Source organism: Streptomyces sp. DH41 (assembly GCF_029813785.1).
Classification (GTDB): domain Bacteria; phylum Actinomycetota; class Actinomycetes; order Streptomycetales; family Streptomycetaceae; genus Streptomyces.
On sequence record NZ_JARVKY010000012.1, the window covers coordinates 55874 to 112090 of the forward strand.

Here is a 56217-nt window from a genome sequence, read left to right on the forward strand (position 1 = left end):
GTACGCGCGACTGAGCGGGAATTCGGAGGCGGCGAACGCGTCCGTCTCGCCCTGGCCCGCGCCCTCGCGCAGCGCCGCCGCGGACTGGGCCATGAAGTACGAGGTGCCGCAGCCGACGATCGCCACCCGCTCCCCCGGCGCGGGCAGCGCCGCCGTGTGCCGTGCCGCTTGGGCGGCGGCGCGTGTCCAGCACTCGGGCTGGCTGTTGAGCTCGTCCTCGACATACGTCATGCCGCACACTCCCCGATCACTGCCCCATGATCATCCGGGCTCTTGTCTGATTGTTCCTGCAAGATATAGCGATATTTCAAGCACAATCAAGCAGATCAGCGAGAAGAGTGGGGTGCGCTAGGGTCGGCGGGAGATCGAGGAACGGAGGCGCGGATGTCGCGCGACGCCCGCTGGAAGGCGCTGCTGGAGCTGCTCGTCGAGCGTGGCCGGCTGGACGTCGAGGAGGCGGCGACCGAGCTGGAGGTCTCGGCCGCGACGATCCGCCGTGACTTCGACCGGCTCGCCGAGCAGCAGATGCTCGTGCGCACGCGCGGTGGCGCCGTCGTGCACGGGGTGTCGTACGAGCTGCCGCTGCGCTACAAGACGGCCCGCCGCGCCTCGGAGAAACAGCGCGTCGCACAGGCGGTCGCCGCCCTGCTGGCGCCCGGCGAGGCGGTCGGACTGACAGGAGGCACGACCACCACGGAGGTGGCTCGCGCCCTGGCCGTGCGCCCCGACCTGGCCTCCGGTACCCCCGCGCTGACCGTGGTCACCAACGCGCTCAACATCGCGAACGAGCTGGCCGTCCGGCCGCAGTTCAAGATCGTGGTGACCGGTGGGGTGGCCCGGGCGCAGTCGTACGAGCTGATCGGGCCGCTCGCGGACGGGGTACTGGGGCAGGTGACCCTCGACGTGGCGGTACTGGGCGTCGTCGCCTTCGACGTCGCGCACGGCGCCGCGGCCCACGACGAGGCGGAGGCGGCCATCAACCGGCTGCTGTGCGAGCGCGCCGAGCGCGTGGTCGTGGCGGCCGACTCCAGCAAGCTGGGCCGGCGGGCGTTCGCCCGGATCTGCGCGGCCGAGTCGGTGGACACGCTGGTCACGGACGGTGCGGCCGACCCGGACCTGGTCCGGCAGTTCGAGGAGGCCGGGGTCCGGGTCGTCATGGCCTGAGCGGTCGGCCGGCGATCCATGGCCGTCAGTGGCCGTGAGCGTCGCCGTGCCCCGTCGTAGCGGTCGGCGCGGGTTCCTCCACGCCGGGCGCCGATCCGGCCCGTACGGTGAACGCCGCGGTGTGGACCTCGCCCCGGTGCTGGAAGTCCAGGAAGAGGCGGTACGTACCGCCGCTGGGCGCGGTGGCCGTGAAGGAGATCTCCGGGCCGGGCTCCGTGCTGCCGTCGCCGGGTTCGCCGTTCGGGTGGACGTGGAGGTGGGCGAGGTCGCCGGAGCGCAGGGCGACCAGGTGGCCGTAGGCGCCGAGGTAGGGCTGGAGGTCGGTGACCGGTTCGCCGTCGCGGGAGACCTTCAGCTTCAGCTCGCTCGCCCTGCCGGGGCGCAGGGAACCGGCGAGTTCGACCCGGTAGCCGTCGGTGTGGGCGGTGTCGCTCGGGGCCGGCGGGCGCGCGGGCTCGTAGCGGCCCAAGGCGGCGAGGTCGGCGCCGAGGGTGAGGTTCTCCGCGTTCTTCTTCGCCGGGGTGAAGTCGGCGAAGACCCGGTACCCGCCCGCGCGGGGCAGGTCGACGGGGGTGCTCCAGGTGCCGTCGGCGGCGCGGGTGGGGTGCAGGTGGCGGTAGGTGATCAAGTCGCGTGAGGCCAGGATGAGGTGGAGTTCCTTGTCGTGCTCGCGTTGGTACGCCGTGACGGCCTCGCCGTTGTCGTCCCGGACGGTGAAACGCAGGTCGGTGCGCTGACCGGCGGTGACGCGCGCGGTGGCGAGGTCGAGGGTGTAGCCGTCCTCGGAGATCCGCAGTCCGCCGGGCGGGGTGGCCTCATGCCCTTCGCGTGCGCCACCGTCCCCCGTCTCCCCCGATCGCGCCGATGGCCGGCTGTGCTCGTCGTGGGGCGCGGGCGCGCTCTCCGCGACGACCGGGTCCAGTCCCCTGCCGACGCCGTAGGCGGTGCCGAAGATGGCGGCCAGTGCGGCGGCGAACGCGGTGATCCTCAGTCCGGTGTGCATGACGGTCGCTCTCCTCGGATTCCGGGTCTCCGGCTCGTGCGGAGGCCTCCTCATGCACCTCACCATACCCCTGGGGGGTACTCAGTCAAGAGGCGTCAGGGAGTTGCGTTCTGTACCCCCCAGGGGTATACATGGACTCGGCAGGGATACCCCGGCCCCGTATGCGACGAGATCCTGGAGGAAGCCATGGCTTCGACCGTCACCACCCCCGCCACCCAGCCCGTCCGCACCACCTACGCGGTCGCCGGGATGAGCTGCGGACACTGCGAGGCGACGCTCACCCGGGTGATCGGTGAGCTGGACGGCGTCACCAGTGTCGACGTGCAGGTCGGCACCGGCCGGGTCACCGTCACCGGGCCCGCCGAGCCGGACGACGCCGCGATCGCCGAGGTCGTCGACGAGGCCGGCTACGAGCTGACCGGCCGCGTCTGACCGCCCCGCACTCCCCCGCCGCACCGCCGGGACCCGCGCGCCGGGTCCCGGCCGACGACCCCGCATCAGGAGCAGCCATGACCACCAGTACGACCAGCGCACCGGCCGAGGTGGAACTCGCCATCGGCGGCATGACCTGTGCCTCGTGCGCCGCCCGGATCGAGAAGAAGCTCAACCGGATGGACGGGGTCACCGCCACCGTCAACTACGCGACGGAGAAGGCCAAGGTCCACTACACCGGTGACGTGTCCGTCCCGGAGCTGATCGCCACGGTCGAGGCGACCGGCTACACCGCCCGCGAGCCCGAGCCGGTACGTGTCGAGCCCGCGCCCGGCACGGAGAGCGCCGAGGCCGCCGACGAACTGCGGCCGCTGAGAGAGCGGCTGATCACCGCGGTGATCCTGGCCGTCCCGGTGATCGCGATGGCGATGGTGCCGGCGCTGCAGTTCGAGTACTGGCAGTGGCTGTCGCTGACCCTGACGGCGCCCGTGGTGACCTACGCCGCCTGGCCCTTCCACAAGGCCGCCCTCACCAACGCCCGGCACGGCGCGGCCACCATGGACACGCTGATCTCGGTCGGCACGTCGGCCGCGTTCCTGTGGTCGCTGTGGGCGCTCTTCCTCGGCACCGCCGGCACTCCCGGCATGACCCACCCCTTCGAGCTGACCATCGCCCGCACCGACGGCGCCGGGAACATCTACCTGGAGGCCGCCGCCGGGGTGACCGCCTTCATCCTCGCCGGCCGCTACTTCGAGGCCCGCTCCAAGCGCAAGGCCGGTGCCGCGCTGAGGGCCCTGCTCCAGCTGGGTGCCAAGGACGTCACCGTGCTGGGCGCGGACGGCGGTGAACGCACCATCCCCACCGGCGAGCTGGCGGTCGGCGACCGCTTCCTGGTCCGCCCCGGCGAGAAGATCGCCACCGACGGTACGGTCGTCGAGGGCACCTCCGCGGTCGACGCCTCCATGCTCACCGGCGAGTCGGTGCCCGTCGAGGTCGGCGTGGGCGACGCGGTCACCGGCGCCACCCTGAACGCGGGCGGCCGTCTGGTGGTCGAGGCAACCCGGATCGGCGCCGACACGCAGCTGGCGCGGATGGCGAAGCTCGTCGAGGACGCCCAGAACGGCAAGGCCGCCGCCCAGCGGCTCGCCGACCGCATCTCCGGTGTCTTCGTCCCCGTCGTCATCGCCCTGGCACTGGCCACCCTCGGCTTCTGGATCGGCAACGGCGCGGGGCTGACCGCCGCCTTCACCGCGGCCGTCGCCGTCCTGATCATCGCCTGCCCCTGCGCCCTGGGCCTGGCCACCCCGACCGCGCTGATGGTCGGCACCGGGCGCGGCGCCCAGCTCGGCATCCTCATCAAGGGCCCCGAGGTACTGGAGTCCACCCGCAAGGTCGACACCATCGTCCTGGACAAGACCGGCACCGTCACCACCGGCCGCATGACCCTGCTCGCCGTGCACACCGCCGACACCACGGACGAGACGGACGTACTGCGACTGGCCGGCGCGCTGGAGCACGCCTCCGAGCACCCGATCGCCCAGGCGGTGGCGGCGGGAGCGGCCGACCGCGTCGGCGTGCTGCCCGTCCCGGAGGACTTCGCCAACATCCCCGGCCTCGGCGTGCAGGGCATCGTCGAGGGGCACGCCGTCCTCGTCGGCCGCGAGCAACTGCTCGCCGAGTGGGCCATGGACCTGCCCGTCGGCCTGGCACGCGCCAAGGCGGAGGCCGAGGCCGCGGGCCGCACCGCGATCGCCGTCGCCTGGGACGGCGAGGCACGGGCCGTCCTCGAAGTCGCCGACGCCGTCAAGGACACCAGCCCCGAAGCGATCACCCGGCTGCGCGCCCTCGGCCTGACCCCGATCCTGCTCACCGGCGACAACAGGGCCGTCGCCGAGGCGGTGGCCGCGCAGGTCGGCATCGACCAGGTCATCGCCGAGGTCATGCCCGAGGACAAGGTCGACGTCGTCAAGCGCCTCCAGGGCGAGGGTCGCTCGGTGGCGATGGTCGGCGACGGTGTCAACGACGCCGCCGCGCTCGCCCAGGCCGACCTGGGACTGGCCATGGGCACCGGCACCGACGCCGCCATCGAGGCCGGCGACCTCACCCTCGTCCGCGGCGACCTGCGCGCCGCCGCGGACGCCATCCGCCTGGCCCGCAAGACGCTCGGCACGATCAAGTCCAACCTCTTCTGGGCCTTCGCCTACAACATCGCCGCACTCCCGCTCGCCGCCGCCGGGCTCCTCAACCCCATGATCGCCGGAGCGGCCATGGCCTTCTCGTCCGTCTTCGTCGTCGGCAACTCCCTGCGGCTGCGCGGCTTCAAGGCCGCCGGCTGACCGGCCTCCGCGCCGGTTGAGCCGTCGGCCGCCCCCATCGGGCGGCCGGCGGCTCACCGGCGTTCGCGACCGCTCGCCGGTCCCGCCGGTGGGTGCCGACGACGGCCAGCGCGGTCGGGGCGGGGGCTACGGTGACCAGCCGGTTCCACGCCTCGAACGGCAGGGCGTGCGCGACGACGGCCGACCAGTACCGGTCGTCGGAGACGACGAGCGGCAGCACGAACAGGACGGCCACGCACGCGGTCGTCGTGGCCACGGTCTGCCGCACGAGGGTGCCGAGGGCCAGTCCCGTGAGGGCGCACACGAGGCGAGCAGCGCGGAGGCGACCACGACCCGCAGCGCGGCGCTGGCTGGTCACCTCGCCTACGAGACGGGCCTGGTGTCGGCCTCCGGGTGAGTGGCCCGGGGGGCGAGGTCCGCGTCGGCGTCCCCCGGACGGGTGCGGCCGGCGCGCCGTGCGCGCGGAGACGGACCAGGCTGGTGCGGCGACGACCACACGCGGTGCGCCCACGGGCCAACGGCGGCCCCGGGTGCCACCCGGCCCCGCCCGCGGAGCAGGAGCCCCATGACCGAACCGACCAACGCCGACGGGGACACCAGCGGCCCGCTCGCCCCGGAGCCCGGCCCGGCGCGTTCGCGCGGGCGGACCCTCAGCGGCGTACTCGGTGATCTGCGTGCCGTGGACGGCGCGCTGTACGCGGCGGTGGCCGCCACATCCACGCCCACGCTCGACCGGGCGCTGCGCCGGCTGTCCCACGCCGCCGACCGTTCGAAGGTCTCGCTCGGGATCGCCGCCGTGCTCGCGGTGAGCGGTGCGCGGCCGCGCCGGGCGGCTCTCGCCGGGGTGGGTGCGGTCGCCGTGGCGTCGGCCTCCTCGAACCTGCTGGGCAAGCGGCTGGTGCGCCGGGCACGGCCGGACCGGGAGGCGGCGCGGGTGACGGTGGACCGATATGTGCCCATGCCCGCGTCGGCGTCCTTCCCGTCCGGGCACACGGCCTCGGCGGTCGCCTTCGCCACGGCGGTCGGCGTGGTCCTGCCCGCGGCCGCCGTCCCGCTCGGCGCGCTGGCGAGCGCCGTCGGCTACTCCCGGGTCCACACCGGCGTGCACTATCCCGGTGACGTGGCCGCGGGTGCCGTCCTGGGCATCGCCAGCGCGGCCGCCGCGCTGGCGGCGGCCGCGGCCGTTCCGGTACCGGGCCTGCGGTCGGTCTACTCGCCGGCGGCGCCGTCCGCGCCCGGGTAGGCGGGCGCGGCGCGCACCGTCATCCGAAGGCCTTCACGGCCTGGTAGTACGTCCACGCCGTGCTGTTGCAGGCGGCCTTGGTGGCGCTGCCGTAGCGGGCGCAGACTCGTTTGAGGTCCTCGTAGAAGGCGCTGTCGAGGCGGGACTTGTGGGCGCTGAAGGAGCCCGCGTCCTTGTAGTTGCGGTAGCCGAAGTCGTGCCGTGCGCAGGAGGTGCTGAACGGGAAGCCGAACGGGTTGTCCGGCGAGGAGGAGCAGTAGTCGGTGGTCCAGTCGAACCCGTAGGCGGCCCAGGCGGACTGGTTCGACCGCGCGGCGGTCCAGGCGTTGTAGCTCGACGCGCTGGTCTGGGTCCAGTTCGCCAGGACCTGCGGTTTGTCGGCGGGGGCTGCGTCGGCGGTCGCAGCGGTGGCGACGACGGTGGTCACGGCCAGGGCCGAGGCGGCGAGTCCGGTGGCGAGTCTGCGGCGCATTCCACACCTCCATGAGGCTGCGACCCGCCCATCGGGCCGCAGGTTCATGTCAAGATGATGCGCATCCCGGCCACCCCTTCACACATCTGTCGCCCTAATGGGCCATGAACTCTTCGGCCCGGCAGGGGATCGGGGACTGAACAGTCGCCGTCCCGGGCTGACTCGCGATCAACTCCCTTGCACAAGAGTGCGCCACGTCGACCTTCGCGAGCCGCACCGTGCGTCGGGCTACTCCCCCTGGTACGGCAGCGTCGTCCCCGGCAGCGCGTACTCGTCGCGGCGGCCGCACATGCCGTGGCCGCCGCGCCGGGTGGGCGCGGTCTCGTAGGCGGTGGCGTCGGCGAGGTACGCCGGGTCGCCGTCGGTGAGAGCGTCGAGCTGGGCGCCGGTGCGCTCGACGGTGGCCAGCGCGCCGGCCCGCCACAGTTCCCGCCAGCCGGGCACCCTGCCGCGCACCAGGTGGGCGGCGGCCCGCTGGAACTCCCGGTACGGGCCGGCGTCCCCGGCGACGAGAGCCTCGCGCAGGGGAAGGTAGCCCTCGACGGCGAGGTCTCTGCGGCGCCGGGCCGCCGCCTCCGTCTCCGGTCCGGTGCCGGGCGGCAGCGAGGCCGCGGCGGCGTACGCCTCCGGGTCGGCCAGCACCTCGGGCGGGAAGGTGAAGACGGCGTCCCCGGCCTCGGGCAGGCCGCTGTTCTGCATCAGCACCGTGACGCGCAGATCGCCGCCCCGCACCATGCGGTGCGCCGTGCCCGGCGTGAACCAGGCGACCGTACCGGGCTCCAGCGGGATGTCACGGTAGCCGTCGGGGCTCAGCGTCTGCACCGCGCCGTGTCCGCCGGTGACGACGTACGCCTCCGTGCACACCAGGTGCAGATGCGGGCTGCCGCCGCGGACCCCGTCGACGGCCTCCCAGTCGTAGGCGCTCAGGTGGGACAGGCCGACCGCTCCGGGCAGGGGGCGGGGAAGCCCGGGCGTGGCACCGCTCACCACGGCAGGCTCGCCAGGTACGTCCCCACCCGGTCGGTGTCCCAGGCGCCGTCGGCCACCACGACGCGATAGCGGTAGGCGAAGGACTCGCCCGGCGGCAGCTCGAACTCCTCGAAGAACGCCCAGGAGAACGCCACGGTGGGGATCGGCTCGGCGCGTACGAACCAGTGGGAGGGGTGGATCGCGGTCTGCTCGTCGAGGTTCCCGGGCGCGTGGGCGAAGACGAGCGTGGAGTGGGCGTCGACGTCGTCGTGCTCGGTGGTGAAGGCGAGCCACGGGCTCCGGGTGCCCATCAACTCCCCGGCGCCGACGCCCGCGTTCGCGTCGGTGTCCTGGGCGAAGACGTCGCCTCCCGTGAAGTCGCGGGAGCCGCGCCACTGGAGGCCGGTGTAGCCGGCCATCTCGCGGCCGGCGGTGGTCGGGGAGCCGAACACCAGGGACTCGGGGCGGGTGTTGGTGAGCCGGATCGTCCAGTCCAGGGCCCAGGCGCCGGCCTCCTCGTCCACCGAGTGGACGGTGAGGCCGCGCTCCTCGCGGGCCCACTCGGCACCGCCGTTCTCGATCCAGGTGAGGTTCTCGGTGATGGCGAGCAGGTCGTCCTCGACCTTGAAGCCGGGGAAACCGTCGTGCCGCATCGAGCCGATGCGCTCGGGCAGGGGCAGGTAGCCCTCGCCGTGGACATAGCTGTTGCCGCCCCAGAAGTTCTGGCCGGAGAGGTGACTGGCCGTCATCTGCAGGCCCTTGTGCCAGCGGTGGTCGCTCGGGCGGTAGCCGGTCACCGTGCGTCCGGCGAGGGTGCGCACCGGGTGGGCGTACGGCTTGCGGGACTCGAAGGGCTCGGGGTCGGGGCGGTAGACGTAGCGGAGGATCTCGGTGCCGTTCGGCGCGGTGACCGCGATGTGGTCGCCGTGGGTGTGGCTGACGCGGAGGGAACTCATGCGCGCTCCTCGGGGGCCCAGTCGGGGTGGTCGCCGTGCATGGCCGCGTGGAAGGGGTCCCCGGGCGCGATCTCGCCCGCGAGGACCGGCTGTCCGGTGAACGCCGCCTTGTACAGGGCGGCGGCGAACTCCAGCGTGGCGCGGGCGTCCGGACCGCTGCCGGGCGGCCGCACGCCGGCGTCCCAGGCATCCAGTACGGCGCCGAGCTGTGCGGTGTGCGAACTGGGCACGTCCGTCGCCGGGGTGCGCCAGGCGGCGGCGCGTCGAGGGGTGACGTGCCGGGCCGGAGTGTAGGTCCAGTCGTCGTTGCGGTGTCCGTACAGGTGCGTCAACTCGACCGTGGCGTCGGCGCAGTCGACGCGTACGCGGCTCACCTCGTCCGGGGAGAGGACGCTGTTGACGACGGTGGCGAGGGCGCCGTTCTCGAACCGCACCAGGGCGGTGGAGACGTCCTCGCTCTCGGTGTCGTGGACCAGCCGCGACGCCATGGCCCGCACCTCCGCCCACGGGCCGAGCAGGTGCAGCAGCAGGTCGTACTGGTGGATGCCGTGGCCCATGGTCGGGCCGCCGCCCTCGGTGGACCAGCGTCCGCGCCACGGCACCGTGTAGTAGGCGGCGTCGCGGTGCCAGGTCGTCTGGCAGTGCGCGACCAGCGGGGCGCCCAGCTCGCCGCCCGCGATCAGTTCCCGGGCGTGCGCGGCCCCTGAGCCGTACCGGTGCTGGAAGACCACGGACGCGTACGCGCCGGACGCCTCCTCGGCGGCGGCGATGTCGTCGTACTCGGCGAGGGAGAGACACAGCGGCTTCTCGCACAGCACCCAGGCACCCGCCTTGAGCGCGGCCACCGTCTGCTCCCGGTGCAGGGACGGCGGCGTACCGACGAGGACGAGGTCGGGGCGTACGGCGTCCAGCATGGCGCCCATCGACGTGTACCCGGCGACGTCGCCGCCCGCCTCGGCCCGGAAGGCGTCGAGCCGGCCCTGGTCCACGTCCACGGCGGTGACCAGTTCGGTCCGGTCGGCGTGGGCCGTGAGGGCGGCCAGGTGACTGCCGGTGACGATGGCTCCGGTACCGACCACGGCGACCCGGCGGCGGGCTGGGCGTGGGGACATGCGGTCCTCCTCGGACGCCGGCGCACGCCAGGCACGTACGCCGCTAGAAAGCGCTTTCACTCCGGCAGACCCTAGGCGGGGAGCGAATGCCTGGACAACCCCCCAGCGTTTGCGGGCTCGGCATGCGGCTGGTCGACTGTCGCCGGGGGGACCGGAGGCGGTCGTACCGCGCCGGCGCAGTCTTCAGTCCTCGTCCCGAAGGAGTTCAGGCGTGAGCAACCCCAAGTCGACGTCCGTGGAGCACCGGTCCGACGGCAGCCAGCCCTGGCTGCACCAGAAGGGCCGGACCATCCAGGAGTTCGGCACCGTCAAGCAGTTCCCCGTGGCGCTGACCATGGAGACCCGCCTCTACTCCTGCCAGCGGCTCAACAAGGTCCTGGCGGACACCCGGATCCTGCACGACCTGTACAAGAAGTACCACTGGCTCATGCGCGGGGCGACGTTCTACCAGCTGCACCTGCTGCTGGACAAGCACGCGGGCGAGCAGCTGGAGCTGATCGACACCATCGCCGAGCGCGTCCAGACGCTCGGCGGCGTCGCGATCGGCGACCCCCGCCACGTCGCCGAGATCACCACCGTGCCGCGTCCGCCGGACGGGGTGGAGGAGGTCCCGTCGATGCTGTCGCGGCTGCTGGAGGCGCACGAGCTGATCCTGGCCGACTGCCACGACGCCGCCGGCCGCACTCAGGAGCTCGGCGACGACGGCACCAACGACCTTCTCGTCTCCGAGGTCGTGCGCACCAACGAGCTGCAGGCGTGGTTCGTGGCGGAGCATCTGGTGGACACGCCGCTGGTGCACGCCTGACCGCGATCCTGATTCCGTCGCACGCGACCACCGCGACCACCGCGACCACCTCGGCCCGCCGGGCCGCCGGTCACGCTCCGTGCTCCCCCGGGCGACGGCGCTCTTGATGCCCTTTCGCCCCGGCCGTGAAAGCGTCCGTGACATGGCCCACATGTCCCACGGCGCCCATGCCCAGCCTCCGACGCGCGGGCAGCGGTGGTCCACGTTCCGGCAGTCGCCGTTCTGGCCGGCCACCGTGCTGGTGCTGATCCTCGCGGCGGCCGCGGGTCTCTTCGCGGGCTCGTACACCTACTCGATGGCGGATCCGACGCCGCATTCGATCCCCACCGCCGTGGTCGGCTCGTACGAAGAGGCCCGTGGCCAGGCCTTCCTGGGCGGCCTGGAGAAGGCACTGAACGCCTCGGTCAAGGTGCGTCCCTACGGCGGTGAGGCCGAGGCCCGGGAGGCGATGCAGGACCAGGAGGTCTTCGCGATCTTCGAGCTGCGCGACGACGGACGGACCGCCGTGCTCGACCTGTCCAGCGCGTCGGGCGCCTCGGTCGCACAGGTACTGGCCGACACGGCACCGGCCGTGGGGAAGAAGACCGGTGTCGAGGTCACCGTCCGGGACATCAACCCCTTGCAGGAGGGCGACCCGCGCGGCCTGGCGATCTTCTACATCTCCCTGGCCGCGGTGATCATCGGCTTCGTCGGGGCGATCCAGCTGAGCGTGCACGCGCGCTCCCTGACTCCGTTCGAACGCATCCTCTTCACGATCGCCTACGCGCTGCTCGGCGGGTTCGCGATCGCCGCGACCGTGGACTGGCTGCTGGGAGCGCTCGACCTGCCGTTCGTCGAGTCGTGGCTGATCCTGGCGCTCACCATGTTCGCGTCCGGCATGGTCTTCACGATGTTCAACACCCTGTTCGGACGCTGGGCGATGCTGCCGACCTGGGGGCTGATGGTGCTCCTCGGCAATCCCTCGTCCGGCGGCGCGGTGTCCTGGCCGCTGCTGCCGTCCCCGCTGGGGGCGATCGGCCAGTGGCTGCCGCCGGGGGCCTCGGTCAACGCGCAGCACACGGCGGTGTACTTCCAGGGCCACCAGCACGCGTTCCCGTTCCTCGTGCTGGGCGGGTGGGCGCTGCTGTCCTGCGCGGTCTTCTGGATCTGGCGGCACCGTCATCCCGGCGGGCGGGACAAGAAGCCGCCCGAACACGCGCCGGAGGCCGCCGCGTCCTGAGGTTCCCCGGGCGCCGGCCGGACACGGCGGCTTCTCAGGGGGAGGTCAGGGCGCGGCACGCCATCTGGAGGGCGAGCCGGTTGCCGGGGTCGTCCAGAGCGACGCCGAGGCGTTCGCGGACCTGGCGCAGTCTGGCGGTGACGGTGTTGCGGTGCAGGCCCAGGGCACGGGCGGTGGCGGCGGCGGAGCCCCCGTTCTCCAGGAAGACACGCAGGGTGGTCAGCAGGTGGGCGTGCGCGGTGTCGCGCAGTGGGGCGAGCGCGGTCTCGGCGAAGGCGCGGGTGATGTCGGACTGCTGCCAGGCGGCCAGCAGTCTGCCCACGCCGAGTTCGTCGGTGTGCTCCACGGACGGCCGGAACTCCCGGGCGGCCGCGAGACGCGCCGCGTTGCGGGCCTCGGTCAGGGTGTCCGCGAGGCCGCCGGAGCCCTGGCGGGGCCAGCCGATACCGGCCACCAGCCGCCAGGCGGCGGGCAGCTCGGCCAGCGCCCTGCGGACCTGACGCAGCAGCAGCCGGGGTTCGTCGCCGGCGGGCCGGCGGCTGCTGCTGGACCACAGCGCCCAGTCGCCGTCGCCCTCGGCCACCGCCTGGGTGGTGACGCCCTGCCGGGCCAGGGCGGCGAGCAGCGGTGCGGGGACGGTGTCCGGGCGGTCGACGGCGGGCGGCTGCTCGGCTCGCACGGCCAGACCGACGTGCCAGTCCTCGAGGCGCCAGCCGAGGGCGACCGCCTGCTCGACGGCCTCCCGGCTGACGGTGCCCCGGCCGGTGACGACCTCCGTCAGCAGGCGGCGGCGGACGGCGCTGTCGTGGTCGGCGCGGGTGCGGGCTCCGGCGAGCCAGGACCGGACGAAGGGTTCGAGTACGGCGAGGCCCAGCGCGACGGTGTCGGCGCGTTCCTCGTCGGCCGGTTCGACGGGCCACACCAGCCACGCGGTGACCGGCGCGGTGCCGCCCGGCCGGTCCCCGGCCGACGGGACGGCGTGCACCGGGTGCGCGAGGAGGCCGGGGGTGCGCTGGGGCACGGCGAGTTCCGGGCGCAGGGCGCCCGGAACCACCGGGTCGCCGACGATGGCTCCCCCGTCGGGGGTGACGAGGCTGACGGCGGCGGCGAGCACCGTACGGGCCGTGGCGATCAGGTCCGGTCCCTCGGTGCGGGTGGCGAGCCGGCGGACCAGGGTCTCGACGGTGCGGGCCCGCGTCACCTCGGGAGCGCGGACCCGCAGGGTGAGATCGAGGGCGAGCCGGAACGGGTCGTCGGTGGCGGCCCACAGCACGGGAATCCGCAGCCGGTCGGCCAGCCGTACGGCGGACAGCGGCGGCCGGGCGGTGTCGTCGGCGGTGACGCACAGCGCCGCGGCACCGGCCTCCTGGGCGCGGCGGACGAGGGCGTCGAGCCGGTAGGCGGGCGTGGCGTCCCGTACGTCGCAGAGGACCAGGTGACCGTCGACGGCGGTGAGGGTGCCCCGGTAGGCGGTGACGTCGCGCACGGGCCGATCCAGCCCGGCATGCCCGGCCAGTGTGCGGGCGTCCCGAAGCAAGGGGTCGGCCAGCAGGCCGGCGACGTCGGGGGTCGAGGTCATCACGGGCCTCCGGGCGCGCCCCGGCCACGACTCCGGTCCGGCCGGCCGGGGGCGGCGGCCTCGCCGGTGGGCGGGCCGCCGCCCACCGAGACGGATCCGACGGTTGCACAAGCGTTCCGGCCGGCCGACCGGCCCCGGCTCTCCGGGGCCACGCCGACGGCCACGAGAGCCTGCCGGATGGGCGACCAGCCGCGGAGGCGGCCCGGACGGCCGGGCACGCGGCCACGACCTCGGTACCGCCGGCCGAACGGATGACCGCAGCGCCGGTGCGGGTGTCCGGACGCACAGCCGCGACCGAAACGGTTCGGGCCACCACGGCGCCGGTCACAGGCCGTCACGGCGGGGCGGGCCGGGGAGTCGTGCGCCACCGGGTCGGCCGGCCCGGTGGTCTGTGGGACGGCGCGCCTCCGCTCACCGCTGCGCACCCCGCCCACCTCCGCCCGAGGACGTGCCGCCGAAGGGGGAGGCGGCGGGGACGCCGCGGCCGAACGGACGCGCGGCGGCCACGGAGGCCGGTGCCAGGTCGAGGCCGAAGGCCGTCGGGCCGACCAGCGGATCGGCCTCGGGGGGCCAGTCGTGGAGGGCGGGGAGGCGGAGCAGGACCAGGTGGCGACCGGTACGGAGCTGATCGGCGCGCAGGGGCCGGCGACCGTTGGGGTCGACGGCGGCGATGATCTGAGGGCCGACGGCGCGGGTGACGCCGTCCACGGTCACGGCCAGGTACTCGTCCAGCAGGTCCACACGGACCACGGCACCGGTGCGCCCGTCGACGAGGGTGGCCCAGCCGGGGGTCAGGTCCTGGCGGGGGACGATCTCCTCGGCGCGGCCGACGGCCAGCAGCTCGGCGCCCAGCGCGGTGGCCAGGCCCTCGGGCGTGCCGCCCGCGTCCTGCGCGGCGCGGAGGCGGTCGCCGAGGCCGAGGCAGGCGGAGACGGAGCCGCGCACCCCGATGGCCGCGAGCCGGGAGGCGGGCAGCGGGTGGACGGCGAGGGCCGCGGCCCCGCCGAGGGCGAGGACGTTGGCGCGCAGCAGCCGTTCGGCGGAGCGGCGTGCGCACTCCCGGACGACGACGGTGTCCCCGCCGGTGCCGACCAGGACGAGCGGCGCGGGGTCCACGCCGTGCAGGGCGGCCACGGTCTGGTCGATGCGGGGAAAGGCGCGTCCCATGAGGTCGCCGTCGACGAGCGGCAGGCCCAGCCGGGCGGCGGCGACCGCGGCGACGACGGCGTTGAGTCCGCCGATCTCGATGACGCCGACCGCGCCCGCCCTGCCACCCGCGACCTCGGCGGCGGTGCGTACCGCGTGCGCGAAGTCGTCGGGATCGGCGAGCCGTTCGGCCAGTACGTCGGGTGCGCCGACGAGTCCGGCGTGGACGACGAGGGTGTCCGGCTCCAGGGCGGTGGCGGGGACGAGCGGCACCGGACCGGCGGCCAGCTCGCGGCGCAGCAGCAGCGCGCCGGTGGCCACCTCTCCCCCGCCGCCGGAGCCCAGCAGCGTGGCCCCGGCGGCCAGCGCCGGCACCCGCGCGGCGGTCAGCGGCGCGGGTGACGCGGGCGAAGGGGCCTGGGCGGGCGTGCGGGCCTCGGCGGGCGTGCGGGTCACCCTTCGATCATCACACTTCGGCGCCCCGGAACGGGACGTAGTCGTGCGCGTAGCCGAAGTATCCGGGCCCGGCCAGGGCGAGGCCCTCGGGGGTGCGCCAGCGCGGGTCGCAGGGCACGCCGAGGACGCTGACCCGCAGCCCGTAGCGGAGCGTCTCGGTGGTGACCGGTTCGCCGGAGTCGGTGTCCAGGACGCAGATCAGGTCGGGGACGCTGACGACGACCTCGCCGTCGCGGGTGGCGACGAGGTTCTCGTTCTGGAAGGACAGCTCCAGTGCGGACCCGGTGTCCGCGTCAAGGCCTGTGAGCCGGGCCGCGCCGCGGGCGAAGCCGCCGCTGGTGGTGCGCCGCACGTCGACGGTCTTCCCGGTGAAGACCGTCCGGCCGCCGAGGACGCCGGCCGCCGCGGCCACGGGGTCCTGGTGGCCCTCGCGGGCCTCGCGGATGACCCGGCCGACCCGCTCGCACAGCGTCAGGGTGCCGGGCACCAGGTGGTCCTTGGCCTGACGGCCGCTGAGCGCGTAGAGGCTGACCGCCGCGCTGCAGCCCATCTCGACGGTGGCGGCGCGGGCGAGGCGTTCCGCCCAGGCGTTGTCGTCGGTGCGCAGGGTGACGGAGTTGCCGCGTTCGTCGGCGAGCGCCATGGGGGACGCCTTCACACCGCCGAGGGTGGGCAGCAGCATCTGCAGTTCGGGGAAGGCGCGGCCCATGCCGTCGGCGTCGATCAGCGGGACGCCCGCCTCGGCGGCGGCGACGAACGGCGACATCGAGTTCAGGCCGCCCGCCTCGATGGAGACGGTGTGGGTGGCCTTGCGGCCGAGGAGGTCCTCCAGGGCCCGCATGGCGCCGATGATCTCGTCGCCCGAGGGGAGCTTCTCCAGCATCACGGTGGGCGCGCCCATGAAGGCGGTCGGGATGATCAGGGCGTCGTCGTCGGTCTCGTCGAGGTCCAGGAGGGTGACCGGGCCGTTCCGCTTCAGCGCCTGCTGGGCGAGGAGGCGGCCGACGAACGGGTCGCCGCCTCCGCCGGTGCCGAGCACGGCGGCTCCGCGGGCGAGGTCGGAAAGGTTGTCGGCGGTGATCTCACGCATGGGGGCCTCCCAGGCTCAGCTCTCCGACGGCCTTGACGCGGATCCGGGTGGCGTTTCCCGGCAGGTAGGCCAGCGGTACTTCCTCGATGTCGACGATCTCGACGGACCCGGGCCGGGCGCCGGCCGCCACGGCCCGGTCGACGGCCTCCTGGCGGGCCTCGTCGAGTACGGTGTCCCGCTGCTGCGGGACGACCGAGTAGATCCGGTCGACCTCGCCGCCGACCTGGGCGATCGCCGCGCCGATGGCGTTGGCCACGGCGAAGTGGTCGGGGCGGACGACGCGGGAGGCGCCCGCGAGGTCCTCGGGCACCAGGATGCTGCCGCCGCCGACGGCGACGACGGGCACCGGTTCGGCGGAGGCCCGCATCCGGTCGACGACCTCGGCGAGCCGGTCGTCGACGGCGCGCAGGGCGGCGTCGACCACCGCCTTGTCGAGGTGGGCGACGAGCGAGCGGTCACCGACGTCGGCGCGCCCGCCGGCCACCGCGATGTCGGTCGCGGTCAGGCGCGTGCCGCCGAAGACGAGGGCCTCCTGGGCGAGCCGGTAGCCGACGCTGGCGGGGCCTACGGCGGTGCCGGACGCCTGGTGCACCACGTGGCTGCCGCCGCCGATGCCGAGGGAGAGCACGTCGGGCATGCGGAAGTTGGTCTGGACTCCTGCCACGTTGACGTCCGTGGACGCCTCGCGCGGGAAGCCCTGCTGGAGGATGCCGACGTCGCTGGTCGTGCCGCCGATGTCGACCACGGCGCAGGAGGTCAGCCTGGACAGGAACGCGGCGCCGCGCATGGAGTTGGTCGGGCCGGAGGCGAAGGTCGCCACCGGATAGCGGCGGGCGTAGTCGACGTCCATCAGGGTGCCGTCGTTCTGGCTGAGGAAGACCGGGGCGTCGATGCCGGCCTCGGTGACCGTGCGGAGCAGTCCGGTGGCGACCTGGTCGGCGAGGCCGCGCAGGGCGGCGTTGACGACGGTGGCGTTCTCCCGGCCGAGCAGGCCCATGCGGCCGATCTCGTGGGAGAGGCTCACCGGGGCACCGGGCAGTTGCTCGTCGATGATCTCGGCGGCGCGGGTCTCGAACTCCGCGTTGACCGGCGAGAACACCGAGGACAGTGCGAAGGAGGTGGCGCCGGCGGCGACGGCCCGGTCCAGGACCGCGCGGAACTCGGCCTCGTCGAAGGCGGCGATGTGGCTGCCGTCGTACTCGTGACCGCCGTGGCAGAGATAGCTGTGGCCGCCGATCGCGGAGACCAGGCGGTCGGGCCAGTCGACCAGCGGGGGCAGGGCGCGGGTGGCGGGCAGCCCGAACCGGATGGCGGCGGTCCGCGCCAGGCGCTCGCCCTCCACCAGGGCGTTGATGAAGTGGGTGGTGCCGATCATCACCGCGTGGACGGCGGCCGGGTCGAACCCGGTGGCCTGCCGCAGGTCGCCGAGGGCGGTGACGATACCGCCGGTGACGTCGGCCGTGGTGGACGCTTTCACGGCGCCCAGCACCCGGTCGTCGTCGATGAGGACGGCGTCGGTGTTGGTGCCGCCCACGTCGATGCCCAGTCGGAGCATGTGGGTTGTCCTGCCTCTCTCTTTCGGTGGCCGCGCCCGCCGGTGGCGTCGCGGTCGGGCGGCGGGGACGCCGGGGGCGTCGGTGTCCGTCAGGGGGCCGGCGCGCAGTCGGTCGTGTCCGAGAAGGACACCATGGGGACTCCAGGAGTGCGGGCGGGGACGGACGGGAGCGGATGGCCGCCGAGTGCGGTTCGTCGAGCCTAGGCTGCCGCCCCTGAGTGGTCACCGTGCACCAGGCACTGGCACGGGCCGTCGACAGGGCACTGTGCACAGGCGGAATTCGGCCGGGTGAGGTCTCGTCCACGTCCGCGGTGCGGCCTGCACGGCCACGGTGGCCCGGCTGTGCGGGCCGCACCTTGTGGCGTTCGACGGGTCCGCGCAGGGTGGGCCGACCGCCCCGCTCGCCCCACCCGGAGGTGCTGTGCAGCTCACGGTCGTGCTTCCCGCATCACCGACGCGTTCACCGGGGAGGTCCGTCAGGAAGTCGGCGCCTGGGTGCCGGTACGAGGAGGCGCCGGCCGGCCCGGGCATGCCCGACGCGTTCGGCGAGGCCACCGGGGACGGCGCGGAAGCGGTGTTCGTCAGCTGCTTCGGCGGCGACCCCGGTGTGCGGGCGGCACGGGAGATCGTGGACATCCCGGTGGTCGGCGGCTTCGAGCCCGCCGTGCTTCCCTCTCTCGCACTCGGCGAGCGCACCGGCGTGATCACCGTCCTGTCCTCGACCCCACGGGGGCTGCGATCATGTGGCTGGAGTCTCAGGTGCGGCTGGGGGTGCGACCCTGCGACCCAGCCGCACCACGTACCTGCCGCCCCGGCCGAAGGACCGCGTCGCCTGACGCGGTCTGCCCCGTCCGTTCCGCCCGTTCGCCCCTCTCCTGCTCGTCCGCCACCCCCATCCGTCCGTCTCCCTCTCATCCGTCCGGCCCCCACGTCCCTGGAGTTGAGTCATGGCCCTCGATGTCGCCGCGATCCGCGCGCACGTGCCCGCCCTGAAGTCCGGTACCGCGAGGTTCGACGCGCCGGGCGGTACGCAGACCCCGCAGCCGGTGATCGACGCGATCGCGTCGGCGCTGACCACCCCGCTCGCCAACCGGGGACGGAACACCGAGGGCGAGCGCAACGCGGACCGGATCGTCTCCGAGGCCCGGTCCGCCCTGGCCGACCTCCTCGGCACCACTCCGGGGACGGTGGTCTTCGGGCGCAGCGCCACCCAGCTCGTCTACGACCTGTCCCGGACGCTCGCCAAGGGCTGGGGCCCGGGCGACGAGGTGGTGGTCACCCGGCTCGACCACGACTCGAACATCCGGCCGTGGGTGCAGGCCGCGGAGTCGGCGGGGGCGACCGTGCGGTGGGCGGACTTCGATCCGGCCACGGGCGAGCTGCGGCCCGAGCACGTCGAGGCGGTGCTGAGCCCGCGTACCAGGCTGGTCGCGGTCACCGCCGCGTCCAACCTGATCGGGGCCATGCCCGACCTGCCGGCGCTCGCCGCCCTCGTCCATTCGACCGGCGCGCTCTTCCACGTCGACGCGGTGCACTACGCCTCGCACGCGGTGGTGGACCTGGCGGCGATCGGCGCGGACACGCTGGTCTGCTCGCCGTACAAGTTCCTCGGGCCGCATCTGGGCGTGCTGACCGGCCGGGCGGAGCTGCTGGAGTCGCTGCGCCCGGACAAGTTGCTGCCGTCCGCCGACACCGTGCCCGAGCGGTTCGAACTGGGCACGCTTCCGTACGAGTCGCTGGCCGGGTCGGCGGCGGCGGTGGACTTCCTGGCGGGGCTGGACCCTCGGGCCCGAGGCTCTCGCCGGGACCGGCTGGTCGCCTCCTTCGCGGCGCTGGAGGCGCACGAGGACGCGCTGCGCGAGCGGATCGAGCGGGGCCTGGCCGACCTCGGCGGGATCACCGTGTACTCCCGGGCCGCGCGGCGCACGCCGACCCTGCTGTTCACCGTGGCGGGCCTGCGGCCGGCCGACGTCTACCGGGAGCTGGCCGAGCGGGGGGTCGACGCGCCGGCCGGCTCCTTCTACGCCGTGGAGGCCTCGCGCCGGCTGGGGCTCGGCGACGAGGGCGGCGTGCGGGTCGGGCTCGCGCCGTACAGCAGCGCGGACGACGTGGACCGGCTGCTGACGGCGCTGGACTCCCTCCCCCGCTGACGCACGGCGGCATGGGCGCGTCCGTCCCGGTGAGCCGCCGTGCGTACGGCGGCTCACCGGGACGGTCCCTCCGCTCCCGGCCTCACCCCAGGGGGACGGTCACCTCTCCCGTGCCCTGCGCGCTCGCGCCGCCCGCGACGCGCACCGTGAACGGACGGTCGGTACCGCTCGCGGTGACCCGCAGGGTGTCCCCGTCCCGCCGCGCACGGAACGTCGCGGCGGGCGTGCCCAGCAGGTCGGGCACGGTGATCTCGGCCGCGTAGTCGGGTCCGGCGGGCGGGTGGACGAGCAGGGTCGGGGCGTCCAGCCAGTCCCCGTCGGGGCGCTGGTCGTCCGAGGCCAGCGGCAGGACGGCGCCCTCACGGACGTACAGCGGCAGGCTGTCGTAGCCGTGCCGCTCGGTGCGCCAGACCGGGCCGGTGACGCGCTCGCCGGTCAGGAGGTGGGTCCAGGTGCCCTCGGGGAGGTACACCTCGACCTCGCCGTCCTCGGTGAAGACCGGGGCGACCAGGAGGTCGGAGCCGAGCATGTACTGGCGGTCCAGCGGGCGGCAGCCCGGGTCGTGCGGGTACTCCAGGACCATCGGCCGCATCATCGGCACGCCGGTGCGGTGGGCCTCTGCGGCGACGCCGTACAGGTAGGGCATCAGGCGGTGCTTGAGGAGGGTGAAGCTCCGGGCGACGTCGACCGCCTCCTCGCCGAACTCCCACGGCACCCGGTACGAGGAGGAGCCGTGCAGGCGGCTGTGCGAGGAGAGCAGGCCGAAGGCCAGCCAGCGCTTGAAGACCGCGGGGTCGGGTGTGCCCTCGAAGCCGCCGATGTCGTGGCTCCAGAAGCCGAAGCCGCTCAGGGACAGGGACAGGCCGCCCCGCAGCGACTCGGCCATCGCCTCGAAGGACGACCAGCAGTCGCCGCCCCAGTGGACGGGGTACTGCTGGCCGCCCGCGGTCGCGGAGCGGGCGAAGAGGACGGCCTCGCCCTGTCCGCGCTCCTTCTCCAGGAGTTCGAAGACGGTCCGGTTGAAGAGGTGCGTGTAGTAGTTGTGCATGCGCTCCGGGTCGGAGCCGTCGTGCCAGACGACGTCGGTGGGGACGCGCTCGCCGAAGTCGGTCTTGAAGCAGTCCACGCCCTGGTCGAGCAGCGGCTTGAGCTTTCCGGCGTACCAGTCGCGGGCGGCGGGGCTGGTGAAGTCGACCAGACCCATGCCGGCCTGCCACAGGTCCCACTGCCAGACGTCGCCGTTCGTCCGGCGCACCAGGTGCCCGAGGGCGGCGGCCTCGTCGAAGAGGGGGGACTTCTGGGCGATGTAGGGGTTGATCCAGGCGCTGACCTTCAGCCCCCTGGCCTTGAGCCGGGCGAGCATGCCGTCCGGGTCGGGGAAGACGTCCGGGTCCCACTGGAAGTCGCACCACTGGTACTCGCGCATCCAGAAGCAGTCGAAGTGGAAGACGGAGAGCGGGATACCCCGCTCGGCCATGCCGTCGACGAACGACGTCACCGTCTCCTCGTCGTAGGAGGTGGTGAAGGACGTGGTGAGCCACAGGCCGAAGGACCAGGCGGGCGGCAGGGCGGGGCGGCCGGTGAGGGCGGTGTAGCGGGTGAGGACGTCCTTGGGGGTGGGGCCGGCGACGACGTAGTACTCCAGCGTCTGGTCCTCGACGCTGAACTGCACCTGGCCGACGGACTCGGAGCCGACCTCGAAGGAGACCGAGCCGGGGTGGTTGACGAAGACGCCGTAGCCGCGGGAGGAGAGGTAGAACGGGATGTTCTTGTAGGCCTGCTCGCTGCTGGTGCCGCCGTCGGCCTGCCACATGTCGACGACCTGGCCGTTCTTGACGAACGGGGTGAAGCGCTCGCCGAGGCCGTAGATCTGCTCGCCGACGCCGAGCGCGAGCCGGCTCAGCATGTGGTGCGCGCCGTCGCCCGTGGTGGCGAACGCGGTGCTCTTGGCGCCCGCGTGGGTCAGCTCGCGTCCGTCCGCGTCGTGGAAACTGAGGCCCCAGGGGCCCTCACGGTCCAGGCGGAGGGTCAGCGGGCCGCTGGTCAGCTCGGTGACCGTGCCGTCCTGGCGCACCTCGCCGGCGCCGTCCGCCGCGCCCGCGAGGGCGAAGTCGGGGCCCGGCCGACGCTTGCCGGCGTGGTGGGTGACGCGGACGCCGATGACGCCCTCGGTGGGAGAGAAGCACTCGACCGTGAGGAGCGGCGCGTTGAGCGTGTCCCCCCTCCGCGTCACCTTCTTCACGGCGGCATACGTGGTGAAGCGCTTCGATTCGGGGCGCACATCGCGTACTTCGGTGGCGTACGAGAGATGCACGCCGTCACGGATGAGCCAGAAGCCGTCGGTGAACTTCATGATCTTCCTTGGGTGCGGCGGGAGGTGTCGGATGGGGAGCACGGGGGCCGTCTCACAGCGTTTTGATCGTACACAAAACAAATCCGGCCGCAGAGGGCTTCGCGAAGTCTTCACCGCGCTGAACAGGCGTGATCACTCACCAGAACAGCCCACTCACCCCACGGAGTAACGAGACCGAGGCCACTTTCCTCTAGCGCGGCAGCACGTTCGTGACGTATTAGTCATCACATCAAACAAAACGGTCCGGCAAGGAAGCCGGACGGTACGACAGCAAGGGCCCCGCACCATGTCGAAGCGCTTCACCTCGCTCGCCTTGACAGCACACCCTCCGGCTGCCACGCACCGCGGGCGAGGACGCTCACGCCGAGCCGTCGCCCCGTTCGCCGCCGTCTCCGTCCTGGTCGCCGGCGCGGCGCTCACGGGCTGCGGGCAGCAGCGAGACGCCGACGTGTACACCGTGATGAACTCCTCGACCGACGAGTCCTACCACCGCTGGGACGCGGAGGCGATGGCCCGCTGCGGCAAGCAGCTGGGCATCACCATCGAGCAGCAGAGCGTCCCGGCGTCACAGGTGATGACGAAGGCGCTGCGCATGGCGTCGTCCAAGTCGCTGCCCGACATCGTGCAGTTCGACGCGTCCGAGATGCCGACGTTCGCCGACGCGGGCGGGCTGGTCGACCTCGAATCCCTCGGGCTGAGCACCGACGGCATCCCCGAGGGCATCGTCGACTTCGGCTCGTACGAGGGGACGTACTACGGCGCGGCCCGGTCCGTGAACACGCTCGCGCTCTTCTACAACAAGGACGTCCTCGACAAGGCGGGCATCGAGGTGCCCGCCACGTGGGCACAGCTGCGGGAGAGCGCCGAGAAGCTCACGCAGGGCAACCAGTACGGGCTGGCGCTCAGCGCGGGTGGCGCGGAGGACGGCGTCTTCCAGTTCACGCCGTTCATGTGGTCCAACGGCGGTGACGAGACGGACCTGGACAGCCCGCAGGTCGTCGAGGCCCTCGACTACTGGAAGGGCCTGCTGAAGGACGGCTCGCTCTCGAAGTCCACGGTCAACTGGACGCAGGCGGACGTCAACGACCAGTTCATGGCCGGCAACGCGGCCATGATGATCAACGGGCCGTGGCAGGTGGAGACGCTCAACACCGACAAGTCGCTGGACTGGGGCATCGCCCCCATCCCCGTGCCGGAGGCCGGCGACGACTCGGTGGGTCCGCTCGGCGGCGCCGTGCTCACCGTGCCCAACACCGGTGACGAGGCGCGGGAGAGGACCGCCGCGAAGATCGTGGCCTGTCTGGCGAGCGAGAAGGAACAGCTGACCTACGCGCTCAACAGCTGGATGGTCCCGGCCAACGCGAAGGCCGCCGCCGTCTGGCGCGAGAAGGTGCCCGAGCTGGACTCCCTCGCCGACCAGGTGGCCGTCGCACGGTCCCGGACGGCGAAGCTCGGCGCCGGCTGGTCGAGCGTGTCGCTCGCCCTGCAGAGCGCCTTCCAGTCCGCCCTGACCGGCCAGTCCAGTGAGACCGCCCTGAAGCGCGCCCAGCAGCGGGCCACGAGCGGGAACTGAGGAAACGCGCCCATGACCACGTCCACCGTCACCACCCAGACGCCCGCCGAGGCGTCAAAGACGGCCGCCGCGCCGGACCCCGACCGGCTCAGGCGCCGGCGCCGGCTCGCCCAGTGGGGGTTCGTCGCCCCCGCCGTCGTCTTCATGCTGCTGTTCTTCGGCTACCCGCTCGTCCGCAACGTCGTGATGAGCTTCCAGCACTACACACCGAAGACCTTCTTCACCGGTGAGGCGCCCTTCAACGGCGCCGACAACTGGTCCAACGTGTTCCAGGACGCCCTGTTCGGCAAGGCGCTGTGGCACACCCTCGTCTTCACCGCGGGCTCGCTGATCGGGCAGTTCTGCATCGGCATGGCGCTCGCGGTCTTCTTCAGCCGCCGGTTCCCGCTCAACGGGGTGCTCCGCTCACTGATCCTGCTGCCCTGGCTGGTACCCATGGTGGTGTCCGGCATCGTCTGGCGGCGCATCCTCGACCAGGACACGGGCGTGCTGAACTCGTTCCTGGACACCGTCGGGATCGGCGGCAGCACGCCCTGGCTGACCAGCCCGGAGATGGCTCTGGTGTCGGTCATCCTGGTCAACATCTGGATCGGCATCCCGTTCAACATGGTCATCCTGTACGGCGGTCTCCAGGAGATCCCGAAGGAACTGCACGAGGCCGCCGCCCTGGACGGCGCCTCGGCGTGGCGGACCTTCCGCTCCGTCACCCTGCCGATGCTCAAGCCCGTCATCACCGTCGTGCTCGTGCTCGGTTTCATGTCGACGGTCAAGATCCTCGACCTGATCCTCGCCCTCACCGACGGCGGGCCGGCCGACGCCACCCAGACGCTCGGCACACTCACGTACCAGAACTCGTTCGTGCAGCTGGACTTCGGCGCGGGCGCCGTCGTCGGCAACGTACTCATCCTGATATCCGCCGTGTTCGCGGTGTTCTACCTGCGGGCCAACCGCACCGAGGGGAAGTGACGTCCATGGCCTCCCACACGCCCACAGCCTCCCGGCGCCGCTGGGGTTCCACCGTCGCCGGCGTTCTCGTCCTCGGCGTGATGCTGTTCCCGCTGTACTGGATGCTCAACACCGCGCTCCAGCCCGAGTCCGGGCTGCTCCAGGTCGACCCGGTGCCGGGCAGCCTGGACCTGTCCGGGTTCTCCAAGGCCATCAGCGACCAGGGCGGCAACCTGCTGACCTCGCTGGCCGTCTCGCTCGGCGCGGTCGCCATCTGCCTGGCGGTCTCGGCGCCGGCGGCGTACGGCCTGGCGCGGTTCGGGCTGCGCGGCTCGCGCACGATCGTGTTCGGCACGTTGATCACCCAGATGGTGCCGGGCATCGTCATCGCCAACGCCCTCTACAACTCGTACGTCGACCTGGGCCTGGTCAACTCCTACTTCGGCCTGATGCTCGCGGACGCCTCGCTGGGCATCCCCTTCTCCATCGTGCTGATGCGCGCCTTCATGGTGTCGATCCCGGGCGAGGTGATCGAGGCCGCGCAGATCGACGGCGCCGGGCCGGTGCGGACGTTCGTACGGGTCGTGCTGCCGATGAGCCGCAACTCGCTGATCACGTCCGGGCTGTTCGCGTTCCTGTTCTCGTGGAGCGACTTCATGTTCGCGCTCACCCTGAACACGACCGACGACGTCAAGCCCATCACGCTGGGTATCTACCAGTACATCGGCGCGCACGTCGGTGACTGGGGCTCGGTGATGGCCGCCTCCGTGCTCTCCGCGGTCCCGGCGGCGATCCTGCTCGTCCTCGCCCAGAAGTACATCGCCGCCGGGATCACCGGTGGTTCCGTCAAGTGACCCCCCGGGTGCACCTCGGGGTGCACCCTCGTACGCATGGAGATGAGCTGCACAGCATGAGTGACTTCCCCAGTTTTCCGCCCGGTTTCGTGCTCGGCGCCGCGACCGCCTCGTACCAGATCGAGGGCGCGGCACGGGAGGACGGACGCGGTCCGTCGATCTGGGACACCTACAGCCACACCCCCGGCCTGGTGGTGAACGGGGACACCGGTGACGTGGCCTGCGACCACTACCACCGCTACCCCGAGGACGTGGCGCTGCTGCGCGACCTGGGTGTGGACTCGTACCGCTTCTCGATCGCCTGGCCGCGCATCGTGCCCCAGGGTTCGGGCGCGGTGAACCAGAAGGGCCTGGACTTCTACTCCCGCCTGGTCGACGAGCTGCTCGCCGCGGGCATCGAGCCGGCCGCCACCCTCTACCACTGGGACCTGCCGCAGGCCCTGGAGGACCGGGGCGGCTGGCGGACGCGGGAGACGGCGGAGCGGTTCGCCGAGTACACGGCGGTCATCGCCGAGCACCTGGGTGACCGGGTGCCGCGCTGGATCACGCTCAACGAGCCGTGGTGCAGCTCCTTCCTGGGCTACTCCATCGGGCGGCACGCTCCCGGCGCCAAGGAGGGCCGGGGCGCCCTGGCCGCCGCCCACCACCTGCTGGTCGGCCACGGTCTGGCGGTGCGCGCCCTGCGGGCGGCCGGGGTGCGCGAGGTGGGCATCACGCTCAACCTGGACCGCAACCTGCCGGCCACCGACTCCCCCGCCGACCTGGCGGCCGTGGTCCGCGCGGACACCCAGCACAACCTGGTGTGGACCGAGCCGATCCTCGCGGGCCGCTACCCGGCCACCGAGGAGGAGACCTGGGGCGAGCTGATCACCGGGGAGGACTTCCGGCGGGACGGCGACCTGGAGCTGATCTCCCAGCCGCTGGACTTCCTCGGCGTCAACTACTACCGGCCGATCGTGGTCGCCGACGCCCCGCACCGCGAGAGCGACCCGGCGCTGCGGGTGGCCACGGACAACCGCTACGAGGAGGTCCGGCACCCGGGCGTCCGGCACACCGCGATGAACTGGCCGGTCGTCCCGGACACCTTCACCGACCTGCTCGTCCAGCTCAAGAAGCAGTACGGTGACGCGCTGCCGCCGGTCCACATCACGGAGAACGGCTCGGCGGAGGACGACGCGCCCGCCGCCGACGGCGCGGTGCACGACGCCGACCGCGTCGCCTACCTGCGCGACCACCTCACCGCGCTGCGGGCGGCGATGGACGCGGGAGTGGACGTACGCGGGTACTACGTGTGGTCGCTGCTGGACAACTTCGAGTGGGCGTACGGCTACGACAAGCGCTTCGGCATCGTCCGGGTGGACTACGACACGCAGGAGCGCACGCCGAAGGACAGCTACCGCTGGTACCGGGAGATGATCGCCGCCAACCGGGGCTGACCTGGAACGCGGAGGGCTCGGCCGGGCGGGCGGCCCCCCGCGTTCAGCTCTGCTCCCGCTCCGCGCACGCCGCCGGGTCGGCCAGCACCTCGCGGACGATCACACCGGCCGCGCCCCGGGCCGCGTCGCCGAGGGAGGAAGAAGGCCGCAGCCGCTTCCCGTCCTCGCTCCACAGTCCGGAGACCACGCGAAGGGCGAGCTCCCGGTCCACGGCGGGGGCCAGCCAGTCCATCAGCTCGCGGTAGACGCCGCCGAGCATCACCGCGTCGGGATCGAAGAGGTTCACCGCGCCCGACACGACGACGCCCAGCCGCCGCCCGGCGCGCTCGATCGCCGACAGGGCGACCGGGTCGCCCCGCCGGGCGCGGCGTTCCAGTTCGGCGACGCCCTGCACGCCCGCGTCCGCGTCGATGCCCGCGGCCGTGAGCAGCGCGGCCTGTCCGGCGTACTGCTCCAGGCAACCGTGGGCCCCGCACCGGCACAGCGGTCCGTCCGGGTCGACGACCATGTGCCCGATCTCCCCGGCGAAGCCGTGCGCGCCGCGCAGCAGTTCACCGCCCAGCACCAGGGCGCCGCCGATGCCGATCTCGCCGGTCAGGTAGAGGAAGCTGCGCACGCCCTCGGTGCCCGCGCCGAACCACAGCTCGGCGAGGGCGGCGGCGTTGGCCTCGTTGTCGGAGCTGACCGGCAGGGGGCGGTGAGCGGGGCGCAGGGCGAGGAGCGCCTGGGCGAACAGGCCTTCGACCGCGACGCGCTGCCATCCCAGGTTGGGGGCCTGGCGCACGCTGCCCCCGGTCACCAGGCCCGGCAGCGCGACATGGACGCCGGCCGGCACGAGGTCCTGTTCCGCCGCCGAGCCGATGGCGCGGGCCGCCAGCCGGGCCGCGCGTGCCAGTACCTCGGCAGGCTGGACCCCGCGGTTGTCGAAGTGCTCCACGAGCCGGACCCGGTCGGTGCCGGCGAGGTCGACGACGCACACGGTGACGTAGTCGATGTTGATCTCGACGCCCAGGCCCGCCGGGCCCGACCGGGACACCTTCAGGACGGTGCCGGGCCGGCCGGCCTGGCCGCTGCTGGTCTTGCCCCACTCGGAGACGAAGCCGTACTCCAGCAACTGTTCGACCAGGGACGACACCGCCGCCCGGGTCAGTCCGACATGCGTGGCGATACCGGCCCGGGTCGCCTCCCCCGCGTCGTGCACGGCTCTCAGGACCAGGCTGAGGTTGTGCCGTCTGACCGTGGCCTTGTCGGCCTTCGGCTCCAGGGGGGTGAGGGTGTTCTTCATGGTGGTGTCGAGCGTATGCGACGCCGAGGGCCCCGCCCCGCGCCCCCGTGCCCGGTCGGACGCCCTTGCTCCTCGCCCGCCCTCGCCTCTAGCCTGATTTTGTGCCGCAAATAAACAAAACCCGATCGCACAACGCCGTGCCGGGCCCCAGCGACAACCTCACCCGCCTCCGCATCGCCCTGACCGCCTTCTTCGCCCTCGACGGCTTCGTCTTCGCCGGCTGGGTCGTACGGATCCCCGCCATCAAGGAGCAGACCGACTCCTCGGCCAGCGACCTGGGGCTGGCGCTGCTCGGTGTCTCCGCGGGTGCCGTCGTCACCATGACGCTCACCGGACGGCTGGTCCGCCGCTACGGCAGCCACCCCGTCACCGTCGCCTGCGCGGTGCTGCTCTGCCTCAGCATCGCCCTGCCCCCGCTCACCCACTCCGCGCTCGCGCTCGGCGCCGTCCTGCTGGTGTTCGGCAGCGCGTACGGCGGGATCAACGTCGCCTTCAACAGCGCCGCCGTCGACCTGGTGGCCGTCCTGCGGCGCCCGATCATGCCCAGTTTCCACGCGGCGTTCAGTCTCGGCGGCATGATCGGCGCCGGGCTCGGCGGGCTCGTCGCCGGGTCGCTGTCGCCGGTGCGGCACCTGCTCGGTCTCGCCGTGATCGGCCTGCTCGTCACCCTGGTCGCGGGGCGCGCCCTGTTGCGCTGCGAACCCGCCGTCCCGCCGGACCGCACGCCCGAGGACGACAGCGCCCCGCGCCGGCTCGACCGCCGTACCCGCCGCCTCGTCATCACCTTCGGCCTGATCGCCCTGTGCACGGCGTACGGCGAGGGTGCCATGGCCGACTGGGGCGCTCTGCACCTGGAGGCGGACCTCGACGCCTCGCCGGGCATGGCGGCGGCGGGCTACTCCTGCTTCGCGCTCGCCATGACCGTGGGCCGGCTGACCGGCACGACGCTGCTGGAGCGCCTCGGCCGGACGACCACGGTGGTGGCCGGCGGCACGACCGCCGTGGCCGGCATGCTGCTCGGCTCACTCGCCCCGTCCGTGTGGGCGGCGCTGTTCGGTTTCGCGATCACCGGGCTCGGGCTCGCCAACATCTTCCCGGTCGCGATCGAACGGGCCGGGGCACTGGGCGGCCCCAGCGGCGTCGCGACCGCGTCCACCCTGGGCTACGGCGGCATGCTGCTCGGGCCGCCCGCGATCGGCTTCATGGCCGACTGGTTCTCCCTGCCGGCCGCGCTCACCAGCGTGGCGGCGCTCGCGGCGGTCGCGGTGCTCGTCGCGGTGGCGACCCGGCGTGCGGGGGTGCCGGGCTGATCCGCCGGGCGCCGCTCGGGCTGCCCGGGCTGCCCGCCGGGGACTGCACGGTGGTTCGCGCCGAGGCGCCCTCGCATCCGGGTACGTCCTGTCTACGCCACCCCGGTCAGACGGTCGAGACGATCACGGTGCGCGGAGGTCATCTCGAGACGTCCCGCGGCGATGTTCTCCTCCAGGTGATCGATCCGGCCGGTGCCGGGGATCGGGAGGATGACGGGTGAGTGGCCGAGGAGCCAGGCAAGCGCGACCTGCGTGGGGGTGGCGTCCAGCTCGGCCGCCACGGAGGCGATCTCGGCCTCTGCCCCCGACTCGCCCCAGGCGACCGGGCGCCACGGCAGGAAGGCGATCCCCGCCGCTTCGCAGGCCGCGAGTACGGGCTCGTGCTCGCGGTCGAGCAGGTTGTACCGGTTCTGCACGCTGGCGACATCGACGATCGTTCGCGCCTGGTCGAGTTGGTCGACGGTGACCTCGGACAGCCCGATCCGACCGATCTTGCCCTCTGCCCGCAGGTCCCGCAGCGTGCCCACCTGGTCGGCGAGCGGCGTGTCGGGGTCGACGCGATGCAGCTGAAGCAGTTCGATCCGCTCGACGCGCAGTCGGCGCAGGGCCCGCTCGACCTGATCGCGCAGCACGGCAGGCCGGCCGTCGAGCTTCCACTCTCCCGTGGGACCCGACCGGGCGACACCGACCTTGGTGGTGATCTGCAGTCCGTCCTCGTAGGGATGCAGGGCCTCGGCCAGGAGCTCCTCGTTGGTGCCCCCGCCGTACATGTAGGCGGTGTCGATCAGCGTGACGCCCAGTTCGACGGCCCGCCTGGCGACCGCGAGGGCGTTCTCGCGGGGCGGCCCCTCCTCCGTGGGCAGGTGCATGGCACCGAACCCCAGCCGCCGCACTTCCAGATCCCCGCCGATACGAAACGCGGATGTCACGTGCTGACCCCTCTCCCCGTTCAACGGGGCAACGTTAACAGCCCAGTTGACCATGACCTGTTGACCATGACCGGTCGTTCGGGGCTGCCCTGGAGCCCGCTCCATCCGGCACACTGCCTGACATGGAGATCACCGCGTTCGTCGAAGTCGTGGCCCACGAGGGCGCGTTGCTCGCCGCGGCCGCCGAAGCTGCGGGCACCGGCGCCAAGGTGCCGACCTGCCCCGGCTGGCAGGTGCGGGACCTGCTGCGGCACACCGGGATGGTGCACCGCTGGGCGACGGCGTTCGTCTCCGAGGGGCACACCGGCCCGCGGCCCGACGGTGGCCTGCCCGAGGTCGACGGCACCGCGCTGGTGGCCTGGTTCCGGGAGGGACACGAACAGCTCGTCGACGCACTCGCCGACGCCTCGCCCGACCTGCGCTGCTGGCACTTCCTGCCCGCGCCGTCACCGCTGGCGTTCTGGGCCCGGCGGCAGGCGCACGAGACGACCGTGCACCGGATCGACGCCGAGTCGGCCAGGGGCGGCGACCCCACCGGCATCGGCGTGGCCTTCGCGGTGGACGGCATCGACGAGTTGCTGTGCGCCTTCCACGCCCGCCCGAAGAGCGCGGTGCGCACCGAGGAGCCCCGCACACTGCGAGTACGGGCGACGGACGCGCCGGCCTCCGTGTGGACCGTGCGGCTGTCCGCGCAGCCTCCCGTGACCGAGCGGGACGACGCCGGGGACGCCGACTGCGAGCTGAACGGACCGGCCGCACAGCTCTACTCGGCGCTGTGGAACCGCCGGCCTTTCCCGGAGGTGACCGGCGACGCCTCGCTCGCCGCGTTGTGGCGGGAGAAGTCGGGCGTCACCTGGAACTGATCCGGGCCGCGCCGCAACGTCGGTCAGTCGGTCAGTCGGTCAGTCGGTCAGCATGCGGTGCAGCACGGCCCGTTGCACCGGGAGCACCTGGCCGTACATGACCCGCCCCTTCGGGGTGAGCGCCACCCGCACGCCCCGCCGGTCCTCGGGGCACATGGAGCGCTCGACGAGTCCGTCCTCCTCCAGCCTGGCGACCAGCCGCGACAACGCGCTCTGGCTCAGGTGGACCCGCTCGGAGATCTGCTGGACCCGGTATCCGCAGGGGCCGGAACCGTCCTCGTCCAGCGCGCCGGCCAGCACGTCGAGAACCTCGAAGTCGCTACCGCACAGACCGTGCCGGTGCAGCGCACGGTCGAGTTCACACTGGATGCGGGCGTGCAGGGACAGAATGCCGCGCCACTGGGTCACGAGTGCCTGTTCGACGTTCTTCGCCGCCATGGGGCGCACCGTAGCAGAGCGGTCGCGATCGGCGTCCGACTGCCGAATCGGCGCGGGTCTGGGAAAATCGCCGGCATGGACACCTACGGGGGACGGCGTACGCAGGGCGAGCGGGACGCGATCACGGTCGAGATCGGATACGCGCTGTGCAGCGCGGCGTTCGCGGGGGCCGTGCTGTTCGGGGCCGTGGCCGGACCCGCGTATCTCTTCGCACCGCCGGCCGGTGTGCGGGGCGCGCTCGTCGGCTCGGGTGTGGTGCTGGCCGTCGTGGTGTTCCTCGTCCGTGTGGTGAGCGTGCTGGTCCGGTTCGCGCGCGGTGGTCAGCCGAGCCAGCCCGGCCGCACCAACCCCGACTCGTAGGCCAGGACGACCAGTTGGGCCCGGTCGCGGGCGCCCAGCTTCACCATGGTGCGGCTGACGTGGGTCTTGGCGGTGAGCGGGCTGACGACCAGGCGCCGGGCGATCTCCTCGTTGGACAGGCCGATGCCGACCAGGGCCATCACCTCCCGCTCCCGCTCGGTGAGCCGGGCCAGTTCGCCGGCCGCCGCGGGCTCCTTGGAGCGGGCCGCGAACTCGGCGATCAACCGGCGCGTCACCCCCGGTGAGAGCAGTGCGTCGCCGTCGACCACCGCCCGTACGGCGCGCAGGAGTTCGTCGGGCTCGGTGTCCTTGACCAGGAAGCCGGAGGCACCGGAGCGGATCGCCTCGAAGACGTACTCGTCGAGTTCGAAGGTGGTGAGCATGACGACCTTCACGTCCCGCAGCCCTGCGTCCCCGGTGATCCGGCGGGTAGCGGCCAGGCCGTCGAGGAGGGGCATGCGGATGTCCATCAGGACGACGTCGGGGCGTAGTCCGCGGATCGCGCGCACCGCCTCCTCGCCGTCGGCGGCCTCTCCGGCCACCTCGATGTCCGGCTGGGCGTCCAGCAGCGCCCGGAAACCGGCCCGTACCAGTGACTGGTCGTCGGCGAGCAGTACGCGGATCACCGGTCGTCCTCCTTGGCGTCGTCGACGTCGTTGACATCCGTGGAGCGCTTCACGTCGTCGGCGGGCTTCGCGTCGTCGGCGTGTTCCGCGTTGCCGGAGGGCTTCGCGTCACCGGAGGGCTTCGCGTTGCCGGAGGGCTTCGCGTTGCCGGAGGGCTTCGCGTCACCGGAGGGCTTCGCGTCACCTGCGGGTTTCACGTCGATCGGCAGGGTCGCGAGGACCCGGAATCCGCCGTCGGGGCGTGGTCCCGCCTCGATGGTGCCACCCAGCGCCGCCGCCCGCTCCCGCATCCCGGCCAGTCCGTTGCCACTGCCGCCCGCCTCGGCGCCGGTCGCGGGCCCGTCGTCGTCGACGCGCAGTCGCAGCGCGCCGCCGTCCCGGCCGAGGCGCACGCGCGCGTGCCGCGAACCCGAGTGCCGTACGACGTTGGTGAGGGCTTCCTGGACGATGCGGAACGCGGCCAGGTCCGCGCCGGGCGACAGCCGCGGTGGCTCCCCCTCGACCTCGACGGTGAGACCCGCGCTCGCCGCCTGCTCGACCAGTTCGGGCAGCCGGTCGAGGCCGGGAGCGGGCGCGCGCGGCGCGTCGCCGGGGGTGCGGAGGGTGTCGAGGACCTGGCGCACCTCGCCCAGCGCCTCCTTGCTCTTGGCCTTGATGGTGGTGAGAGCGGAGCGTGCCTGCTCGGGGTCGTTGTCGAGGAGGGCGAGGCCGACGCCCGCCTGAACATTGATGACGGAGATGCTGTGGGCGAGGACGTCGTGCAGTTCACGGGCGATCCGCAGCCGCTCCTCGTCGGCGCGCCGTTTGGCCGCCTGGGCCCGTTCGGCCCGCTCCCGCGCCCACTGCTCACGCCGGGTCCGGGTCAGCTCCGACAGTGCCACGATGGCCACCACCCAGGTGGCGATCACGATCTCCTGCCCCCAGGACGCGGCCGCGTCGCCGGACGGAGGCAGCCACCGGTAGAGCCAGTGCGTCAGCAGGGCCAGCCCGGCCCACATCACCGCCATCGCGGCCCACGCGGCCCGGCGGTGCCCGGCGACGACGGCGTTGAAGCAGGCCACCGCGACGGCCACGAACACCGGCCCGTACGGGTACCCGACGAGCAGGTAGACCAGGGTGGTGACCGCCGTGCCGAACACGACGGGCACCGGATACCGGAGCCGCCACAGCAGGACCGCTCCGGTCAGGAACAGCAGCACGCACGCGAAGGGGTCCAGCGGGACCCGTTCGCCCACCTGGGCGTGGGCGGCGAAGTTGGAGCCGAACAGCACGAACGCCGTGATCAGCGTCGTGGAGCGCCAGGGCCACCGGGAGCGGTGTGCCTCGTCGCCCCGGTCGTTCCACCACGGGGGCCCGTGCCGCCACCACTGCGGCGACCCGCCCCCGTGCTCGCGCCTTCCGTCCATGACCGCCACGCTAGACGCCGGGCGCCGGGGGCGGCGTCACCCGCGCGTGGTGATCACACGTACTCCCGGGGAAGTACGCCCTCCCCTTCCCCTCCGTCCGGGCCGTCCGCTCCGTTCGCACCGTCCGCTCCGGACGCCGTGGGTGTGCGCGCCGGTGCCTCCTTCAGCCTGAAGCGGCGCAGCGGTCGCGGTGCCCACCAGTTCGCGCGCCCCGCGAGCCGCATCGTCACCGGCAGCAGCACCACCCGGATGAGGGTGGCGTCGACGAGGATCGTCAGGGCCGTGCCGATACCCAGTTCCTTGAGGAAGACGACGCCGCCGGTGGCGTACGACAGGAAGGACAGCGCGAGGATGCCGGCCGCGGCGGTGATCAGCGGGGCGCTGCGCCGGATGCCCTCGCCGACCGCGCGTACGGTGTCCCCGGTGCGCTGGTGCTCCTCGGTGATACGGGCCAGCAGGAAGACCTCGTAGTCCATGGACAGGCCGTACGCCACGCAGAACATGAGCACCGGGATGCTCGGCTCGATGGATCCGGTCGGGGTGAAACCGAGCACCCCGGACAGGTGCCCGTCCTGGAACACCCACACCAGGCAGCCGAACATCACGGACAGACTGAGCAGGTTCAGCACGGTCGCCTTGGCGGGCAGCAGCACACTGCCCGTCATGAGGAAGAGGATCACGTACGTGGCCACCAGCACGATCCCGACGGCGTACGGGAGCCGGTCCAGGAGCGTGGCGCGGAAGTCGGTGGTCTCGCCGGGGTAGCCGCCGACCAGGGCGGGCGCCGGGGCCGGGGTGTCCCGGACGCGTTCGACGAAGGCGGGGACGTCGCCGTACATGGCCTCCTGCGTCGGTACGACAGCCAGCCGCACCCGCCCGTCCCGTGCCGTCAGACGGTCCTGGCCGGGCGCGCCGGTGCGCTCGCCCTGGCGGTAGGTGCCTTCCGGCGCGTCGACCTGGAACACGCCGGGGAGCCGGGAGAGCGCGGCGGCGTACCCGCTCGTTCCGGCGACCTGATCCGGGACGCCTCCTTCCAGGACGACCTGGACCGTGTCCGTGGGTTCGGCGGGGAACTCCCGGTGCACGATCTCGGAGGTGGTGCGCGAGGAGGTGCCCTCGGGCAGGGTGCGTTCGTCGGGCAGTCCGAAGCGCAGGCCCAGCAGCGGAGAGGCGGCCACCAGCAGGACGGTGAGGACCCCGGCGCCGGCCAGGAACGGGCGGCGCATGGCCGCGAGCGCGGTGCGGTGCCAGAAGCCGGAGGCGGGCGCGGTGGGCCGCTCGACGCGGTGGCCCCAGCGGGCGAGCGCGGCGGGCAGGAACAACACGGCCCCGGCGACCGCGGTGAGCACCACGAAGACACCCGCGTACGCGAACGAACTGAGGAAGAAGAACGGGAACACCAGCAGCGCGCACAGCGACACCGCGACCGTGACCCCGCTGAAGAGCACCGTCCGCCCGGCGGCGCGGGTCGCACCGATGACCGCCTCCGGCTGGGCGTGCCCGGCGGCGCGCTCCTCGCGGTAGCGGTTGATCACGAACAGGCCGTAGTCGACGCCCAGTCCCAGGCCGAGGACGAGTGCGAGGTTCGCGGCGAACGTCGACACCTCCGTGACCTGCGCGACCGCCCGCAGCCCGGCGAGCGTGCCGACCACGGAGAACAGGCCGACCGCCACGGTCAGCAGCGCGGCGACGGTGCGCCGGTAGACCAGGATCAGCAGGAGCAGTACGGCCGGCAGGGCGAACAGCTCGGCGCGCAGGAAGTCGGTGCGGGCCTGCTCGCCGACCTGCCGGGAGATCTCCTCCTGGCCGCCCACCCGGACGTCGAGTTCGGGTGTCGTGCGTGTCAACTCCGCTGACCGGGTGGCGAGTTCCTCGCGTGTCTCGGTGGCCGTGCCTTCGAGGCGGGCGAGGATCAGGGCCCGGCGGCCGTCCTCCCCGCGCAGGGCCGCGCTCCCGGCGTCCCAGTAGGCGGTGACGTCCGTGACGAGCGGCAGATCACCTACCTCGGCGGCCAGTTCACGGGCGGCCCGTTCGGTGCGCGGGCTGTCCACGTCGCCGTCCCGGGCCGTGATCAGGAGGGCGAGGTTGGGGTTTCCGGTGCGGAAGTGCTCGCGCAGCCGGTCACCGGCGCGGACGGACTCCGTGCCGGGAGCGTCCCAGCGGGAGAGGTCGAGGTCGCTCTGCGCGCCGGCGCCGTACGCGCCGAGGCCGATGAGGGCGAGCAGGAAGCCGAGCAGCACCGCACGGCTGCGCCGCACGGCCAGGCGGCCGAGCCGGGTGAGCATGGGAGGGGCCTTTCTTCCGAGGGGTCGGTCCGCACACCTTCGGCCCGGACGCTGGAAGGACGACTGGAAGGACCGCTGGAAGATCCACTGGAATGCGGCGCCCGGGATACGCTCGACGGATGGGTGAGGGGACACCGAGGACACCGGCAACACCGGGAACACCGGCAACACCGGGGACACGGGCAGCGCCGAGGGCACCGGGGGCTTCGGCGGCACCGGGGACTACGGCGGCATCGACGACAGTGGCGGCACCGGTGCCTACGGGAGAGGCCGGCGCGACGAGCACCCTGCGCTGCGAACTGCTCGGCCCCCTGCGCGCGTCGCGCGACGGCGTCGAGATACCCCTCGGCCCGCCGAAGCAGCGCGCGGTGCTCGCCGTGCTGCTGCTCCAGGAGGCGCGCCCCATCTCGTACGACGGTCTGGTCGAGGCCGTGTGGGGCGGGGCGCCACCGGTGCACGTGCGCAATCTCGTACAGAAGTACGTCTCCGGGCTACGCCGCGCGCTCGGCGACGATGCGGAGCTGACGTGGACCGGCAGCGGCTACCGCCTCACCGGGGTCCACGCCGACGACCTGCGGCAGCGTCGGGAACTGGTGGCCGAGGCAGTGGCCGCCCGCGACACCGGCGAGCTGCGCCGAGCCGCCGAACTGGCCGGGCGGGCGGAGCGGTTGTGGCGTGGCGAGTTCGCCGAGGGGCTCCGGACGCCCTACCTGGCGGCGGAGAGACTGCGCTGGGCCGAGAAGCGGCTCACCGTCCTGGAGGCCCGGCTGGCCGGCCTGATCGAACTCGGGCACTCATTCGAGTGCGTCCACGAACTCGTCCGGCTCGTGGCCGCGCACCCCCTGCGGGAACGCCTCAGCGAACTGCTGATGCTCGCGCTGTACCGCGCGGGCCGCCCGTCCGACGCGCTCACCGCGTACGAGGCGGTACGGCAGCGGCTCGCCGAGGCGATGGGCTCCGACCCGGGGCCGGGACTGCGGTCCCTGCACGCACGCGTCCTGCGGCAGGACCTGGCACTACTGCCTCCGCCGAGGGTTCCGTCCGGGTGAGGGGCGCCTCAACGGTGGGGGGAAGGCTGTGGGAAGACCAGGCCCACCGCGTGGGCGAGCCGCTCCGCCGCGTGACGGAAGAACGTCTCCCGGTCCTCCACGACCCGGTTGAACTGCCCGAACACCTCGAACCCGACCAGCCCGAACAACTCGGCCCAGGCCGCCGTGAACGCCGCCACCGTCTCCGGCGGCAGATCGGGGGCGAAGTCCGCGGCCATCCGGTGGGCCTCGGGCCTCAGTTCGGCGGGCAGCGGCGGCTTGGCGAGGCCCGTTCCCCGATGGGCGTCGCGCAGGACGCCCATGAACACGTAGGCCACCCGGCCGGCGGCGGGGACCGTGTCCACGGGCGCGGTGTAGCCGGGCACCGGTGATCCGTAGATCAGCGCGTACTCGTGGGGATGCGCCAACGCCCAGGCGCGTACCGCCTCGCACACCGCGGTCCAGCGGCGGGTTGGTCCGGCGTCGGCCGCCGCGTCGTGGGCCGCCTCGGCGGCCTCGCCGAGCGCGTTGTAGGCGTCGATGATGAGGGCGGTCAAAAGATCGTCGCGGCTGGGGAAGTAGCGGTAGATGGCCGACGACGCCATGCCCAGCTCGCGGGCCACGGCCCGCAGCGAGAGCTTGGCGGCGCCCTCCGCCGCGAGTTGTTCGCGCGCCTCGTCCTTGATGGCGGCGGTGACCTCGATCCGGGCACGGGCGCGGGCGCCGTGTGTGGTGCTGCTCATGCGTTCCAGTGTCCCACGTCGCCAGAGCAGTGCACACAAACGAGAGCACTGCTCTTGCTTTTCCGTGGCGACGCCGGGCATACTCAAACGCAGAGCGAGAGCAGTGCTCACAAAAGAGAGCGGCGCTCTCGCTATCGCTCCAGCCACCTCAAGCGACCTGGGGGTCACCGATGTCATCAGCGCCGTACTACCGCAAGGGCAGCCCTGTCACCGTCCGGCTCAACGGCGTCATCGGCTGGCTGGCCCGGCACGGTGTCAGCCTCGCCGGCGCCGCGGAGATGTCCGTCCGCGGCCGCAAGAGCGGACAGATGCAGCGGATCCCCGTGAACCCGCACGTGTACGGCGACGGGCAGTACCTCGTCTCGGCCCGCGGTCACTCCCAGTGGGTGCGCAACATGCGCGCCGCCGGCGGCGGGGAACTGCGCGTGGGACGCAAGGTCCGCACCTTCACCGCGGTGGAGCTCCCCGACGAGCAGAAGCTCCCCATCCTGCGGACCTACCTGGAGAAGTGGGGGTGGGAGGTGAACCAGTACTTCCAGGGAGTCACCGCCAAGTCCTCCGACGAGGAGATCGTCGCGTCCGCCGCCGACCACCCCGTCTTCCGGATCGAGGTCAGGAGCTGACCCCACCACCCGCGGCGCCCGCGGCCCCCGGACCGCTCGGACCGCTCGGACCGTCCGGAGTACCCGCGCCGTCCGAGCCGCCCGCGCTGCCCGAGCCGCCCGCGCTGCCCGGAGCGCCCGCGGAGTCCCCCGCGACCGCGGTCCGGCGGTCGATCACCGCCAGCGCCCGCTGCGCCAGCGGGTGGCTGCGGACCAGCTCACCCAGCGAGGTCGAGCCCTGCGTGATGTCCTTGAACGCCTTCCAGGCCGGGCGGAAACCGGTCAGGGCCGCGTGGAAGAGCCCCGGCCGGCGCTCGAACAGCGCCAGCATCCGCTTGCCGACACTCATCTCGACGCCGAGCCCGGCCTTGATCGCGAAAGCGTAGTTCAGGGCCTGCTTGCGCGCGTCCACGGCGTCGTGCGCCTCGGAGATCCGCACCGCCCACTCCCCCGCGAGCCGTCCGGACCGCAGCGCGAAGGAGATTCCCTCACGGGTCCACGGTTCCAGGAGCCCCGCCGCGTCCCCGCAGACCAGGACCCGCCCGCGCGACAACGGCGAGTCGTCGGCACGGCAGCGCGTCAGATGACCGGAGGAGATGCTCGGTTCGAAGCCGGCGAGGCCGAGCCGGGCGACGAAGTCCTCCAGGTACCGCTTGGTCGCCGCGCCCTCGCCGCGTGCCGAGATCACCCCGACCGTGAGCGTGTCGCCCTTGGGGAAGACCCAGCCGTAACTGCCGGGCAGCGGCCCCCAGTCGATGAGGACCCGCCCCTTCCAGTCCTCGGCCACCGTCTCCGGCACCGGGATCTCCGCCTCCAGACCGAGGTCGACCTGGTCGAGCTTCACCCCGACGTGCGCCCCTATCCGGCTGGCGCTGCCGTCCGCGCCGACGACGGACCGCGCCAGTACCGTCTCCCCGCCCTGCAGGACGACGGCGACCGTGCGCCGGTCCGGCACCGCCGCCCCGTGCTGCTCCACCCGCGTCACCGACACACCGGTGCGCAGCTCGGCGCCCGCCTTCTGCGCGTGCTCGACGAGCTGCTGGTCGAACTCGGGTCGGTTGATCAGCCCGAACAGCATCTGCCGGGAGCGCCGGGTCCGGGTGAACCGCCCGTTGTTCGAGAACGTCACCGCGTGCACACGGTCCCGGAAGGGCAACTCGAAGCCGGGCGGGAGGGTGTCGCGCGAGGGACCGATGATGCCGCCGCCACAGGTTTTGTAGCGGGGCAGCTCCGCCTTCTCCAGCAACAGCACGCGCCGCCCCGCGACCGCCGCCGCGTAGGCGGCCGAGGCCCCCGCCGGTCCCGCGCCCACCACGACCACGTCCCAGACCTGACGCGTGTCGTCCGCCGAAGAGTTCTCGCTGCTCACGATGGTCTACTGCTCCCAACAAACCGCATGCCGCACCTGACCCCCGCATCCTACGGCGGGCATCGCCGCAGGCCACTGTGGGAGGATCGGGCCTACCAATCCCCGTACTCGTCGTACTCCTGTACTGCTCGTACTCCTCGGTACAACGTCGCACCCACAAGGAGCGTGCCCATGTCGTCGAATCCGGTCGCCGAGACCGTCTCCTCCCTGATGCCCAGGGCGAAGGAGGAACTCACCGCGCTGGTGGCCTTCAAGTCGGTGGCGGACTTCGACCAGTTCCCGCGCAGCGAGAGCGTGGGCGCCGCCAACTGGATAGCGTCCGCACTGCGCGCCGAGGGCTTCCAGGACGTGGACCTGCTCGACACGCCGGACGGCACGCAGTCGGTCTACGGATACCTGCCCGGACCCGAGGGCGCCAAGACGGTCCTGCTCTACGCCCACTACGACGTGCAGCCGCCGCTGGACGAGGACGGCTGGGCGACCCCGCCGTTCGAACTGACCGAGCGCGACGGGCGCTGGTACGGGCGCGGCGCGGCCGACTGCAAGGGCGGCGTGCTCATGCACCTGCTCGCGCTGCGCGCGCTGAAGGCGAACGGCGGCGTGCCGGTGCACGTCAAGGTGATCGCCGAGGGTTCGGAGGAGCAGGGCACGGGCGGCCTGGAGCGGTACGCCGAGCAGCACCCCGAGCTGCTGGCCGCCGACACCATCGTCATCGGCGACGCGGGCAACTTCCGGGTCGGGCTGCCGACGGTCACCTCGACGCTGCGGGGCATGACGCTCGTCCGCGTGAAGGTCGACACGCTCGAAGGCAACCTGCACTCCGGCCAGTTCGGCGGCGCGGCGCCCGACGCGCTGGCCGCCCTGATCCGCGTACTGGACTCCCTGCGCGCCGAGGACGGCTCGACGACCGTCGACGGACTCGCGGCTGACGGCGAGTGGGAGGGCCTGGCCTACGACGAGGAGCAGTTCCGCCGGGACGCCCGGGTGCTGGACGGCGTGGAGCTGATCGGTTCCGGCTCGGTCGCCGACCGGATCTGGGCGCGGCCGGCCGTCACGGTGCTCGGCATCGACTGCCCGCCGGTCGTCGGCGCCACCCCGTCGGTGCAGGCGGGCGCCCGCGCGCTCGTCAGTCTGCGGGTGCCACCGGGCGTGGACGCCGCCGAGGCCACCAAGCTGCTCCAGGCCCACTTGGAGGCGCGTACGCCGTGGGGTGCGCGGGTCGGCGTCGAGCAGATCGGCCAGGGCCAGGCGTTCCGCGCCGACACCGCCAGCCCGGCGTACCGGGCCATGGCGGACGCGATGGCGGTGGCGTACCCGGGCGAGGAGATGCAGTACGCCGGTCAGGGCGGCTCCATCCCGCTGTGCAACACCCTGGCCGGGCTCTACCCGCGGGCGGAGATCCTGCTGATCGGCCTGAGCGAACCGGAGGCGCAGATCCACGCCGTGAACGAGAGCGTGTCCCCCGAGGAACTGGAGCGGCTGTCGGTGACGGAAGCACTGTTCCTGCGCAACTACGCGGCGAGCTGAGCGGTCCCGGTCGGGAACGAAGACGGCTGCTCCGGTCACCGGATCGCGGTCACCGCGATCCGGTGACCGTCCGGGCGTCGGAGGCACTCCGGGAACCGGCGCGTGCCTACGGGGCGGTCGGCCGACGTCAGCCGACCGGAGTGCCCGCCTCCAGGTACAGTGCCGCACCGCGTTCCCGCGCCCGCAGGGCCCAGCGCAGCCGCTCGTAGCGGACCGGGGGCAGCAGGCCGCCGGCCTCGTCCTCGGTGACGAAGCGCCAGGCGCGCAGCTCGGGGCCGGGCAGCAGTACCCGGCCGGCGTCGGCGGAGTCGAGCCGGCCGCCGTCGAAGAGCAGGCGCAGACCGCCGTAGCCCGGGGGCGTGGGCGGTTCCCAGTCGACGACCAGCAGGGCGGGTACGTCGTCGAGGCGGATCCCGGTCTCCTCGGCGACCTCGCGCATCCCGGCGCGGGCGGGCGCCTCACCGGGTTCGACGATGCCGCCGGGGAACTCCCAGCCGGGCTTGTAGGTGGGGTCGACGAGCAGCACCCGGTCCTGTTCGTCGAAGAGCAGGACGCCGGCCGCGACGGTCTCGGCGGTGGGCTCGGGCGTCTGCACGATGTCGCAGGCCGGCGCGGAGCCGGTGCCGACGGCCTCGGCTATCTTGGCGGCGGCCTCGTACGGGGTGAGTGCGCCGGTGTCGACCGGGTGGGCGTCGGCGGTCAGCCAGGAGGCGAGGGCGGCCCGGTACGGCTCGATGTGGTCGTACGACCACTGCCGTACGCGTATCTCGCCGTCGGACAGGTCCTCGGGTATCTCGCGGCCCGCTATCCGCTTCCGCAGGATCGTTTCCGCCGGGGCGAGCAGGACGTGCCGGACCGCGATGCGGCGGGCGGCGAGACCGCCGAAGATCTCGTCGCGGTACTCCTGCCGCAGCAGGGTCATGGGGACGACGAGGGTTCCGCCGAGCTCGGCGAGCATCGCGGCCGCGGTGTCGGTCACGAGGCGGCGCCAGATCGGCAGGTCCTGGAAGTCGCCGACCTCGGCGAGGCGTTTGGGCGGCAGCAGATGCGCGAGCGCTCCGCCGATGACCTCGGGGTCGAAGAGTGTGCTGTTCGGGATCAGTTCGATCAGTTCCCGTGCGGTGGTGGTCTTCCCCGCACCGAACGCGCCGTTGATCCAGACGACGGTCACAGGTCCCCCTCTTCTGTTGGCCCCCTGAGGCTTGCCCGCTCCACCCTGCCACGGAAACCAGGCGCAGATGAGGGCGTACGACAGCGGCGCCGGCGCCCCTCGGGAAGGGGCACCGGCGCCGCGTGGTCTCCGGGTGGTGCGTGACGGACGGTGTACGTCAGCCCCGCTGCCCGCGGGCGTCGTCGCCCAGGGCCAGGTTCTCGGTGTCGACCGTGTCCTGGACGGTGCCGACGGCGCCCTCCACGTCGAGGCCGAGCGGGAGTTCACCCGGAGCGGCGTGGGAGGGCGTGACGGCCGCGACGACGAAACCGGTGGCCAGGGTCGCGAGGGCGAGCATGCTGCGCTTCTTCATGCCTGGTCCAACTGCGTTGGCCGGGTGGCGGTCACGGCCGGCCACCCATGTGGCACCCACAGGTGTCCACTCACCATCACCCCTCCTCTTCCAACACAGTCGGACACGTCCTACCGTGAGCGCTCTGCGCTGACGTGAGCATGGCCTTCTGCCCTGTCCGTCGCGTTCGCCGGTCGTTCCACCTGTCGCGGATCCGGAGGAACGTAGTGACACGCCCCCTTGCCACCCGCGCGTCCCGCAGGCGCACGACCGGGTCGCTCCTCACCGCCCTGCTGTGCGCGGCGGGACTCACCGCGCCCGCCACCGCCGGGCCGGCCGGCCGGGAGCCCGCCGCACCCGCCCAGGAGCACGCCTCACCCGCCCTGGACGCCGGACTCGCCCTCACCCCGCCCATGGGCTTCAACAACTGGAACTCCACGCACTGCCGTGCCGAGTTCGACGAGGCGATGGTCAAGGACATCGCGGACCTCTTCGTCGAGAAGGGACTGAAGGACGCCGGCTACGAGTACGTCAACCTCGACGACTGCTGGGCGCTGCCGGAGCGGGACACCGAGGGCAGACTCGTACCGGACCCCGCGCGCTTCCCGAACGGCATCGAGGCCGTGGCCGACTACGTGCACGCCAGGGGCCTCAAGTTCGGCATCTACACCAGCGCCGGCACGAAGACGTGCAGCGACATCGGCTTCCCCGGTGCGCTGGGCCACGAGTACGGCGACGCCCGGCAGTTCGCCGACTGGGGCGTGGACTACCTCAAGTACGACAACTGCAACAACCGGGGCGCGGACGCCGTGCGGCGGTACACCACCATGCGGGACGCGCTGAGGGCCACCGGCCGGCCGATCGTGTACAGCGTCTGCGAGTGGGGCGAGAACAAGCCCTGGCGGTGGGCGGGCGGCCTCGGGCACCTGTGGCGGACCACCGGCGACATCCGCGACACCTGGGGTTCGATGCTGTCGATCCTGAAGAAGAACCTCCCACTCGCCGAACACGCCGGCCCCGGCCGCTGGAACGACCCCGACATGCTGGAGGTCGGCAACGGCGGCATGACCGGCACCGAGTACCGCACCCACTTCTCGATGTGGTCGGTCATGGCGGCCCCGCTCCTCATCGGCACCGACCTGCGCGACGCGTCCGAGGAGACCTTCGAGATCCTCGGCAACCGGGAGGTCATCGCGGTCGACCAGGACCCGCTGGGCAAGCAGGGGAGCGTCGTCTCCTCCGAGGGCGGTCGCTGGGTCGTCGCCAAGGAGATGCGGGACGGCAGCCGCGCGGTGGCGCTGTTCAACGAGTCCGGCGGCCCGCAGCGGATCACCACCAGCGCCGAGGCCGTCGGCCTGCCGGACGCGCCCGTCTACACCCTGCGCGACCTGTGGCGGCACGAGAGCTCTCACACCGCGGGCACCGTGTCCGCCACCGTCCCCGCGCACGGCACGGTCCTCCTACGGGTCCGGGCCGGGTCCGGCCGGCCCCACCACCCGCCCGCCGTCGCACTCGGCCCGGACGGCGCCACCCTGCTCGAGGCGGGAGTCCGGCGTCGCTGACCAGCTGACCCGGCGAGCCGCCCGCGGAGGGACCGCATGCGGCGGCCGGGTACGCCCCTCGTGCTCAGACCCGCGCCGGAGCGGCCCCCGCCGCCCTCGTCAGCGCCGCCGCGGCCGCTCCCACCAGCCCCGCGTCGGTGCCCATCTGGGCGGGGACGACCGCGAGGCGCCGCACGAAGGACAGGGTCGCGTATTCGGTCAGTGCCTTGCGCAGGGGGGCGAAGAGCACCTCGCCCGCCTTGCCGACGCCCCCGCCGACCACGGCGATGTCGATCTCGACGAGGGTCGCGGTGGCGGCGATACCGGCGGCCAGCGCCTGCGCGGCCCGTTCGAACGACGCCACGGCGACGGGGTCGCCCAGCCGGGCGGCGGCGGCGACCGCCGCGGCCGAGGTGTCGTTGTCGGGGCCGGGGCGCCATCCGGCGTCGAGGGCGCGCCGCGCGATGTTGGGGCCGCTCGCTATCCGCTCCACGCAGCCGCGCGCGCCGCACGGGCACGGATCGCCGTCCAGGTCCACGCTGATGTGGCCGATGTGGCCGGCGTTGCCGGTCGGTCCGGGATGCAGCCGGCCGCCCAGGACCAGACCGCCGCCGACGCCCGTCGAGACCACCATACACAGCGCGTTGTCGTGCCCGCGGGCCGCGCCCTGCCAGTGTTCGGCCGCCGTGATGGCCACGCCGTCGCCGATCAGCTCGACGGGCAGGTCACCGGCGGCTTCGCGGACCCGCCGGACGAGCGGGTAGTCGCGCCAGCCGGGCACGTTCACCGGGCTGACCGTGCCGGCGGAGGCGTCCACCGGGCCGGCGCTGCCGATGCCGACGGCCGTGGCCCGCCCCCACAGCGGCGACGCGGTCAGCTCCGTGAGCGCCGCCTCGACGGCCCGCATCACGGTGTCGCCGTCCTTCTGGGCGGGCGTCGCCCGCTGGGCGCGCGCATGGATGCGGCCGTGGCCGTCCACCAGCGCCCCGGCGATCTTGGTGCCGCCGATGTCCAGCGCTGCCACTAGGTCGGTGTGCATCAGAGTCGGATCTCCCCGTCGGACCGAATGAAGAATGACGAACACAAGAGTGCGCAGCGGACCGGTCCCGCGGTGGGGACGAGGACCGGAGAGTGCGACGAACAGTGTCTCCTCCATCTGACAACGTTGTCCAGGCTCTATGCTCGACGCCACATCCTCATACAACCCCATGACCGACACATCCCTCGTGGACGAGCAGGAGCCGACGCAATCCCGTGGACGACAGGACAGGACACCGCATCGTGCCCGACACGACCCGCCGCGCAGCCCACCTTCCCGGGAACCGATACGGCAACCGCCCGACCATGAAGGACGTGGCCGCCCGGGCCGGGGTCGGCCTCAAGACCGTCTCGCGGGTGGTCAACGGGGAGCCGGGCGTCACCCCCGAGACCGAACGCCGCGTCCAGGAGGCCATCGACGCGCTCGGCTTCCGCCGCAACGACAGCGCGCGGGTGCTCCGCAAGGGCCGTACCGCCAGCATCGGCCTGGTCCTGGAGGACCTGGCCGACCCCTTCTACGGGCCGCTCAGCCGTGCCGTGGAGGAGGTGGCCCGCGCCCACGGCGCCCTGCTGATCAACGGGTCCAGCGCGGAGGACCCGGACCGCGAGCAGGAGCTGGTGCTGGCGCTGTGCGCGCGACGTGTGGACGGGCTGGTGGTGATCCCGGCCGGGGACGACCACCGGTACCTGGAGCCCGAGCTGAAGGCGGGCGTCGCCACGGTGTTCGTGGACCGTCCGGCGGGCCGGATCGACGCGGACGTGGTGGTGTCCGACAACTTCGGCGGCGCCCGCGACGGCGTGGCCCACCTCATCGCGCACGGACACCGCAGGATCGGCTTCATCGGTGACATGCCCCGCATCCACACCGCCGCCGAGCGGCTGCGCGGCTACCGGGCCGCCATGGAGGACGCGGGCATACCGGTGAAGGACTCCTGGATGTCCCTGGGCGTCACCGACCCCGTGCGGGTGCGCCGGGCCGCCGAGGAGATGCTCGCCGACCCGCACCCGGTCACCGCGATCTTCACCGGCAACAACCGGGTGACGGTCACCGTGATCCGCGTGCTCGCCGATCATGCCCGCAGGGTCGCCCTCGTCGGCTTCGACGACATCGAACTGGCCGACCTGCTCCAGCCGGGCGTCACCGTGGTCGCCCAGGACGCGGCGGCCCTCGGCCGCACCGCCGCCGAGCGGCTCTTCCGGCAGCTGGACGGCACGCTGCTCGCGCCCGACCGCATCGAACTGCCGACCAGGCTGGTGACCCGCGGCTCGGGCGAGCTGCCACCGGCACAGTGAGCGGCTCCTGACGGACGGCCGCGCGGGTCGACGAGGCGGACCGGCGGCCACGCCGCCGCCGCGCACCATGCCGGAACTCGAGCGGCCGGCCCGGACACGGCTGGCCCTCGTGCCCCCGCCAACCCACCACCGGCCACCGGCCACCGGCCACCGGCCACCGGCCACCGGGAGGTAACCACACCGTGTCGAAGCCATTCGGTCAGGCCCGGGCGACTGCCCGGTCACCGGATAGCGACCTCGCGCCGACGCGACCGCCCGGCGAGGACCGGACGCTGCGGTCGCTCGGGATGGCCGGGGTGCCGCGTGAGGAGCCGCTGCTGTACCCGGGCGTGTGGCCGCGGGAGTCCGGGCTGCTGGACGGGGACCGGCTGCTGCCGCTGGACCGGCCGGTCCACGAGGACCGCGTCGACCGCGTCCCCGTACTCGCGATCGGCTCCAACGCCTCCCCCGGCCAGCTGCGGCACAAGATGGCCGAGTTCGGGATCGACTCGCCCATCCCGATGGTCAAGGCGCGGGTCACCGGGGTCGACGTCGGCGTCTCCGCCCACGTGAGCCGTATGGGCTACGTGTCCGCGTCACCCGTGGGCACCCCGGGCCTCGTACGTGAACTGTTCGTCCTGTGGCTCGACGCCGAACAGCTCGCCGTGATCGACGCGAGTGAAGGCGTACCGATGGCGACCGGCAACTTCGACCGCGCCTGGCTCTGCGGGCCCGGCGTACGCGTCGAGCAGGCGGAAGGGGACGGCACCGCGGTGCTGCGCGGCGCGTACGCCTACGTCAACCGCCACGGTGTCCTGCGCGGCGGCACCGGAACGCCGCGGCGGCACCCGGGCGACCAGCGCACCCTGATCACCGAACTGCTCCAGGGGTCGGCCCGGCTGCGGGAGCTGTTCGGGGTGACGCCCGAGGAGTTCTGCGCACGGGCGCGGGCCGACCGGCGGCTGTGCGAGCGAGGGACGCGGCTGTTCGCCGAGGAGAAGCGGGTGACGGCGTCCGGCCTGGAGCGGTACGTGCGCTCCGGCCGGACGGACGAGCCGCTCGCCGGGACCCGGCCGCCGCCTACTGCGCCGATGCCGTGAGGTCACCGCGTCGCGGGGACGAGAAGCCTTCCAGGTCGGCGCGGGTCAGTCCGGTCAGCCGGGCGACCTCGCCGATGTCGAGGGCACCGCAGTCCAGTCCGCGCAGCAGGTAGCCGCTCAGGGCCTTGGCGGTGGCGGGCTCGTCCATGACGTCGCCACCGGTGCGGTTGGCGTAGCGGGCGAGGCGGGCGGCGGCCTGCTCGAAGCCCTCCCGGTAGAAGGCGAAGACGGCCGCGTACCGGGTCGGGATGTGACCGGGGTGCATGTCCCAGCCCTGGTAGTAGGCGCGGGCCAGCGCACGGCGGGTGAGGCCGAAGTGCAGGCGCCAGGCGTCGTGGACCTTCTCGGTGGGGCCGACGGGCAGGACGTTGGTGGAGCCGTCCGAGACGCGTACGCCGGTGCCCGCGGCGGCGACCTGCATGACCGCCTTGGCGTGGTCGGCGGCCGGGTGGTCGCTGGCCTGGTGGGCGGCGGAGACGCCGAGGCAGGCGCTGTAGTCGAAGGTGCCGTAGTGGAGGCCGGTGGCCCGGCCCTCGGCGGCCTGGATCATGCGGGCGACGGCGGCGGTGCCGTCGGCGGCCAGGATGGACTGGCTGGTCTCGATCTGGATCTCGAAGCCGATGCGGCCGGGCTCCAGGCCGCGGGCCTTCTCGAAGGCCTCCAGGAGCCGCACCATGGCGGTGACCTGTTCGGGGTAGGTCACCTTCGGCAGGGTGAGGACCAGCCCGTCGGGCAGTCCGCCGGCCTCCATCAGGCCGCTGAGGAAGACGTCGAGCGTGCGGATGCCCCGGGCGCGCACCGGAGCCTCCATGCACTTCATGCGGATGCCCATGTACGGGGCCGCCGTGCCCTGGTCGTACGCCTCGGCGATCAGCCGGGCCGCGCGGGCGGCGGCCTCGTCCTCCTCGGCGTCCGTGCGGTTGCCGTAGCCGTCCTCGAAGTCGACGCGGAGGTCTTCGATCGGCTCGCGCTCCAGTTTGGCGCGTACGCGGCTGTACACCGGCTCGGCCAGGTCGTCGGTGAGGCCGAGGACGGCGGCGAAGGACGCGGCGTCGGGGGCGTGTTCGTCGAGGGCGGCCAGCGCCCGGTCGCCCCAGGAGCGGATCGTGTCGGCGGCGAAGACGTCGCCGGGGACGTAGACGGTGTGGACGGGCTGGCGGGTGCCCGGGTCTCCGGGGTAGCGGCGCTCCAGCTCCGCGTCGACCGGTGCGAGGGAGGCACTGATCTCCTCGCCGACGGCACCCGCGAGACTCGTCGCCACCTTCTCCTGCTGACCCATCCCACACCCTCCTGTTTTCCGCTGAACGGAATCAATAATCCGTAGAGCGAAGTTATCTGTCGGTCCCTCGCGGGTCAACACCATCCTGCGCAGACGCCGAGGCCCCCACGACCAGGACGGTCGCGGGGGCCTCGGCCGGAGTCCGGAACTCCCAGGGGATGCTCAGCCCTTGCGGGTCTTCACTTCCTCGGTGAGCTGCGGGACGACGTCGAAGAGGTCGCCGACGACGCCGTAGTCGACCAGGTCGAAGATCGGGGCCTCGGCGTCCTTGTTGACCGCCACGATCGTCTTCGAGGTCTGCATGCCGGCACGGTGCTGGATCGCGCCCGAGATACCCGAGGCGATGTACAGCTGCGGCGAGACCGACTTGCCGGTCTGGCCGACCTGGTTGGTGTGCGGGTACCAGCCGGCGTCCACCGCGGCGCGCGAGGCACCGACGGCCGCGCCGAGCGAGTCGGCGAGCGCCTCGATGATCGCGAAGTTCTCCGCGCCGTTGACGCCACGGCCGCCGGAGACGACGATCGCGGCCTCGGTCAGCTCCGGACGCCCGGTCGACTCGCGCGGCGTGCGCGCGGTGACCTTGGTGCCGGTCGCGGCGGCGGAGAAGGACACCGACAGGGCCTCGACGGCACCGGCGGCCGGGGCCGGCTCGACGGCCGCGCTGTTCGGCTTGACCGTGATGACCGGGGTGCCCTTGGAGACCCGGGACTTGGTGGTGAAGGCGGCGGCGAACACCGACTGGGTGGCCACCGGGCCCTCGTCGCCGGCCTCGAGGTCGACGGCGTCGGTGATGATGCCGGAGCCCAGGCGCAGCGCCAGGCGGGCGGCGATCTCCTTGCCCTCGGCGGAGGACGGGACCAGCACGGCGGCCGGGGAGACGGCCTCGTGGGCGGCCTGGAGGGCGTCCACCTTGGGCACGACCAGGTAGTCGGCGTACTCGGCGGCCTCACTGGTGAGGACCTTCACCGCGCCGTGCTCGGCGAGCGTGGCGGCGGTGTCACCGGCGCCGGCGCCCAGCGCCACCGCGACCGGCGAACCGATGCGGCGGGCGAGGGTCAGCAGCTCCAGGGTGGGCTTGCGGACGGCACCGTCCACGTGGTCGACGTAGACGAGAACTTCAGCCATGGGACTTCTTCTCTCCTGCTTGCGAGATATGAGGGGCGGTCGGCGAATCCGGGGCTCAGATGAGGCTCAGATGAACTTCTGGCCCGCGAGGAACTCGGCGAGCTGCTTGCCGCCCTCGCCCTCGTCCTTGACGATCGTGCCCGCGGTACGCGCCGGGCGCTCGGCCGCCGACTCGACGACCGTGTAGGCGTTCTCGAGACCGACCTCGTCCTCGTCGATGTCGAGGTCGGACAGGTCCCAGGCCTGAACCGGCTTCTTCTTGGCCGCCATGATGCCCTTGAAGGACGGGTAACGCGCCTCGCCCGACTGGTCGGTGACCGACACGACGGCCGGCAGCGACGCCTGAAGCTGCTCCGTGGCGGAGTCGCCGTCACGACGGCCCTTCACGGTGCCGTCCTCGACCGACACCTCCGACAGCAGCGTCACCTGCGGCACGCCCAGGCGCTCCGCGAGCAGCGCCGGTACGACGCCCATGGTGCCGTCGGTGGAGGCCATGCCGGAGATGACCAGGTCGTAGCCGGCCTTCTCGACGGCCTTGGCCAGCACCAGGGAGGTGCCGATGGCGTCGGTGCCGTGCAGGTCGTCGTCCTCGACGTGGATCGCCTTGTCCGCGCCCATGGACAGCGCCTTGCGCAGCGCGTCCTTGGCGTCCTCCGGGCCCACCGTCAGGACGGTGATCTCCACGTCGTCGTCGGAGTTCTCCGAGATCTGGAGTGCCTGCTCGACCGCGTACTCGTCCAGCTCGGAGAGCAGGCCGTCCACGTCGTCCCGGTCGACGGTCAGGTCATCGGCGAAGTGCCGGTCGCCGGTGGCGTCGGGCACGTACTTCACAGTGACAACGATCCTCAAGCTCACGCCGGCTCTCCTACTGCATCGACATTTCAGTGCTGCCTGCTTGCAGGCAGCATAGGCGCCCCAAGCGGCCGATCCCGGTCGGGGCGACCTGCGCTCCCACCGGAATATTACTCGTCAGTACACCCAGTTCTTTCCCGCTAAGCAAGCGCTTTGAACTGTGACCTTCGCAACGCAGCGTAACCGGAACCCGACGGCTTCGCAGCAGTGTCCCGGTGACCGGTCAGTCGCGCAGTCCGCTGTAACGCCCCTGGTGGTACAGCAGAGGACTGCCGGCACCCGCGGAGTCACCGAGGAGAACCTCCGCCAGCACGATGCGATGGTCCCCCGCGGGCACGCGGCCGACGACGCGGCACACGATCCAGGCGAGGACGCCGTTCAGCACGGGCACGCCCTCGGGGCCCTCGCGCCAAGCGGTGGGCGGGGCGAAGCGGTCGGCGCCACTGCGGGCGAAGGTGGCCGCGAGGCCCTGCTGGTGCTCGCCGAGCAGGTGGACGCCGACGTACTCGGCCTCGGACACCGCGGGCCAGCTGGAGGAGCCGGTGCCGATGCCGAAGGAGAGCAGCGGCGGCTCGGCGGACACGGAGGTGAGGGACGTGGCCGTGAAACCCACCGGGCCGGCGTCACCGCGCGCGGTGATCACGGAAACCCCCGCCGCGTGCCGCCGGAAGGCGGACCGCAGCAGGTCGGAGGCGGCGAGCCGCGGCGCGGCGAGGTCGGGTGTGGCCGTCATTCGGAATGTCCTTCTGCGTTGCGCCTCGGCCCGAGGAGGGGGAGTGAAGGCATACGGGCCGGCTGCCGACGGGTGGCACACACAGTCAAATACGCCCGGGGAGGGGGAAGCTGTGGAGAACGCCTCACCGACGACGTGGCGGTCATCACACCGCCACGCCCAGCGCGGCGATCACGTCCGCCTTGCGCGGCTGCCCCACGGCGCGCCGCACGACGCGGCCGTCGGCGTCGAGGACCAGCACGGTCGGGGTCTTGAGTACGCCGAGGGCGCGGACGAGTTCGAGGCGGTCCTCGGCGTCGATCTCGACATGGGCGACGCCGGGGACCATGCCGGCCACCTCCCCGAGGACTCGCCGAGTGGCCCGGCAGGGAGCGCAGAACGCGCTGGAGAACTGAACGAGCGTGGCGCGGGCGCCGAGGTCCGAGCCGAGGTCGGCCGCCTCGAGCCGTGGGCCGGACGTGTCGTGCCGCCTGTCGTCGCCCTGCCCGCGCACCCGCGCGCCTCCGTTCCGCCGCCACCGCGGCACTCATGAGCGCGCGTCACCCGCGCACGCCACCGGCCCGGCCCTGGTCCCGGTCCGGTCCAGCGCGGCCCGGTCCAAGTCCGGTCGTCCACAGGTGCAGCGTTCACGGGCCGGCGAAGATTCCCGGCTCACCGTCGTTTTTCGGCCACGAAAAGGCGGATGACGTGATGAGGATCTCGCCGCGAGCGGGCACCAAGGCTGGTACACCGGCCGTTCTTGGGGCACGATCTGCGTCAAGCCGCAAACCTACGGCTGCGTAACTTTCGACTGGGAGTCCCCTTCCCAGGCTGACAAGGAAGGGTCCGACCCGCCCATGGCAGAACTCGCCTACCGCCCGGCCATCGGTCTCGCCCGCACCCTGTTCAAGGTGTGGGACCTCAAGATCGACTGCCAGGGTTCGGAGAACATCCCGCGCTCGGGCGGCGCCGTGCTGGTGAGCAATCACATCAGCTACCTGGACTTCATCTTCGACGGCCTGGCGGCGCTGCCCCAGAAGCGGCTGGTGCGCTTCATGGCGAAGGAGTCGGTCTTCCGGCACCGGGTCTCCGGTCCGCTGATGCGCAACATGAAGCACATCCCGGTGGACCGCAAGCAGGGTGAGGCGGCGTACGCGCACGCCCTCGACTCGCTGCGGTCCGGCGAGATCATCGGAGTCTTCCCGGAGGCCACGATCTCCGAGTCGTTCACGCTGAAGAGCTTCAAGTCGGGCGCCGCGCGCCTGGCGCAGGAGGCCGGCGTCCCGCTGATCCCGATGGCGGTGTGGGGTACGCAGCGGCTGTGGACCAAGGGCCACCCGCGCAACTTCAAGCGCAGCCACACCCCGATCACCATCCGGGTCGGCGAGGCGATGGAGGCCTCCCGCGAGCAGTACGCGGGCGCCATCACCCGACGGCTGCGCGAGCGGGTGCAGGAGCTGCTGGAGGCCGCGCAGCGCGCCTACCCGGTGCGCCCCAAGGGAGCGGACGACACCTGGTGGATGCCGGCCCATCTCGGCGGCACCGCCCCGACGCAGGAGCAGCTGCGCACGGCCGAGGCGCGCTGAGCCGAGCGTGTCACAGGGTGGGCGGCAGCGTCGCCCACAGATGGGAGCGGTCGGTGGCCTCCCGCAGGACACCGACCACGACCGGATGCGGCGCGGCGTACAGGTCCGGGTAGTCCTCCTCGCCGGCCGCCGTGTCCGGCGTGAAGGCCAGCTGTTCCCGCCCCAGGGTGAACTGGGCGTTCACGCCGGGCTTGTTGCCGCGCGGGTCCTGCCGGTGCCAGGCACCGTCGAACCGCACGGCGACCAGCCCGTGCACCACGTCGAAGCGCTGGTAGCACAGGGCGGTCGGGATGTCCTCGGCCCGCAGCAGCGCGGCGAGCGCGTGAGCCTTGGCATAACAGATGCCGGTGCGCCGCTCCAGGACGTCGGAGGCGCGCCAGGTGACGCGCGGGTCACCGGAGTCCTGCGAATGCGGGATGGTGTCGCGCACGAACTCGAAGGCCAGTCGCGCATAGGCATACGAGTCCTCCGCCTCCTTGGCGAGCTGCCCGGCCACCTCCCGTACGCGCGGGTGGTCGTGATCGATGACCTCGTCGGCGGCCAGGTAGGCGGACAGGTCAGGGGTTTTCTGGATCAGCTCCATACTCGCAGAGCATAGGAAAGCGATCACCCGTCAGTCAATGACTTTTCAGGTGACCGCATACCTATGCATTGCCCTGGGTGGGCTCGTCAGCGCGCCATCTCCTCCTTGAGGGCGGCCACGAACGCGTCGACGTCGTCCTCGGTGGTGTCGAAGGCGCACATCCAGCGCACGTCGCCCGCGGCCTCGTCCCAGAAGTAGAAGCGGAACCGCTTCTGCAGACGCTCGCTCACCTCGTGCGGCAACCGGGCGAAGACCGCGTTGGCCTGGACGGGGTAGAGGATCTCCACCCCGTGCACGGCGCGCACGCCCTCGGCCAGGCGCTGGGCCATCTCGTTGCCGTGCCGGGCGTTGCGCAGCCACAGGTCCTTGGCGAGCAGTGCCTCCAGCTGTACCGACACGAAGCGCATCTTGGAGGCGAGCTGCATCGACAGCTTGCGCAGGTGCTTCATGTGGCGCACGGCGCCCTGGTCGAGGACCACGACCGCCTCACCGAACAGCGCGCCGTTCTTCGTGCCGCCGAGCGAGAGCAGGTCGACGCCGACCGCGTTGGTGAACGTCCGCATCGGCACGTCCAGCGACGCGGCGGCGTTGGCTATCCGGGAGCCGTCCAGGTGCACCCTCATGCCGTGCGCGTGGGCGTGCTCGCAGATGGCGCGGATCTCGTCCGGCGTGTACAGCGTGCCGAGCTCCGTGCTCTGGGTGATCGAGACGACCTGCGGCATCGCGCGGTGCTCGTCGTCCCAGCCGTACGCCTGCCGGTCGATCAGGTCGGGCGTGAGCTTGCCGTCGGGGGTGGGGACGGTGAGCAGCTTCAGGCCGCCCATGCGCTCGGGGGCGCCGCCCTCGTCGACGTTGATGTGGGCGCTCTCGGCGCAGATCACCGCGCCCCAGCGGTCGGTGACCGCCTGGAGCGCGACGACGTTGGCGCCGGTGCCGTTGAAGACCGGGAACGCCTCGGCGCCGGAGCCGAAGTGGCTGCGGATCACGCGCTGGAGGATCTCGGTGTACTCGTCCCCGCCGTACGCGACCTGGTGCCCGCCGTTGGCCAGGGCCAGGGCGGCGAGCACCTCCGGGTGGGCCCCGGCGTAGTTGTCACTGGCGAAACCGCGGACCTCGGGGTCGTGATGGCGACGCGCGTCGGTCTTCGGGGCGTTCACGGCTTCTCGGTCAGCCACAGACGGTTTCCGTTCACTTCCGCGGCGGGCTTCTCCCAGACTCCGGCGACGGCCTCGGCGAGGTCCCGTACGTCCGTGAAGCCCGCGAACTTCGCGTTGGGGCGCTCGGCGCGCATCGCGTCGTGCACCAACGCCTTGACCACCAGGATCGCAGCCGCGGACGTCGGCCCCTGCTCGCCCCCCGCCTTGCGGAAGTAGTCCGCCATCGCCAGCGTCCACGCCTCGGCGGCGGCCTTGGCGGCCGAGTAGGCGGCGTTGCCCGCGGTGGGGTTGCTCGCGCCGGCGGCGCTGATGAGGACGTAGCGACCGCGGTCGCTGCGCTGCAGCGCCTCGTGGAAGGCGAGGGAGGTGTGCTGGACGGTGCGGATCAGCAGCTTCTCCAGGAGGTCCCAGTCACCGAGGTCGGTCTTGGTGAAGGTCTGGCTGCCGCGCCAGCCGCCGACGAGGTGGACCACGCCGTCGACCCGGCCGAAGTCCTCCTCGATCCGGTCGGCCCACGCACGGGTGGATTCGAGGTCGAGCAGGTCGACGGTCTCACCGGTGACCGTGGCGCCGCCGTGCGCGTAGCGCGCCGCGTCCACCGCCTCCGCCAGCCGCTCCGGGTCGTTGTCCGAGCCGACGACCGTCGCTCCCGCCTCGGCGAGCCGCAGCAGCGCGGCCCGCCCGGCGGGTCCGCCCGCTCCGGCGACCGCGATCACCGCGCCGTCGAGCGCCCCGTTCCCCATGGTCCTCGCCTCCTGTACCTGTGCCTGTGCTTGCTGAGCCTGTGCCTGCCGGGCGTGCTCCCGCGTGCCGCCGCCCTCGCTCACGCGGCGGCCCGCTCGGCGCCGTCC

At 72.8% G+C, this 56217-nt stretch carries 52 protein-coding genes and 2 pseudogenes (2 of these 54 only partly in view); 22 read left to right on the forward strand and 32 right to left on the reverse strand.

The features are described from left to right. On the reverse strand, positions 1–231 hold the 5' end (the start) of the coding sequence (locus tag QC283_RS20440; RefSeq protein WP_279563033.1) for an SIS domain-containing protein. 651 nt of this gene lie to the left of the window's left edge; 231 of the gene's 882 nt are visible here — the first part of the coding sequence; the start codon lies at positions 229–231; its stop codon lies beyond the left edge, outside the window. Positions 232–384: 153 nt separating this feature from the next. Between QC283_RS20440 and QC283_RS20445 the strand changes: the two genes are divergently transcribed. Continuing rightward, a complete protein-coding gene (locus tag QC283_RS20445) occupies positions 385–1164 on the forward strand; it encodes a DeoR/GlpR family DNA-binding transcription regulator (protein WP_279563034.1) in 780 nt (259 codons plus the stop codon). A 25-nt stretch (positions 1165–1189) separates the two neighbouring features. Here QC283_RS20445 and QC283_RS20450 read toward each other — a convergent pair whose 3' ends face one another. Beyond that, positions 1190–2167, reverse strand: a complete 978-nt coding sequence (locus QC283_RS20450; RefSeq protein WP_279563035.1) for a hypothetical protein — start codon at positions 2165–2167, stop codon at positions 1190–1192. Between the two features lie 186 nt (positions 2168–2353). On the opposite strand from QC283_RS20450, the gene QC283_RS20455 reads away from it, so the two are divergent. Together QC283_RS20455 and QC283_RS20460 are read left to right on the forward strand one after the other, a co-directional pair. Next, on the forward strand, positions 2354–2599 hold the full coding sequence (locus QC283_RS20455) for a heavy-metal-associated domain-containing protein (RefSeq protein ID WP_279563036.1): 246 nt from the start codon (positions 2354–2356) through the stop codon (positions 2597–2599). 77 nt (positions 2600–2676) lie between these two features. Next, positions 2677–4935, forward strand: a complete 2259-nt coding sequence (locus QC283_RS20460; protein ID WP_279563037.1) for a heavy metal translocating P-type ATPase — start codon at positions 2677–2679, stop codon at positions 4933–4935. On the opposite strand, the gene QC283_RS20465 is transcribed toward QC283_RS20460, so the two are convergent. Beyond that, positions 4919–5239 (reverse strand): hypothetical protein, encoded by a 321-nt coding sequence (locus tag QC283_RS20465; protein ID WP_279563038.1) that lies wholly within the window; start codon positions 5237–5239, stop codon positions 4919–4921. The genes QC283_RS20460 and QC283_RS20465 overlap by 17 nt on opposite strands. A gap of 261 nt (positions 5240–5500) precedes the next feature. On the opposite strand from QC283_RS20465, the gene QC283_RS20470 reads away from it, so the two are divergent. Continuing rightward, positions 5501–6178, forward strand: coding sequence for a phosphatase PAP2 family protein (locus tag QC283_RS20470; protein WP_279563039.1), 678 nt, complete (start codon positions 5501–5503; stop codon positions 6176–6178). A gap of 19 nt (positions 6179–6197) precedes the next feature. Here QC283_RS20470 and QC283_RS20475 read toward each other — a convergent pair whose 3' ends face one another. From QC283_RS20475 to QC283_RS20490, 4 genes are all read right to left on the reverse strand, one after another. Then, positions 6198–6650: a phospholipase gene (locus QC283_RS20475; protein ID WP_279563040.1), complete on the reverse strand. Its 453-nt coding sequence runs from the start codon at positions 6648–6650 to the stop codon at positions 6198–6200. A 228-nt stretch (positions 6651–6878) separates the two neighbouring features. Continuing rightward, the gene (locus QC283_RS20480; RefSeq protein ID WP_279563041.1) at positions 6879–7640 is read right to left on the reverse strand and encodes a cupin; all 762 of its coding nucleotides are present in this window, start codon (positions 7638–7640) and stop codon (positions 6879–6881) included. Beyond that, positions 7634–8575, reverse strand: a complete 942-nt coding sequence (locus QC283_RS20485) for a PmoA family protein (RefSeq protein ID WP_279563042.1) — start codon at positions 8573–8575, stop codon at positions 7634–7636. Before QC283_RS20485 ends, QC283_RS20480 begins: the two co-directional genes overlap by 7 nt. Next, positions 8572–9687, reverse strand: coding sequence for a Gfo/Idh/MocA family protein (locus tag QC283_RS20490; RefSeq protein WP_279563043.1), 1116 nt, complete (start codon positions 9685–9687; stop codon positions 8572–8574). Before QC283_RS20490 ends, QC283_RS20485 begins: the two co-directional genes overlap by 4 nt. Positions 9688–9898: 211 nt before the next feature. On the opposite strand from QC283_RS20490, the gene QC283_RS20495 reads away from it, so the two are divergent. Next, positions 9899–10492: a Dps family protein gene (locus QC283_RS20495; RefSeq protein ID WP_279563044.1), complete on the forward strand. Its 594-nt coding sequence runs from the start codon at positions 9899–9901 to the stop codon at positions 10490–10492. Between the two features lie 142 nt (positions 10493–10634). Next, positions 10635–11711 (forward strand): ABC transporter permease, encoded by a 1077-nt coding sequence (locus QC283_RS20500; protein WP_279563045.1) that lies wholly within the window; start codon positions 10635–10637, stop codon positions 11709–11711. A gap of 34 nt (positions 11712–11745) precedes the next feature. Here the strand turns inward: QC283_RS20500 and QC283_RS20505 are convergent, their stop codons facing one another. From QC283_RS20505 to QC283_RS20520, 4 genes are all read right to left on the reverse strand, one after another. Further along, entirely contained in the window at positions 11746–13290 is a 1545-nt protein-coding gene (locus tag QC283_RS20505; RefSeq protein ID WP_279563046.1) for a helix-turn-helix domain-containing protein, read from the reverse strand. 411 nt (positions 13291–13701) lie between these two features. Next, a complete protein-coding gene (locus QC283_RS20510; protein ID WP_279563047.1) occupies positions 13702–14892 on the reverse strand; it encodes a DUF917 domain-containing protein in 1191 nt (396 codons plus the stop codon). A gap of 10 nt (positions 14893–14902) precedes the next feature. After that, positions 14903–15982, reverse strand: a complete 1080-nt coding sequence (locus QC283_RS20515) for a DUF917 domain-containing protein (RefSeq protein ID WP_279563048.1) — start codon at positions 15980–15982, stop codon at positions 14903–14905. Continuing rightward, positions 15975–17537: a hydantoinase/oxoprolinase family protein gene (locus tag QC283_RS20520; RefSeq protein WP_279563049.1), complete on the reverse strand. Its 1563-nt coding sequence runs from the start codon at positions 17535–17537 to the stop codon at positions 15975–15977. Before QC283_RS20520 ends, QC283_RS20515 begins: the two co-directional genes overlap by 8 nt. Positions 17538–17973: 436 nt before the next feature. Between QC283_RS20520 and QC283_RS39635 the strand changes: the two are divergent. Both QC283_RS39635 and QC283_RS20525 read left to right on the forward strand, forming a co-directional pair. Then, positions 17974–18246, forward strand: a pseudogene (locus QC283_RS39635) (aspartate/glutamate racemase family protein); the annotation flags it as partial. A gap of 238 nt (positions 18247–18484) precedes the next feature. Further along, entirely contained in the window at positions 18485–19687 is a 1203-nt protein-coding gene (locus tag QC283_RS20525; protein WP_279563050.1) for a cysteine desulfurase-like protein, read from the forward strand. An 82-nt stretch (positions 19688–19769) separates the two neighbouring features. Here the strand turns inward: QC283_RS20525 and yicI are convergent, their stop codons facing one another. After that, complete coding sequence (gene yicI, locus QC283_RS20530) at positions 19770–22040, reverse strand: alpha-xylosidase (protein WP_279563051.1); 2271 nt, start codon at positions 22038–22040, stop codon at positions 19770–19772. Positions 22041–22326: 286 nt separating this feature from the next. Here yicI and QC283_RS20535 point away from each other — a divergent pair, with 286 nt between their 5' ends. Genes QC283_RS20535 through QC283_RS20550 form a run of 4 tightly spaced genes read left to right on the forward strand, consistent with a single transcriptional unit; the run spans position 22327 to position 26848 of the window. Then, positions 22327–23613 (forward strand): ABC transporter substrate-binding protein, encoded by a 1287-nt coding sequence (locus QC283_RS20535; protein WP_279563052.1) that lies wholly within the window; start codon positions 22327–22329, stop codon positions 23611–23613. Positions 23614–23625: 12 nt separating this feature from the next. Beyond that, positions 23626–24579: a carbohydrate ABC transporter permease gene (locus QC283_RS20540; RefSeq protein ID WP_279563053.1), complete on the forward strand. Its 954-nt coding sequence runs from the start codon at positions 23626–23628 to the stop codon at positions 24577–24579. Between the two features lie 5 nt (positions 24580–24584). Continuing rightward, complete coding sequence (locus QC283_RS20545) at positions 24585–25412, forward strand: carbohydrate ABC transporter permease (RefSeq protein ID WP_279563054.1); 828 nt, start codon at positions 24585–24587, stop codon at positions 25410–25412. A gap of 56 nt (positions 25413–25468) precedes the next feature. Then, positions 25469–26848 (forward strand): GH1 family beta-glucosidase, encoded by a 1380-nt coding sequence (locus tag QC283_RS20550; protein ID WP_279563055.1) that lies wholly within the window; start codon positions 25469–25471, stop codon positions 26846–26848. 43 nt (positions 26849–26891) lie between these two features. On the opposite strand, the gene QC283_RS20555 is transcribed toward QC283_RS20550, so the two are convergent. Then, positions 26892–28133 (reverse strand): ROK family protein, encoded by a 1242-nt coding sequence (locus QC283_RS20555; protein WP_279563056.1) that lies wholly within the window; start codon positions 28131–28133, stop codon positions 26892–26894. 137 nt (positions 28134–28270) lie between these two features. Between QC283_RS20555 and QC283_RS20560 the strand changes: the two genes are divergently transcribed. Continuing rightward, a complete protein-coding gene (locus QC283_RS20560; RefSeq protein ID WP_279563194.1) occupies positions 28271–29443 on the forward strand; it encodes an MFS transporter in 1173 nt (390 codons plus the stop codon). A 92-nt stretch (positions 29444–29535) separates the two neighbouring features. Here the strand turns inward: QC283_RS20560 and QC283_RS20565 are convergent, their stop codons facing one another. After that, a complete protein-coding gene (locus tag QC283_RS20565) occupies positions 29536–30426 on the reverse strand; it encodes an aldo/keto reductase (RefSeq protein WP_443032652.1) in 891 nt (296 codons plus the stop codon). A gap of 68 nt (positions 30427–30494) precedes the next feature. On the opposite strand from QC283_RS20565, the gene QC283_RS20570 reads away from it, so the two are divergent. Next, a complete protein-coding gene (locus QC283_RS20570; protein ID WP_279563058.1) occupies positions 30495–31235 on the forward strand; it encodes a maleylpyruvate isomerase family mycothiol-dependent enzyme in 741 nt (246 codons plus the stop codon). Positions 31236–31274: 39 nt separating this feature from the next. Here QC283_RS20570 and QC283_RS20575 read toward each other — a convergent pair whose 3' ends face one another. Beyond that, positions 31275–31673 (reverse strand): MarR family winged helix-turn-helix transcriptional regulator, encoded by a 399-nt coding sequence (locus tag QC283_RS20575; RefSeq protein ID WP_279563059.1) that lies wholly within the window; start codon positions 31671–31673, stop codon positions 31275–31277. A gap of 75 nt (positions 31674–31748) precedes the next feature. Between QC283_RS20575 and QC283_RS20580 the strand changes: the two genes are divergently transcribed. After that, positions 31749–32033: a DUF6332 family protein gene (locus QC283_RS20580; protein WP_279563060.1), complete on the forward strand. Its 285-nt coding sequence runs from the start codon at positions 31749–31751 to the stop codon at positions 32031–32033. Here QC283_RS20580 and QC283_RS20585 read toward each other — a convergent pair. The 3 genes from QC283_RS20585 to QC283_RS20595 are packed head-to-tail and all read right to left on the reverse strand — an operon-like array spanning position 31994 to position 36350. Further along, positions 31994–32659, reverse strand: coding sequence for a response regulator transcription factor (locus QC283_RS20585; RefSeq protein ID WP_279563061.1), 666 nt, complete (start codon positions 32657–32659; stop codon positions 31994–31996). The two genes, QC283_RS20580 and QC283_RS20585, sit on opposite strands and share 40 nt — an antisense overlap. Further along, positions 32656–34065: a sensor histidine kinase gene (locus tag QC283_RS20590; RefSeq protein WP_279563062.1), complete on the reverse strand. Its 1410-nt coding sequence runs from the start codon at positions 34063–34065 to the stop codon at positions 32656–32658. The genes QC283_RS20585 and QC283_RS20590 overlap by 4 nt, the downstream gene beginning before the upstream one ends. A gap of 53 nt (positions 34066–34118) precedes the next feature. Next, complete coding sequence (locus QC283_RS20595; RefSeq protein ID WP_279563063.1) at positions 34119–36350, reverse strand: MMPL family transporter; 2232 nt, start codon at positions 36348–36350, stop codon at positions 34119–34121. Positions 36351–36604: 254 nt separating this feature from the next. Between QC283_RS20595 and QC283_RS20600 the strand changes: the two genes are divergently transcribed. After that, a complete protein-coding gene (locus QC283_RS20600; RefSeq protein WP_279563064.1) occupies positions 36605–37399 on the forward strand; it encodes an AfsR/SARP family transcriptional regulator in 795 nt (264 codons plus the stop codon). An 8-nt stretch (positions 37400–37407) separates the two neighbouring features. Here QC283_RS20600 and QC283_RS20605 read toward each other — a convergent pair whose 3' ends face one another. Beyond that, the gene (locus QC283_RS20605) at positions 37408–38121 is read right to left on the reverse strand and encodes a TetR/AcrR family transcriptional regulator (RefSeq protein ID WP_279563065.1); all 714 of its coding nucleotides are present in this window, start codon (positions 38119–38121) and stop codon (positions 37408–37410) included. 170 nt (positions 38122–38291) lie between these two features. Between QC283_RS20605 and QC283_RS20610 the strand changes: the two genes are divergently transcribed. Beyond that, the gene (locus QC283_RS20610) at positions 38292–38744 is read left to right on the forward strand and encodes a nitroreductase family deazaflavin-dependent oxidoreductase (RefSeq protein ID WP_279563066.1); all 453 of its coding nucleotides are present in this window, start codon (positions 38292–38294) and stop codon (positions 38742–38744) included. Here QC283_RS20610 and QC283_RS20615 read toward each other — a convergent pair. After that, positions 38734–40092, reverse strand: coding sequence for a geranylgeranyl reductase family protein (locus QC283_RS20615; RefSeq protein ID WP_279563067.1), 1359 nt, complete (start codon positions 40090–40092; stop codon positions 38734–38736). The two genes, QC283_RS20610 and QC283_RS20615, sit on opposite strands and share 11 nt — an antisense overlap. A gap of 171 nt (positions 40093–40263) precedes the next feature. Here QC283_RS20615 and QC283_RS20620 point away from each other — a divergent pair, with 171 nt between their 5' ends. Continuing rightward, positions 40264–41619 (forward strand): dipeptidase, encoded by a 1356-nt coding sequence (locus QC283_RS20620; protein ID WP_279563068.1) that lies wholly within the window; start codon positions 40264–40266, stop codon positions 41617–41619. A gap of 127 nt (positions 41620–41746) precedes the next feature. Here the strand turns inward: QC283_RS20620 and QC283_RS20625 are convergent, their stop codons facing one another. Both QC283_RS20625 and QC283_RS20630 read right to left on the reverse strand, forming a co-directional pair. Further along, positions 41747–42790 carry an NUDIX hydrolase gene (locus tag QC283_RS20625; protein WP_279563069.1) on the reverse strand — a complete coding sequence of 348 codons (1044 nt, stop codon included), beginning with the start codon at positions 42788–42790 and terminating at the stop codon, positions 41747–41749. A 157-nt stretch (positions 42791–42947) separates the two neighbouring features. Continuing rightward, positions 42948–43142 carry a hypothetical protein gene (locus QC283_RS20630; RefSeq protein WP_279563070.1) on the reverse strand — a complete coding sequence of 65 codons (195 nt, stop codon included), beginning with the start codon at positions 43140–43142 and terminating at the stop codon, positions 42948–42950. 140 nt (positions 43143–43282) lie between these two features. On the opposite strand from QC283_RS20630, the pseudogene QC283_RS20635 reads away from it, so the two are divergent. Further along, positions 43283–44668: pseudogene (locus tag QC283_RS20635) on the forward strand (glycoside hydrolase family 27 protein); the annotation flags it as partial. A 79-nt stretch (positions 44669–44747) separates the two neighbouring features. Here the strand turns inward: QC283_RS20635 and QC283_RS20640 are convergent. Continuing rightward, on the reverse strand, positions 44748–45701 hold the full coding sequence (locus QC283_RS20640) for an ROK family protein (RefSeq protein ID WP_279563071.1): 954 nt from the start codon (positions 45699–45701) through the stop codon (positions 44748–44750). Positions 45702–45916: 215 nt separating this feature from the next. Between QC283_RS20640 and QC283_RS20645 the strand changes: the two genes are divergently transcribed. Both QC283_RS20645 and QC283_RS20650 read left to right on the forward strand, forming a co-directional pair. Beyond that, positions 45917–46993 (forward strand): LacI family DNA-binding transcriptional regulator, encoded by a 1077-nt coding sequence (locus QC283_RS20645; protein WP_279563072.1) that lies wholly within the window; start codon positions 45917–45919, stop codon positions 46991–46993. 287 nt (positions 46994–47280) lie between these two features. Further along, positions 47281–48072 carry a hypothetical protein gene (locus QC283_RS20650; RefSeq protein WP_279563195.1) on the forward strand — a complete coding sequence of 264 codons (792 nt, stop codon included), beginning with the start codon at positions 47281–47283 and terminating at the stop codon, positions 48070–48072. Here the strand turns inward: QC283_RS20650 and QC283_RS20655 are convergent. From QC283_RS20655 to QC283_RS20675, 5 genes are all read right to left on the reverse strand, one after another. Beyond that, on the reverse strand, positions 48053–49351 hold the full coding sequence (locus tag QC283_RS20655; protein ID WP_279563073.1) for a DUF6986 family protein: 1299 nt from the start codon (positions 49349–49351) through the stop codon (positions 48053–48055). The genes QC283_RS20650 and QC283_RS20655 overlap by 20 nt on opposite strands. Positions 49352–49513: 162 nt before the next feature. Next, the gene (locus QC283_RS20660) at positions 49514–50476 is read right to left on the reverse strand and encodes an electron transfer flavoprotein subunit alpha/FixB family protein (protein ID WP_279563074.1); all 963 of its coding nucleotides are present in this window, start codon (positions 50474–50476) and stop codon (positions 49514–49516) included. Between the two features lie 66 nt (positions 50477–50542). Continuing rightward, complete coding sequence (locus tag QC283_RS20665; protein ID WP_279563075.1) at positions 50543–51331, reverse strand: electron transfer flavoprotein subunit beta/FixA family protein; 789 nt, start codon at positions 51329–51331, stop codon at positions 50543–50545. A 220-nt stretch (positions 51332–51551) separates the two neighbouring features. Continuing rightward, positions 51552–52061, reverse strand: coding sequence for a flavin reductase family protein (locus QC283_RS20670; RefSeq protein ID WP_279563076.1), 510 nt, complete (start codon positions 52059–52061; stop codon positions 51552–51554). A gap of 145 nt (positions 52062–52206) precedes the next feature. Then, the gene (locus tag QC283_RS20675; protein WP_443032653.1) at positions 52207–52587 is read right to left on the reverse strand and encodes a TlpA family protein disulfide reductase; all 381 of its coding nucleotides are present in this window, start codon (positions 52585–52587) and stop codon (positions 52207–52209) included. 310 nt (positions 52588–52897) lie between these two features. On the opposite strand from QC283_RS20675, the gene QC283_RS20680 reads away from it, so the two are divergent. Continuing rightward, the gene (locus QC283_RS20680; RefSeq protein WP_279563078.1) at positions 52898–53626 is read left to right on the forward strand and encodes a lysophospholipid acyltransferase family protein; all 729 of its coding nucleotides are present in this window, start codon (positions 52898–52900) and stop codon (positions 53624–53626) included. A gap of 10 nt (positions 53627–53636) precedes the next feature. Here QC283_RS20680 and QC283_RS20685 read toward each other — a convergent pair whose 3' ends face one another. The 4 genes from QC283_RS20685 to QC283_RS20700 all read right to left on the reverse strand — a co-directional run. After that, positions 53637–54209 carry a transglutaminase domain-containing protein gene (locus tag QC283_RS20685; protein WP_279563079.1) on the reverse strand — a complete coding sequence of 191 codons (573 nt, stop codon included), beginning with the start codon at positions 54207–54209 and terminating at the stop codon, positions 53637–53639. Between the two features lie 86 nt (positions 54210–54295). Continuing rightward, positions 54296–55366, reverse strand: a complete 1071-nt coding sequence (locus QC283_RS20690) for a threonine aldolase family protein (protein WP_279563196.1) — start codon at positions 55364–55366, stop codon at positions 54296–54298. Further along, positions 55363–56109 carry an SDR family NAD(P)-dependent oxidoreductase gene (locus QC283_RS20695; RefSeq protein WP_279563080.1) on the reverse strand — a complete coding sequence of 249 codons (747 nt, stop codon included), beginning with the start codon at positions 56107–56109 and terminating at the stop codon, positions 55363–55365. The genes QC283_RS20690 and QC283_RS20695 overlap by 4 nt, the downstream gene beginning before the upstream one ends. An 80-nt stretch (positions 56110–56189) precedes the next feature. Continuing rightward, positions 56190–56217, reverse strand: the 3' portion of a protein-coding gene (locus tag QC283_RS20700) for a DUF6421 family protein (RefSeq protein ID WP_279563081.1). Its footprint extends 1376 nt past the window's final position; 28 of the gene's 1404 nt are visible here — the last part of the coding sequence; its start codon lies beyond the right edge, outside the window; the stop codon is at positions 56190–56192.

Bases quoted from the DNA above. Each gene is read 5' to 3' on its own strand.
- QC283_RS20445 (WP_279563034.1), top strand. From the start codon at position 385: ATGTCGCGCGACGCCCGCTGGAAGGCGCTGCTGGAGCTGCTCGTCGAG.
- QC283_RS20450 (WP_279563035.1), bottom strand. From the start codon at position 2,167: ATGCACACCGGACTGAGGATCACCGCGTTCGCCGCCGCACTGGCCGCC.
- QC283_RS20455 (WP_279563036.1), top strand. From the start codon at position 2,354: ATGGCTTCGACCGTCACCACCCCCGCCACCCAGCCCGTCCGCACCACC.
- QC283_RS20460 (WP_279563037.1), top strand. From the start codon at position 2,677: ATGACCACCAGTACGACCAGCGCACCGGCCGAGGTGGAACTCGCCATC.
- QC283_RS20470 (WP_279563039.1), top strand. From the start codon at position 5,501: ATGACCGAACCGACCAACGCCGACGGGGACACCAGCGGCCCGCTCGCC.
- QC283_RS20475 (WP_279563040.1), bottom strand. From the start codon at position 6,650: ATGCGCCGCAGACTCGCCACCGGACTCGCCGCCTCGGCCCTGGCCGTG.
- QC283_RS20485 (WP_279563042.1), bottom strand. From the start codon at position 8,575: ATGAGTTCCCTCCGCGTCAGCCACACCCACGGCGACCACATCGCGGTC.
- QC283_RS20490 (WP_279563043.1), bottom strand. From the start codon at position 9,687: ATGTCCCCACGCCCAGCCCGCCGCCGGGTCGCCGTGGTCGGTACCGGA.
- QC283_RS20500 (WP_279563045.1), top strand. From the start codon at position 10,635: ATGGCCCACATGTCCCACGGCGCCCATGCCCAGCCTCCGACGCGCGGG.
- QC283_RS20505 (WP_279563046.1), bottom strand. From the start codon at position 13,290: ATGACCTCGACCCCCGACGTCGCCGGCCTGCTGGCCGACCCCTTGCTT.
- QC283_RS20515 (WP_279563048.1), bottom strand. From the start codon at position 15,982: ATGCGTGAGATCACCGCCGACAACCTTTCCGACCTCGCCCGCGGAGCC.
- QC283_RS20520 (WP_279563049.1), bottom strand. From the start codon at position 17,537: ATGCTCCGACTGGGCATCGACGTGGGCGGCACCAACACCGACGCCGTC.
- QC283_RS20525 (WP_279563050.1), top strand. From the start codon at position 18,485: ATGGCCCTCGATGTCGCCGCGATCCGCGCGCACGTGCCCGCCCTGAAG.
- yicI (WP_279563051.1), bottom strand. From the start codon at position 22,040: ATGAAGTTCACCGACGGCTTCTGGCTCATCCGTGACGGCGTGCATCTC.
- QC283_RS20535 (WP_279563052.1), top strand. From the start codon at position 22,327: ATGTCGAAGCGCTTCACCTCGCTCGCCTTGACAGCACACCCTCCGGCT.
- QC283_RS20540 (WP_279563053.1), top strand. From the start codon at position 23,626: ATGACCACGTCCACCGTCACCACCCAGACGCCCGCCGAGGCGTCAAAG.
- QC283_RS20545 (WP_279563054.1), top strand. From the start codon at position 24,585: ATGGCCTCCCACACGCCCACAGCCTCCCGGCGCCGCTGGGGTTCCACC.
- QC283_RS20550 (WP_279563055.1), top strand. From the start codon at position 25,469: ATGAGTGACTTCCCCAGTTTTCCGCCCGGTTTCGTGCTCGGCGCCGCG.
- QC283_RS20555 (WP_279563056.1), bottom strand. From the start codon at position 28,133: ATGAAGAACACCCTCACCCCCCTGGAGCCGAAGGCCGACAAGGCCACG.
- QC283_RS20565 (WP_443032652.1), bottom strand. From the start codon at position 30,426: ATGGTCAACTGGGCTGTTAACGTTGCCCCGTTGAACGGGGAGAGGGGT.
- QC283_RS20570 (WP_279563058.1), top strand. From the start codon at position 30,495: ATGGAGATCACCGCGTTCGTCGAAGTCGTGGCCCACGAGGGCGCGTTG.
- QC283_RS20575 (WP_279563059.1), bottom strand. From the start codon at position 31,673: ATGGCGGCGAAGAACGTCGAACAGGCACTCGTGACCCAGTGGCGCGGC.
- QC283_RS20580 (WP_279563060.1), top strand. From the start codon at position 31,749: ATGGACACCTACGGGGGACGGCGTACGCAGGGCGAGCGGGACGCGATC.
- QC283_RS20590 (WP_279563062.1), bottom strand. From the start codon at position 34,065: ATGGACGGAAGGCGCGAGCACGGGGGCGGGTCGCCGCAGTGGTGGCGG.
- QC283_RS20595 (WP_279563063.1), bottom strand. From the start codon at position 36,350: ATGCTCACCCGGCTCGGCCGCCTGGCCGTGCGGCGCAGCCGTGCGGTG.
- QC283_RS20605 (WP_279563065.1), bottom strand. From the start codon at position 38,121: ATGAGCAGCACCACACACGGCGCCCGCGCCCGTGCCCGGATCGAGGTC.
- QC283_RS20610 (WP_279563066.1), top strand. From the start codon at position 38,292: ATGTCATCAGCGCCGTACTACCGCAAGGGCAGCCCTGTCACCGTCCGG.
- QC283_RS20620 (WP_279563068.1), top strand. From the start codon at position 40,264: ATGTCGTCGAATCCGGTCGCCGAGACCGTCTCCTCCCTGATGCCCAGG.
- QC283_RS20630 (WP_279563070.1), bottom strand. From the start codon at position 43,142: ATGAAGAAGCGCAGCATGCTCGCCCTCGCGACCCTGGCCACCGGTTTC.
- QC283_RS20640 (WP_279563071.1), bottom strand. From the start codon at position 45,701: ATGCACACCGACCTAGTGGCAGCGCTGGACATCGGCGGCACCAAGATC.
- QC283_RS20650 (WP_279563195.1), top strand. From the start codon at position 47,281: ATGGCCGGGGTGCCGCGTGAGGAGCCGCTGCTGTACCCGGGCGTGTGG.
- QC283_RS20655 (WP_279563073.1), bottom strand. From the start codon at position 49,351: ATGGGTCAGCAGGAGAAGGTGGCGACGAGTCTCGCGGGTGCCGTCGGC.
- QC283_RS20660 (WP_279563074.1), bottom strand. From the start codon at position 50,476: ATGGCTGAAGTTCTCGTCTACGTCGACCACGTGGACGGTGCCGTCCGC.
- QC283_RS20670 (WP_279563076.1), bottom strand. From the start codon at position 52,061: ATGACGGCCACACCCGACCTCGCCGCGCCGCGGCTCGCCGCCTCCGAC.
- QC283_RS20680 (WP_279563078.1), top strand. From the start codon at position 52,898: ATGGCAGAACTCGCCTACCGCCCGGCCATCGGTCTCGCCCGCACCCTG.
- QC283_RS20685 (WP_279563079.1), bottom strand. From the start codon at position 54,209: ATGGAGCTGATCCAGAAAACCCCTGACCTGTCCGCCTACCTGGCCGCC.
- QC283_RS20695 (WP_279563080.1), bottom strand. From the start codon at position 56,109: ATGGGGAACGGGGCGCTCGACGGCGCGGTGATCGCGGTCGCCGGAGCG.